The following is a 56,192-nucleotide window of genomic DNA, read 5'->3' as shown; positions in this document are numbered from 1 at the left end:
GCTGGAACAGCTTGACGATGATGCCGAGCAGACGCTCATTGGTGGCGAACGTGTCGGGAATGGCGCCGGATTTGCGCAGATAGTTCGAGGCGATCGCGTAGGCGTCACCGACGACCTCGACACTCAGCACCTCGATCTCGCGTTCGACCAGCATGTCCCTTTTCTCCGTTGGGAGACGGAATAAAGCGCGGGGCATGGCTTGGTTCCTGGCCGGCATCCATTTATTTTCGCGGGTGCAGCATGACCATACGCAACATGAAAAACGCATCGGCCGGGCATGACCGATGCGTTAACTGGAGCAAGGCTGGACTGAAGCAAGGCTGAACTGAAGGAAGGCTGCCGGTCTTCTCACACGGCCGGCTTGGCCATCAGGCGAAAAAGCAGGACTGAAGCGACAAGGGTTCAGAGGCGATACAGGATCTGGTCGGTCCAGAACCGCTCGAGGCGATGCAGCGACTTGTTGAGGCTCGCAAACTCCTCGTTCGAGATGCCGCCGACCTGCTCCACCGTCTTGACGTGCTTCTGATAGAGCGCGTCGACGATCTTGCGCACTTCCTGGCCCTGCGGGGTCAGGCGGATGCGGACCGAGCGGCGATCAACGCGTGAGCGCTGATGATCGAGGAAGCCGAGCTCGACGAGCTTCTTCAGATTGTAGGAGACGTTGGAGCCGAGATAGTAGCCGCGGGTGCGCAGCTCGCCGGCGGTCAGCTCCTTGTCACCGATATTGTACAGCAGCAGCGCCTGCACCGAGTTGATGTCGGCGCGGCCGCGACGATCGAATTCGTCCTTGATGACGTCGAGGAGCCGGCGATGCAGCCGCTCCACCAAAGTCAGGGCTTCGAGATAGAGCGGCTGCACCGGAGCTTGGCCGGCAGCGCGATCGGCGGCATCCGCCGCCGTTGTCGCAACGGCTTTCATCATGACACTTCCCCTGTTTGTCGTTTTTATCGACTTTATTCGACGAAACTTGTGTCCCGCCTGATAGGTCCAACGTAAGGGGGCCGTTTGAATATCCGCTTAAATAAGAGAATAAAGAGATCATGAATTTAAGACAGTGAATCGTGGATTAAGCCCATGGATCAAGGGCTTTTCGCAACTTTTCATTGACGGTGGCGGCCCCCTGTTCACGCTTCGTCTGCCTGGACTGTCACATTCGGAAACAGCATCGTTCGAATTCGAAACGGCGGCGTAAGGTGTGTGAGGGAACCCTTTACGGTGACCGATCGGTTACCGGAAAATTCTTCGAAAATTTTATCGGGGTGATCGGCGGGATGCGCGCAAGCGGGCATCATTCATCGCGGCCAGACCGGTTCCGCCGTCAGCCCGCGCAAAGCCGGCCGGCACACGCGCCGAGATCCGGTGAAATGGGTCCCGACGGCAGGTCCCGCAGAGACGCCTTGGGAATGGGGCGCCTCGAAAGGGATGCGATCTGTCGGTACTCACCTAGCAGAACCAGCTGACCTGTCTTCTCGTTGGGCGCACGGCTGCCAAAAATCGTCAGCCGCCGCCGGGTATTCGCAGGGCTGTCGCAGTCAGGCAACAGTGCCTCAGGCCACCCCGATGCGCGGACCCTTATTTTATGGCGGGCGTTCGCGCGCCGACATCCAGGCCAACGCCAGATAGGCCGCGAGCATCAGGGCCTCGAGCCCGACCACGGTGAGGCTGCCGCCATAGATGCCGGGAAACATCAGCTCGATGACCGCCATCGACACCACGGTGGTCAGCCAGACCACGGCGCCCCAGGGTGTCGCGAGCCAAAGCCCGACCGCGGCGACGAGCTCGATGACGGCGAAATAGATCGTGGCGGTCTGCCAGGCCATCGACTGGTTCTCGAAGGCCTCCTCCTCGCCGCCGACGAAGCCCGTCACCTGGGCCCAGTGGTAGAGGCCCTTGGCGACCGAGACCACCGCCATGATGCGCAGGAAGATGACGAGACGCCGCGTCCAGGCATTGTCGTCCGGCTCGATCCGGTCGGACGAGATCGCGCTGACCGAGATGGCGTTGTCGCGCGGCTGATCGCGTGCAGAGGTGTCAGACATCCGAATCGCCGAAGAACGGCTGCAAATTGGGGTTCATGGCGCAGTCTTGGCCCGCCGGGGACGCAAAATCAATTGCCGTTGCGGCAATTCAAGGGCGACCGGGATGCAATGGCGGCGCAATGACGGCGCCGCTACGAGGTGCTAGAACTCGAATTATATCAGGTCCAGACCAGTATCAGGTCCAGACAAGGCTGCCGTCGAGGAGAAGACAACATGGCGATCAAATTCGGGCGCCCGATCGAACTGCGCGACACGCCGCGGCGCCAGACCGATGCCCTCGCCTCCCCCTCGCTCGACCTGACGATCCGGATGCGCCGCAACCGCAAGACCGAATGGGCCCGCCGTCTGGTGCGCGAGAACGTGCTGACCACCGACGACCTGATCTGGCCGATGTTCGTGGTCGACGGCCACAACGTCCGCACCCCGGTGGCCTCGATGCCCGGCGTCGAGCGGCTCACCGTCGACCAGATCGTCCGCGACGCCGAGCGCGCCGCCAAGCTCGACATCCCCTGCATCGCGCTGTTTCCCTTCACCGAGCCGTCGCTGCGCGACGAGCAAGGCTCGGAGGCGCTCAACCCCGACAATCTGGTCTGCCAGGCGGTACGCGCGATCAAGCAGGAATTTCCGGATATCGGCGCGCTCTGCGACGTCGCGCTCGATCCCTTCACCAGCCACGGCCATGACGGACTGATCGAAGGCGGCAAGATTCTCAACGACGAGACCGTCGCGGTGCTGGTCAAGCAGGCGCTGACCCAGGCCGAAGCCGGCTGCGACGTGATCGCGCCGTCCGACATGATGGATGGCCGGATCGGCGCGATCCGCGCCGCACTCGACGACAACGGTTTCGGCGACGTGCAGATCATGTCCTATGCGGCGAAATACGCCTCCGCCTTCTACGGCCCGTTCCGCGACGCGATCGGCTCGGCCAAGACGCTGACCGGCGACAAGCGCACCTATCAGATGGACAGCGCCAATTCCGACGAGGCATTGCGCGAGGTCGAGCTCGACATCGCGGAGGGCGCCGACATGGTGATGGTGAAGCCTGGCATGCCCTATCTCGACATCGTCCGCCGCGTGAAGGACAATTTCGCGATGCCGACCTTCGTCTACCAGGTGTCCGGCGAATACGCGATGATCGCAGGCGCCGCCGCCAATGGCTGGATCGACGGCGAGCGCGCGATGATGGAGAGCCTGGTCGGCTTCAAGCGCGCCGGCGCCGACGGCATCCTGACGTATTTCGCGCCGCAGGCCGCCGCGAAGATCAAGGCGGAGCGCTGAGCTCCGTCGGGCCCGCGGCCGGCGCCGTCGGATGCGGGCCACACAGCGGACGCAATGCGTCGCGTTGCTGTCGCGCCAGCACGGTCAGCGGATAGATCGGCTCGCCGGTCTCGCGCCTGAAAAACGGATGCGGCCACGCCTTTCCGCGCAGGCGCCAGCCCAGCACCTTGCCGATGGCGCGCGCGATCAGCGACAGGTTCAATCCGGTCGAGCCCTTCGGCGCCTCGCCAACTGCATATTTCCCGAGGATCGCGCCGACCGGTTTGCCGAATGCTTCATCGGCACGGTCCGCGCCGCCGTCAAACGCCGACGCGACAATTCCGACGAACGGGACCCGTGGCGTCAACGTGTTGCCGACCGGGGTGTTGCAGCATGTCGCGTACCAGCGGAACAGCCCCTTCGGCGTCAGCCGGACGCCTGCGATCTTGTCTTGTCCCTGCAAGAAGCCGAGCGACGACGGCGCGACCTGGACGATATCGGTGCCGCCGTGGGCATCGAGCAGATCGGCTCGGCCGAGGTGATGAAGAAACGCTTGGCAATCATCACAGTAGCAGGTCACGCGATTGGCCGATTTGGGTGACGGGTTCGAGACGACACCGAACACCTCTCCGCACCTGCAGCGCAGCCCGATCCGTGTGCTCATGGGTTCCTCTCGGCTTGCCGGACGCAACATACACGTTCCGCGGCCGCTTCTGGCCGCCGAATCGCCGGAATATTTCGGCTAGTTAATGTTCGCGCGGGCTTGGCAGGCGAACCTCCTGTTCCCATGTCCTGCGCGGGAGTTTCCTCGGAGGTTGGTCATGTCTTACGGCAATGACGGTAGCACTCGGCGCAGCGAGACCTGGCGCAATGACGGCGGCGTGCCTCCGCATGCGTTCGATCCGTCGATAGAGCCGGATCTGTTCCGCGGCGTGCTGACGCGGCGCGTGTTCGCGTTCCTGATCGACCTCTTCGTGCTGTCGGTGCCGGTGATCCTGGCCGTGATCTTCATTGCGGTGTTCGGCCTCGTCACGCTCGGCCTCGGCTGGGCGCTGTTCTGGCTGGTGTCGCCGGCCTCGATCGTCTGGGCCATCGTCTATTACGGCGCCTCGATCGGCGGCCAGCATTCGGCCACCATCGGCATGCGCATGATGGATCTGGAACTGCGCACCTGGTACGGCGCCCGCGGCTATTTCGTGCTCGGCGCCACCCATGCGGTGCTGTTCTGGGTGACGGTCTCGTTCCTGTCGCCGCTGGTGCTGCTGGTCGGCCTCGTCAACGGCCGCCGCCGGCTGCTGCACGACATCATCCTCGGAACCGTTGTTATCAACAGCTCGGTGCGGACCCAGGTCGGTCCGGCGGCGCGGGCCTCCTATTAGGGCCACCTAAACCAATTGACCGTTAGCCTCCGGGGGGCGATGCTAACGCGGCTGCCTGTACTGTTTGTGGAGCCCGACGATCCGACGTGACCCAGCACTCGCGTGATACCCCGCAGTTCTATCTGACGGCGCCCTCGCCGTGCCCGTATCTCCCGGGCCGCCACGAGCGGAAGGTTTTCACGCACCTGGTCGGCGACAAAGCGGGCGATCTCAACGACTTGCTGACCCATGGCGGCTTCCGCCGCAGCCAGTCGATCGCCTACCGCCCGGCCTGCGACCAGTGCCGGGCCTGCGTCTCGGTCCGGGTGATCGCCAATGAATTCCGCCCTTCCCGCAACTTCCGCAAGGTTCTGGCCCGCAATGCCGACATCATCGGCGAGCAGCGCACGGCGGTGCCAACCTCGGAGCAATATTCGGTGTTTCGGGCCTATCTCGACCGCCGCCACCGCAATGGCGGCATGGCCGACATGACCGTGCTGGACTACGCGATGATGGTCGAGGACAGCCATGTCGAGACGCGGATCATCGAATATCGCAAGCGCAACGCCGACAGCGCCATCACCGGCCGCGGCGACGAGCTGATGGCAGTGGCGCTGACCGACGTGCTCAGCGACGGGCTGTCGATGGTCTATTCCTTCTTCGAGCCTGGGCTGGAGAGCCGCTCGCTCGGCACCTTCATGATCCTCGACCACATCGCCCGCGCCCGCCGGCAGGGCCTTCCTTACGTCTATCTCGGCTACTGGATCGAGGGCTCCAAGAAGATGGACTATAAGGGCCGCTTCCTGCCGCAGCAGCGGCTCGCGCCGTCCGGCTGGCTGCGCGTCGACGCGTCAGGCGAGGTTTTGGCGGAGCCGCAGGACTAAAGTGCGATGAGTTTTGGTTGAATCGTTAGACCGGTCTCACACCTCTCCCCGTTGGGGAGAGGTGAACTGTCGACGCCGTTCCAGCTCAACCTAATCTCATCATGCTCTAGGTGCCGACGATCGTATCGATCAGCAGCTTCACGTTCAGGATCACGATCAGGCCGGCGACAGTCCACGCCGTGATCGCAACCGGGCGCGGGATCGCGAACGCGCCCATCTTGCGCTTGTCGGACACGAAGCGCACCAGCGGGATCACCGCGAACGGCAGCTGCATCGACAGCACCACCTGGCTGAATACCAATAGCTGCGCGGTGCCGCTCTCGCCGTAGAGCGCCGCGACCACGACGACCGGGACGATCGCGATGCCGCGGGTCACCAGCCGTTGCAGCCAGTCCGGCAGCTTGAGGTCGAGAAAGCCCTGCATCACGATCTGGCCGGCCAAGGTCGCGGTCACCGTCGAGTTGAGGCCGGAGGCCAGCAGCGCCACCGCGAACAGCGTCGAGGCGATGCCGAGCCCGAGCAGGGGCGACAGCAGCTCGAACGCCTGGTCGATCTCGGCGACGTCGGCATGGCCGCTCTTGTGGAAGGTCGCGGCCGCCAGCACCAGGATCGCGGCGTTGACGAACAGCGCCAGCATCAGCGCGATGGTGGAATCGGTGGTCGCCCATTTGATCGCATCGCGCCGCCCCGCCTCGGTGCGCGGATAGGCGCGGGTCTGCACGATCGAGGAGTGCAGATAGAGGTTATGCGGCATCACGGTCGCGCCGATGATGCCGATCGCGATGTAGAGCATCTCCGGATTGGTGACGATCTCGCGCGACGGCATGAAGCCGCCGAGCACGCCGGCGATCGGCGGCGCGGCGGCGCCGATCTGCACCACGAAGCAGACCGCGATGACGATCAACAGCGCGATCACGAAGGCCTCGAGGAAGCGGAAGCCGCGGTTCATCAGCAGCAGCAGCAGGAACGCGTCGAGCGCGGCGAGCAGCGCGCCGCCGATCAGGGGAATGCCGAACAGGAGCTTCAGCGCGATCGCGGTGCCGATCACTTCGGCGAGATCGCAGGCGATGATCGCGGCCTCGCAGGCGAGCCATAGCAGCAGGTTGACCGGGCGCGAATAGGTGGCGCGGCAGGCCTGCGCCAGGTCGCGGTCGGTGGCGATGCCGAGCCGTGCGGCGAGCGCCTGCAGCAGGATCGCCATCAAATTGGAGAGCAGGATGACCGACAGCAGCGTGTAGCCGAACTTCGATCCACCCGCGAGGTCGGTGGCCCAATTGCCGGGGTCCATGTAGCCGACCGAGACCAGATAGCCGGGTCCTGCGAAGGCGAGCAGCCGCCGCCACCACAGGCCGCCGGTCGGGACCGCAACCGTCGCGTTCACCTCCGGCAGGCTGCGGGCATGGCCGGCGTCACTGCGCCAGCCGCCCGGCACGGTGCTGGAGGCGGCAACGGAAGGCATTTCAGGGGTCCTGGCATCCATGACGTCAGGATGGCCGATCTCGCCCGTTATTGCAACTCATTTGCAACTGCATCTAGCGGTCCTCGCGCAGGCGTGTTGTCGGGAAGCGGGTGGGTTCCGGCGTTGGGCGGCGCGACAATGGTGTGCAATCCAGAATTCAGGGAACGACGCCATGTCCGCCGATACGCCGCCTCGCCTGCCAAGCACCTTCAATCGCCTGGCTTGGTCCAACCTCGCCGCGCAATCGGCCGAGCAGATCGCGCTTGCGGCCGCGCCGATCGTCGCGGTGCTGGTGCTCGGCGTCGGCGAAGGTCAGACCGGCCTGCTGCAAACTGCATTGACCTTGCCGTTCATCCTGTTCGCCATTCCCGCCGGACTGTTGGCCGACCGCGTGTCGCGGCGCTGGGTGATGGCGGGCTCCGAGGCGCTGCGCGCCGCAGCGTTGGCCGCAATCCTGCTGTTGCTGTGGCTCGGCCTGATGACCCTGCCGCTGCTTGCCTTGCTCGGCTTCATCGCAGTCTGCGGCACGGTCGCCTACAGCGTCGCGGCGCCGGCCCTGGTCCCGTCGCTGGTGACATCACAGCAATTGCCGGCCGCCAATGCCCGCATCGAGCTGGCACGGACCGTCGCCTTCGCCAGCGGTCCCGCACTCGGCGGCGTGCTGGTCGGCTGGGTCGGCGCCGCGCCTGCGTTCGGCTTCGCCGCGGCGTTGTCGGCGATCGCGGTCGTGCTGCTCGCCGGCCTTTACGAGCCGGCGCGCCAGCCCGCCCCTCGGCGTCATCCGATGCAGGACATCAAGGAAGGCGCTGTTTTCGTGATGCACCACGCGCTGCTGCGGCCGGTGTTCATCACCCAGTTCATCTTCAACACCGCGTCGTTCCTGCTGCTCGCCGTGTTCGTGCCCTATGCGGTGCGCCATCTCGGGCTCAGCGCCACCGGCGTCGGCACCACGCTTGCGATGTACGGCGTCGGCATGGTGGTCGGCGCACTGTTCGCGACCCGGGTGATGAAGCGGCTGGCGTTCGGCACCGTGATCGGGCTCGGCCCGGTGACCGGCCTCGTCGCCTCACTGGTGATGGCGCTGACCACCTGGGTCGCGACGCCGCTGCTCGCGGGCCTCGGCTTCTTCCTGCTCGGCGTCGGCCCGATCCTGTGGGTGATCTCGACCACCACGCTCAGGCAATCGGTGACGCCGCCCTCGCTGCTCGGCCGCGTCTCGGCGATCAACATCATGAGCTACGGCGCCCGCCCGCTCGGCTCCGCGCTGGGCGCCATCGTCGGCGGCCTCTACGGTGCCGAAGCCTGCCTGTATCTCGCGGCCGCGATCTTCGCCGCCCAGGCGCTGGTGATCCTGCTGTCGCCCGCGGTGTCGCTGACGCGGCAGCCCGACATGATCGGCGAGCCCGCGCGGTGCTGAACAGCCTCCACTCCAGCATCATTGCGAGGAGCTCGCGACAAAATTGCAGTGCAATTTGGCGCTGAAGCGACGAAGCAATTCATTCCTCGGCAAGCGGACCGGGCCCGGTGTTAGCTAGTCGTTGACCCGTAGCCGGCGATTCCTCCGACCATCCCGGAGGCCGGTTCGCTGAGGTAGACGGACTTCGTTCAGTTCAATCGTCATCGACCGCTTTTGACCCGAAGCGGACGAAGACGGACAGATAAGGAGATCGAGGTCCGGACGCAACCGGACTTTGCCGCAGCAGATGCGATCGTAAGACGTGAATTCATTGGCAGTTTCTCGCTGCCTCACCTCGTTCCAGCCGCTCAACAGCTGGCAAAAATCCGGAGGCTGCCGAGACAAGTCGTTTACAAGCAGTCCGCAGTTGTGCCAGTCAAAGGCAAGGGCGAGCCTCCTCAAATCGTCGGCCGTGCCGGTGATTGCCCAAGCGCCAGCAGTGCAGTCGCGAGCGCGGCTGCCGCCTTTTCCGGCCGAGCCTTCTCGTAGATCGCAAACTCAAGGTCGGGAAGACGCGGCAGTCCGGTTTCCAGTCCTAGAATGCGCAAGCCTGTGATGACCGCGCTCGCCGGAAGCGGCGTGATGGCAAGGCCGGCAAGCGCCGCTGCGCGCACGCCTGTCAAGCTGGGGCTGGTATAGACGATCTCCCAGATCCACTCGCCGTTGTCGAGCGCGGCCAGCGCCGCTTCGCGCGATACCGACCTCTCCCGATAAAGCGCAAGCGGAAGCACCGAACCCGGTACGAGATCGAAGGTCTCGGCCGCCGCCCAGACCAGCGGCTCGCGCCAGACCAGTCGTCCGCGTGACGTGCCGAGCGGGCGTTTGGCGAACACGACATCAAGTCGCCCAGCATTGAGCTGCTCGATCAGTTCTGCACTGACACCGATCTGCACCTCGAGCTTCACGGCTGGATGCAACGTGGCAAAGCGACCGAGCGCCGAGGGCAGCGAGCCGCCGGCAATTTCCTCGACTACCCCGAGACGGACCATACCGGACAAGCGCGGCGCCGCCAGACGATGGCGGGCCGCCTCCTCAAGCTGCAGCAGACGACGGGCATCGACGAGTAGCATCTCGCCATCGTCGGTGAGCGCAACGCTTCGGGTCGTGCGCCGGAAAAGAGGTCGCTTCGTCTCTTGTTCCAGGCGCTTGATCTGTTGGCTGATGGTCGACTGCGTCAGGTTGAGCTGATCGGCAGCGCGGTGGAATCCCCCGCACTCGGCGACAGCGACGAAGGCGCGCAGCAGGTCGAAATCGAGCATGCAGTTTGATCGCGTTTTTCAATCAATGATATTATAAAATATCGTTTCTATAATCAATGACGAACTCCTACCGTTCGCTGAAGGACACCAGCACGCGAAGAGACCTCGTCATGTTGAGCCCGTTCCAGCACGAACCCAATTGCTCCCCACGGTTGGCGCGAGCAGCGGCGGTGTGCGCCACAAGCGGAAAACTCAGCCCCGCGGCAGGTGTTGGTCCTGCCGGAAACGAGCGGACGACCTCGCCTCAAGGGGACCCTGCAGCCGCGGCGTCCGCACTCTTCGATTTCACAAGTCGCGCCATTCCATTGGTCCTGGGCGTGATCGCGGGATCGACTGATACCATCGGCTTTCTCGGCCTCAACGGACTGTTCACCGCCCATATCACGGGCAATCTCGTCGTACTGTCGGCGCATTTCGTTGCCGGCGACCCGACGATACTTTCTCACGTACTGGCCCTGCCAGTCTTCATGCTGACGCTGTTCTTCACGCGTTTGCTTGCCGGCGGCTTGACGCGAGCAGGACTTTCAACCTTGCGACCGTTGCTGCTGACGGAGGTGCTCTTTCTCGTTGCCTTCCTCGTGGTTTGCGGTGTGTGGGGCCCATGGCGCGACCCAAACGCGATACTTGCGACCATCGCGGGTCTGCTCGGGGTTGCGGCAATGGCGGTCCAGAACGCGCTCGCGCAGATTTCGCTGACGAATGCGCCTGCGACATCGGTGATGACAACAAACGTCACTCGCTTCGTGCTGGATCTTGGCGAGATGCTGGTTGGCTGTGACCATGCAAAGGCGGCACAAGCCCGGGCCCGCGCGAAAAATACTTTTCCAGTGATTCTCGGCTTTTCGACCGGCTGCCTCCTGGGAGCGGCTGCCGAATCTGCCGTCGGTTTGTGGTCATTGGCTTTGCCTGCAGGACTTGCACTGGCCGCCTTCGGCATCAGCTCAACAGACCGGAGCAGCTCCATAACCCGCATCATCGAGTTCAGTCGTCCCGCCACTCTTCACGAAGGAGCGATACCATGATGATCGACAGACGCACGTTCTCAACTGCGCTGCTGGCCGGCGCAGCAGCCTCGCTGATCTCCGCCCGAGGCATGGCGGCAAACGTAGCTCGGCCGAAGGCCCGCAACGTCGTGCTTGTGCATGGACTGTTCGCCGACGGCTCCTGCTGGACCGATGTGATCCCGCGGTTGCAGGCCGCGGGCCTGAATGTCACCTCTGTGCAAAATCCGTTGACCACTTTGCCCGAAGCCGTCGCATCAGCCGAGCGCGTATTGGCGCGACAGGATGGCCCGACAGTGCTGGTCGGCCATTCCTTCTCCGGCATGATCGTGACCGAGGCCGGGGTGCATCCAAATGTGTCCGCACTAGTCTATGTGGCGGCACGCGCACCTGATGCGGGCGAAGATTACACGGCCCTGGCCAAGACGTTTTCGCCCCCGCCGGCATCGGCCGGCATCGTTTTCGACGGTGACGAGGGTCGCCTTTCCGAGGAAGCCTTTCTGCGCGACTTCGCTGGCGACCTCCCGCCTGCGAAGGCAAAAGTGCTCTATGCGGTGCAGCAGCCGTTTCAAAAAGCGCTGCTTACTGGAAAGACCACCAATGCGGCATGGCGTTCAAAGCCGAGTTTCTATGCGGTATCGACCGAGGACCGCACTATCAATCCGGATCTCGAGCGCTTCATGGCCAAACGCATGGGTGCGAAGACCATCGAAGTGAAGGCGAGTCATCTTTCGTTGATTTCGCACCCCATGGAGATCGCAAGCCTGATCCTGGAAGCGGCAGGACAGCAAACCTGATGACGCGAGCAACAACTATCCAACAGCCGTTCACGATGGCGAAGATTCCAGTCAGCTCGTGGGCTTTCGCCGTCCGCGTTTGGGTCGCGACCATCCTGGCCTTGTTTGTAAGCTTTTGGCTGCAGTTGGAAATTCCCTCGACGGCCGCGGTGACCGTTGCAATTCTCGCAGAACCAACCCGCGGTCAGGCGCTGGACAAGGCGGGCTTCCGACTGCTCGCCACCATTGTGGGGGTGATCGCTTCACTCGCAATAACCGGGCTGTTTTCCCAGGCGAGAGACCTGGTGCTGGCGGCGTCTGCAGTGTGGCTCGGCCTCTGCGTCTTTGCAGCGAGGCTTCTGGATGGCTATCGCGCCTATGCAGCTGCCCTATCCGGCTACACGGTTGGAATCATCGCTATACAGCAGATCGACAATCCGCAAAACGTGTTCGAGATCAGCATGGAGCGTGGCGCGGCGATCGTCGTCGGCATCGCATCCATTGCGGTCGTAAATGTATTGCTGCTGGCTCCCGACCGGCATCCGCGACTCATGGCGCAGCTCGAGGCAATTCATCGCCGTGTCCGTCAATACGCAAGTGTTGCTCTCCACGGCCAAGGCAATTCGACGACCTTTCTATCCCTGATACGTGAAATCGTGGAGCTCCGTCCCGTGATAGAAAGCGCCGCGCTGGAGTTGAGCAGCGGCTCCGTCAGGAGCGCGGCCGCCCGAAGCGCTGCCGTCGGATTGGTTGCTGAATTGGAGGCGGCAAGCACGTTCAATTCGAGCCCTGCTCATCTCGATCGGGAAACCGCCGCATGGCAGGCCAAAGAATTGTTGCGACGGGACGAGAACGTTCGCCAGGCACTGTTGGCCCTGAGGTGGGCCGAATGGCCGGCAACGTTGTGGCGTGCCCCCTTATACCGCTCGTATCGAATTGCAGCCGAAAGTGGTTTGCGCGCCGCTCTATGGTTTGCGATCGCGTCGATCATATTCGTTTGGGCCGGATGGTCCGCCGCAAGCGTCTCGCTGTATCTTGTCGCGGCGGTGGCCGCACTGGGAGCAACAACGCCGAATCCGCGCGGCTTCACCACCATCGCCCTCATCGGTGCGCCGATCGCAGCTGTGCTGGCCGGGATACTCGAGTTCAGCGTCCTCGATGGCAGTGACGCCTTTCTTGTACTGGCGATCGCCCTGGCTCCGTTTACAATCGGCGCGGCACTTCTCACCACATCGCAAAGTCTTCTGTGGTCAGGACTCGGTCGCGTCAACCTCATCGCGATCACGACCATCCTGGCGCCGAGCAATCCCCAAAACTATGATCCGCAGACGTTCCTCTTCATATCTGTGTTCCTTGTCACGGCTGCAGCGGTCCTGCTGGCGGCGCAAATGCTGATACCGCCTCTCTCCGATGAGAGGCAAAAGATGCGGCTGCTCGCGGAAGCTCGCGGCGAGTTGCGGAATCCAAACGACAACAACAGCCTGACTCCGGAAGAGGTAGCGTTCCGCGACGCATCACGCATCGGACAATTCCTTTCCGCCAACGGAGCGCAGGACGGTCGCGCTGTGGCCGAAATGCTCTCCTGCTTTTATCAATCGGCAATGATCAGGCTTTCCGATGAAACACTAAAGCAGCTCGCTACCGGGCCGCTCGCTACATTGTGCCGGCATGCGCGAGCGGCGATCGCCACACGAGAGACGGGCACGATCCGCGCCATCGCGCAGCAGTTGCGCGATCGAAACCCGCGAGCGGATTCCATCGAAGCAGAGGCCGCGGCGTGTCTGGTCTTCACAAGCGACATCATCGATCAGGACGGCGTAGTGTTTTCCGCGTGGGAGACGACCTAATGGCGCGCACTTTTGGAGAATTGGTCGTCGGAGGCGTTCTGGTAGCGCCCTTTGTAACCTACCTGGTGGTCGCCCTTGTTACCGTCATGGTGCTCCGGCCACTCCTGCAGGTTACAGGCTTTGCGAAGATGTTCAGTCACGCCGCGATTGCGCAGCTCAGTCTCTATGTGACGGTTCTGTGCGTGTTGATGCTGTTGTCCTAGAGGAGAACGCCATGGATACGATTGTTCTTGAAGCTGTTCGGAAAGACGATGCGCAGGGAGGTGTCGCCCGCTCGTCGCCGGCATCCGTTCGGGTGGCGAGCGGGTTCGAAGATGCCGAACGAGAGATCGCGAACGATCACGTTCGGGACGAACAGATTATCCCTCCTTCGGCCAAGCCTATGTCACGTCGACCAAGTGATGTCTCACGAACAGTGCGGATCGTGTTGAAAAAGATGGCTACGGCCGGCATTGGCATTGTTGCGGTGCTGAGCGCCGTGGTGACCTGGGACCTGTACAACGCTGCACCTTGGACGCGCGATGGTCGCGTGCGAGTGCAGGTCGCGAGTGTGGCGCCGCAAGTTTCCGGACAGATCAAGGAGGTTCGAGTCGCCGATAATCAATTCGTGCACAAGGGCGACCTCTTGTATGTCATCGATCCCTTTGATTTTCAGGTGGCACTGCGCGGGTTCAGAGCAGTTTTGGAGCAAAAGAGGGCCGATCAGAACGTAAAGGAATTGCAGTCCGAGCGTCGCGGCCGCTTGTCCGACCTTGCGAGCAGCACGGAGGAAAAGCAGGTCTATGAGGGAGGCGCGATTCAAGCGAAAGCGGCCGCTGATGCGGCTCAAGAGGTGGTATCGCAGGCGGAGATCAACCTACAGCGCACAGAGGTTCGCAGTCCGGTCAACGGACACGTCACCAATCTATTATTGCGAGAGGGCGACTACGCGCACCAAGGCACCCCCAACGTTTCGATCATAGATACGGATAGCTACTGGGTAGACGGCTATTTCGAGGAAACCAAGCTGGCTCGACTGTGCGTAGGTGATCGCGCCGAGGCAAAGCTGGTGGGCTATTCAGCGCCGATCATTGGTCACGTCGCAACGGTGACGCGTGGCGTCAGTGTGTCCAATGCGACAGCCGCGACGCAGGGCTTGCCCAACGTCGATCCGGTCTACACCTGGGTTCGTTTGGCGCAGCGCGTGCCCGTCCGCATCGCGATCGACAAGGTGCCACCCGAAGTGCCGCTAGTGTCTGGCCTGACCGCGACTGTCACGATCCGCGACAGCAGCGACGAAGGCGCGACGCTGTTTCAGAGGGGGCGCGCCGACCTTAGCCGGAGCCTTGCGGGATTGCTCGGTGCAGATCCGGCGCGGCCCGGCTGCATTCCAAAGGAATCTTGAGACCTACTTCCACTGACATCAACCAATCTGAGGAGACAACAATGTCCAGCATTCCAAGTCTACGCATGAAGATTGGCGACTTCCTGCTTCGCCGTCTGGAGGAGGCCGGCATCCGGCACTTGTTCGGTGTTCCCGGCGACTACAACCTGACGCTTTTGCAGCAGCTTTATGACGCGGGCGCGTTGAAGTGGGTCGGCACGACCGGCGAGCTGACCGCGTCTTACGCGGCGGACGGCTATGCACGGCTGAACGGATTGGGTGCGCTGCTGGTTACCAACGGCGTCGGCGCCCTGAGCGCGATCAACGGCATCGGCGGCTCTTACAGCGAGCACATTCCGGTCATTTGTATTTGCGGATCGATACCACTCAGGTCGATCGACCGCGGCCTGGGGATGCATCACACAATGGCGGACGGAAACTTTGACCATTTTCTCGACGCCTATACGCCAGTGACAGCGGCACGAGCGCGGCTCACTCCGCGCAATGCAGCCGCCGAAATCGATCGGCTGATCCTCACTGCCTGGCGGGAAAAGCTTCCAGTGTATATGGAGCTGCCGTCCGACATTGCTTACCTGGACATCGAGGTCCCGGCAGATCCGCTCGTGCTCGCCGAACCGCCGAGTGATCCGGAACGTCTGCGCTCGTGCATCGCTGCTGTCGTGGCGCGGCTGTCCGGTGCCACCTCGCCGGCGATCCTCGTGGATGCGGACGCAGATCGTTTTGGCGTCGCGTCCGAACTCATGGAACTCGCCGGGAAGATGCAGGCACCCGTAGCGGTCGTCAACGCGGCCAAAGCCGTGATTGACGAGACATTCTCATACTACCTCGGCATCTACGGCGGCCAGGCGAGCGACCCGCAGGTACGCGAAGCGATCGAAGGCAGCGACTGCCTGCTCTCGATCGGCTACAGGCCGATCGAGGTGACCACCGGCGACTTCACGGCTTCGCTACCCGCGCATACGATCTACGCGCGCGGCCATTCAGTGGACGTGGGTGACGATAACTATCAGGCGGTGACGCTCAAGGAAGTCCTCCGCGGCGTAATCGAGGCTATCCCGCTCGTCAGCCGCCGCGCTCCAGGTCATCTTATGCGAGCTCGGGCGAGCACCGAGATCGAGGGCTCCGCCAAGCTGACTCAAGCCGCCTATTGGCAGGCCATCCAGAGCTATCTCCGACCCGGAGACGTCCTTTACGTCGACAATGGCACGTCATTCGTCCTCCTGGGCCTTAGGCTTCCGCCGAATTGCACTTTCATCGGCTCGATCAATTGGGGATCGATCGGCTACTCGGTCGGAGCCTTGCTGGGCGCGCTCACGGCCGCCCCGGACCGTCGTCACCTACTGTTCCTCGGCGATGGCTCGTTCCAGGTCACGGCGCAAGAGCTGTCGACCATTCTGCGACACGAGCACAAGCCGGTAATCTTCCTGATCAACAATGGCGGATACACCATCGAACGCGGTTATATCGGCAAGACAGAGCCGTACAACGATGTCGCCAACTGGCTCTATGCCGATCTCCCCAAGGTTTTTTGCCCCAACACGTCTGCGCGCTCGTTTGTCGTCAGAACGAATGAGGATCTGCAAGACGTGCTCAATCAGCCCAACGATACGATGATTTTCGTCGAATCGATCATGGACTCCTGCGATGCGCTCGCGCCGGTCATCGCGAGCAGCAACAAGGGCGCCGAGATCGACTACGGGCCTCGCGGGCCCCAAGGACGCGACGACCTGCAGCTTCGGCCAGCAGCATCCCAATCGAAATCCGACAAACGTATCGGAGAATTGACATGACGAGCACTATGCCCATTCGTCGCGTCGCCGTCATCGGCACCAGAGCACGCCCCATGAAGGGTAAGACTACCGACTAGCTATCAAGCGAACACCAATCTTTACGTCGAAATGGAATTGGTACATGGATTGTGCTTACGGTGTTGTTGTTGCTCCTGGTCGCGACTGGCGTCATCGCCTATCTTGGTTGGACCCTCGGAGATGCCGACGTACCAGCGTCAGGCTATATCGCGATGGGGTTCGGCGTGATTTTCTCTTTGGCTGTTGGCGTCGGATTGATGACGCTTCTCTTTTACAGCAGTCGCAAAGGATACGACGAACCAGCAGTTTTGATTGAAGGATCTCGCATTGATCGAGATGATTGACAGGACTTTGGCCAAGAGGACCGAATGATTGACCACGTCTACATATCCGTCACCAACATCGACAAGTCATTGGCCTTTTACTCTGAGGCCCTGAAGCCGCTCGGCTGGAGGGTCTTCGGTAACTACGACTCAACTTCGGGCCCCGAGGGCGTCCCTGATCTCTACGGCATCGGAGACGACGTCTACGGCACCGGAAAGGCGGTCGGATCAAGCATTTGGTTACGTCAACGCGAACCTGGCGAGACCGGGCTGTATCTCGGGATTGTCTGCGACACAAATGAACTCGTCGACGCAGCCTATGCCGCGGCAATCAAAGCTGGGGGCACTGACGAGGGCAAACCGGCGGATCGCACCTACTTTGCCCCCGGCTACTACGCCGCCAACGTGGCCGACTTCGATGGAAACCGCCTTGAGTTCGTGCATAAGGCGTGGAATTCTCAGCAACGCACATAGCATCGCCAATGCATGACCTTGTCTGCAATTGGCCCTTCAGCGACATCGGGAGATGTCCGCTTTCCGGCCGGTGTTAGAGGTTGAGCGGACATCAGGCGGCCAGCCGCTGAATGCGTACACAGCCTAGCTCGCGAGATAGCGCTCATACTTGCCGCCGACCACCTCGTCGGCGGCAACCGCCGGATCCAGAGTGTAGAGATCCTGCGCGTGGCTGATGCCGCGCAGCACGAAGCGGCCGGTGGAGACCAGGTAGTTGCGGCCGGTCGCGTCGAGCCCGGTGCGGAAATCGGTCGAGGTCAGCAATTCCCGGTCGACCGAGGCGCACATCGAGGCGATCCGGCTGACCTCGTTGACGGCGGGCCCGACCACGGTGAAATCCAGCCGGTCCTCGCTGCCGATATTGCCGTAGAACACCTGGCCGACATGGAGGCCGACATAAGCGGTCGTTGTCGGCCGGCCCTCGTTCTCGCGGCGATCGTTCAGCACGCGGATGTTGTGGCGGAACCTGTGCTCGGCCCGCAACGCCGCGCGCTTGGCGCTCGCCAGATTCTCGCTGGTGAACATCGCCAGCACGCCGTCGCCGATCAGCTTCAGCACCTCGCCGCCGGCGTCATGGATCGCGTCGATCGAGGCCTGCGCATAGTCGTTGAGGAACGGGATGATCTCGTCGGGGCCGATGCGCTCGCTGATCGCAGTCGAGCCGCGCACGTCGGAGTACCACAGCACGGCCTTGATCTTCTCGGTGATGCCGCGCTGCATGCGCCCGCGCAGCACCTGCTCCGCAGTCTCGCGTCCGAGATAGACCCGTCCGAGCGTGCGGGCGATCTCGACCTGAGCAGCCGACTTGATCGCAAGCCCGAGCACCGGCACCAGATCGCGCAGCGCCGCCATGTGGTTCTCGCTGAACCCGTCCGAATGGCGTGTGGTGTAATAGGAGTAGAAGCAGTCCATCTCGCCGATCGTGCCGGCCTCGCCGAAGCGGTGCACGAAGGCGGCGAAATGCTTGTGGCCCTTCTCGGCGAGCTCACCGATCATCGAGAAATCGTGGCTCTCGGCGAGGTCGATCACCATCTCCTCATGGCCGTTTTCGAGCATGTGGTGGAACGCCGACCGCCGCCAGGTCTGGTTGGCCTCGCCGGTGCTGGTCGAGCCGTATTCGAAGATGTCGGCCTCGTTGCTCTCGCCGTCGTTCCAGCGGAAGCCGCGCCCCTCGAAGATCGGATGCAGGGTATCGATGAAGACGATCGCCCGCGACAGCGGCATGCCGGCCGCCCGGCAGCGCTCGCAGAAGCCGCGCAGCAGGTCGTTTTCCGGCAGGCCGGTGAGGCCCTGGCGGACCAGCCAATTCATGAGGCGCAAACGGGGCGTCAGTTCCATCAGTGGATTATGCCGGGCAATCGATGCGGGAGGAAGGGTTGGTCGTCACGTGACAGATGCGGGCGCCCATGCGGCATTGCAAGGCCGCCTCGCCTCACCATTTCGCAGGGAACAGCGTCGCAAAAAGCCGCCGATTCCGCTTTCCTTTGCCTCGCCCTTCGCGCACAAGGGCGCATGGACAACGACCCCGGCCAGCCCAATCCGATCCGACGCCTCGTGCAATGGGCGATCACCCCGCCGCAATCCTATGGCGTGTACCTGGCCGGCATCATCCTGGTGTACGCCCTGTCGTTCTACGCCGGCACGCTGAAGCCGAAGCACGCGCCCGCCGCGCCGGTGAGCGCACCGTCCACACCGCACAGCTGATCAGGCCGTAACCAGGCCGCTCAGTCATAGAACTCCGGCGACAGCTTCAGCCCGTCGCGCTGGGCCTTGTCGTGGTTGATCCAGAGCTGCGCCTTCTCTTTCGTCAGCGTGTCGGCGATCTTCTGCATCGAAGCCAGCGTCTGCTCCTTGCTGGCATTCAGGCTCGGCACCCGCCGATTGTCCCAATTGTCCCTGAAGTGAACGGCATCGCCGGTCAGCACGACCGCGCCGCTGTTCGGCAACTTCACCAGCAGCGACTGGTGGCCGGGCGTGTGGCCCGGCGTCGACAGGATGGTGACGCTGCCGTCGCCGAACACGTCGCGGTCGCCGTCGAGCTTGGTGACGGGATGCTCGGGCTTGAAACGCGGGGCGTTGTTGGCGCCGGGCCACTCATACTCGGCCTTCTGGACGTACAGCATCGCGGCCGGAAACATCTCGACATTGCCGATGTGATCGGGATGGGTGTGCGAGACGGCCATCGCCTTGATGTCCGACGGGTTCACGCCGAGCTGGTCGAGCTGGGCGGCGAGCGTCTTCGGCCGCCGCCAGGTGACCGCCTTGGGATCGGCGGGCGCAAGGCCGTTCGGCATCGCTGCCACCGCGTCGGGAATGCCGGTGTCCCACAGGAACCAGCCCTGCGTGTGCTTGATCAAATAGCAATTGTCTACGAAATCCATCGACTTGCCTTCGTTCACGCCGGGCGACCAGCGCGAAATGTCGCCGGCAACGCCTTCACCGCAGTTGAGGATGTAAAGCCGCTCGACGCCTGATTTCGCCGGCTGGGCGTCAGCATGTGTCGCCGCCACGGCCCAGATCAACATCGCAAGACCGATTGCCTTCCTCACATCGCCCTCCGCTGATCGCGCCGATTGTCTTCACGCGCGGCCGCAATGTGCCGCCTCGCCGGCGGCCGTGGAAGACGCGGAGACAGCTCGATCGATCAATTGAACGCGAGCGAATCTCGCCGCCGCTAGACCATTTCCGCCGGCGCCAGCCGGCAGGTCTCGCTGCTGCTCTCGACCTGCAACGTGGCGTGGTGAATGCTGAACCGCGCCGACAACTCGGCGCAGACGTGATGCAGGAAGACGTCGTCGTGGCCACCGGGCCGCACCAGATGCGCGGTCAGCGCGGTCTCGCTGGTGCTCATCGCCCAGACGTGCAGGTCGTGCACCTCGGTAACGCCCTCGAGGGCGGCGAGATAATCCCTCACCTGCTTGAGGTCGATCCCCCTCGGCACCGCGTCGAGCGCGAGGTTGACGCTGTCGCGCGCCAGCTCCCAGCCGCTCAGCAGCACGACCGCGGCGATGACCAGGCTGATCGCCGGATCGAGCCATTGCCAGCCGGTCGCCATGATCAAGAGCGCCGCGATCACGACGCCGAGCGAGACGCCGGCATCCGCCACCATGTGCAGGTAGGCGCCGCGGACGTTGAGGTCGCTGTCGCGACCGCGCATGAACAGCAGCGCGGTGCCGCCATTGATCAGGATGCCGAGCGCCGCGACCCAGACCACGGTCCAGCTTGCGACCTCCGCCGGTTCGCGGAAGCGGTTGATCGCCTCGACCACGATGCCGCCGACCGCGATCAAGAGCAGCCCGGCATTGAACAGCGCCGCCAGGATCGAGGCGCGGCGATAGCCATAGGTGTGGGTGTCGGTCGGACGCCGGCCGGCGAGCCACGCCCCGGCCCAGGCCAGCAGCAGCGCAATGACGTCGGAGAAATTGTGGACGGCATCCGAGACCAGCGCCAGCGAGTTGGCGGAGTAGCCGAAGATCAGCTCCGCGATGACGAAGGCGGTGTTGAGCGACGCACCGATCGCAAAGGCCGTGCCGAAGCTCGCGGGCGCGTGGCTGTGGCCGGCGTGCGAGTGCCCGCCGTGGGAATGACCATCGTGGGCATGGTCGTGGTCGTGATTGTGTGCCATGGCAGCCGTCGCAAGAAATCGTCGACGACGGTTATAGCGCGGCGAGATGTGGATACTATCACACCACGGGGTCTCGTAGCCCGGATGGAGCGCAGCGCAATCCGGGATCACTGCTCAACGCGACAGCGGCCCCGGATTTCGCTCCGCTCCATCCGGGCTACAAATCCCGCTACTCCACGCCGCGATTGAACTTGTTCGACTTCGGCAGGCCGTGGGCGAGCCGGCCGGCGTCGGCGCGGTTGCCGCGCCAGTCGGCCAGTTCCTTCATGGTCATGCTGTGCTCGCGGCCGGCGGAATCCTTCCAGGTCAGGCCGGTCTTGGAGTCGAACACCGCGACGTCGGACAGCGACGCGCTGGTGTATTTCTGCAACCGCACGCCGCGGCCGCGCGCCATCTCCGGCACCTGGTCGAGACCGAACAGCACCATCTTGTGGTTGGTGCCGATCACCGCGACGGTGTCGCCGTTCACGGTCGTGATCGCGCGGGCCTCGTTCGGCATCTCGACATTGAGCACCTGCTTGCCCTTGCGGGTGTTGCCGACGCAGTCCTCTTCCTTGACGATGAAGCCCTGGCCCTCGCTGCTCGCGATCAGGAACTTGCGCTCGCCCTTGTTGACGAACAGCGCGATGATCGCGGCGTCCTGCTCGAGGTCAATGAACATGCGGATCGGCTCGCCATGGCCGCGGCCGCCCGGCAGTTTTGCCACGTCGAGCGAGTAGAACTTGCCGTTGGTGGCGAACAGCAGCAGCTTCGAGGTGGTCTCGGCGAAGAACGCGTGCTCGAGCTTGTCGTCGGTCTTGAAGGCGAGCCCCGAGAGGTCCTCGACATGGCCCTTCAGCGTCCGCACCCAGCCCTTCTCGGAGATCACGACGGTGCACGGCTCGCGCTCGACGAGGGCTTCCTCGATCGCGGCGAGGTCATGCTCGGGCGCATCCGCGAAGGTGGTGCGGCGCTTGCCGAGCGGCGTCTTCGGTCCGAAGATGTCGCGGACCTTGCGCACCTGATCGCCGACCTTGGCCCATTGCTCGGCCTCGGAGCCGAGCAGCCCCTCGATCCCCTTCAGCTCCTTGCGCAGATCCTTGTCCTCGGTGCGGATCTCCATCTCTTCCAGGCGGCGCAAATTGCGCAGCCGCATGTTGAGGATGGCTTCCGCCTGGATCTCCGACAGCTTGAAGGTCTTGATCAGGACCGGCTTCGGTTCGTCCTCGGTGCGGATGATCTTGATCACCTTGTCGAGGTTCAGATAGGCGACGAGATGGCCGCCCAGGATTTCGAGCCGGTGCTCGATCTGGCCCTTGCGGAAGTTGGAGCGGCGGACCAGCACGTCGCGCAGATGGTCGAGCCATTCGCGCAGGCACTCGGCCAGGCCGACCACCTTCGGGATGCGGCCCTTGATCAGCACGTTCAGGTTCAGCGAGATCTTGCTTTCCAGCTCGGTCAACCGGAACAGCGACTCCATCATCAGCGCCGGATCGACGGTGCGCGATTTCGGCTCGATGACGAGACGGACATCCTCGGCCGACTCGTCGCGGACGTCGGCCACCAGCGGCAGCTTCTTCTCGTTGATCAGCTCGGCGATCTTCTCGACGATCCGCGACTTCTGCACCAGCCACGGAATCTCGGTAACCACGACCACCCAGGTGCCGCGCGCGCCCTCCTCCTGAATCCAGCGCGAGCGGGTGCGGAACGAGCCGCGGCCGGTGGTGTAGGCCTCGATGATCGATTCCTTGGAATCGATGACGATGCCGCCGGTCGGGAAGTCCGGACCCTTGACCCATTTCAAAAGCGCCTTCGACTTGGCGTCGGGCTTCTCGATCAGATGCAGCGCGGCGTCGCAGAGCTCGGCGGCGTTGTGCGGCGGGATCGAGGTCGCCATGCCGACCGCAATGCCCTGCGCGCCGTTGGCCAGCAGGTTCGGGAAGCCGCCGGGCAGCACCACCGGCTCTTTCGACTGGCCGTCGTAATTGAGGCGGAATTCGACGCCGTCCTCGTCGATGCCGTCGAGCAGCAGCCGCGCGACCTCGGTCATGCGCGCTTCGGTGTAGCGGTAGGCGGCCGGATTATCGCCGTCGATGTTGCCGAAATTGCCCTGGCCGTCGACCAGCGGGTAGCGCGAGGAAAAATCCTGCGCCAGGCGCACCATGGCGTCATAGATCGCCTGGTCGCCATGCGGATGGAACGAGCCCATCACGTCGCCGACGATCTTGGCGGACTTCTTGAAGGCGGCGCGCGGGTCGAGCCCGAGCAGGTCCATGCCGTAGAGGATGCGCCGGTGCACCGGCTTCAGCCCGTCGCGGGCGTCCGGCAGCGCACGATGCATGATGGTCGAGAGCGCATAGGCGAGATAGCGCTCCTCGAGCGCGTCACGCAGCGGCACCTCGTGAATTTCGGCCGGCTCTTCCGGCGGTATCTGACGTTTTCCCATGGGGAGGCGTTAAACCTTGGCGGTGAATCGGGCAAGCCGCGAATCAGCGGCAATTTAGGGCCCGAATCGGTCTTACGGAACCGCCGTTCGGCTCCGCCGCCCGGTAACAGCGTTGATAAATCCGTCGCGGGCATCGGAATGGCCCTGCCCGCGCGGCTCCAGCACGTGGCGGAGCAGGAACAGGCCGGTGATCTGAAAGCCGTCGCGCAGGTCCTGGCCCGACCAGCTGTTGGCGCCGCCCTCGCCCTCGCGCAGGAACGCCGGCAACGGCAGCAGCCGGTCGCGCCACGGCTCGCCGGCGCTGCGCGACACCGCGCCGCCGGATTTCGGCGACACGTAGATCAGGTCGGTGGTCTCGCCGGTCGCGGCGCAGTTTTCCAGGTCGAGCCCGAAGCCGAGTTCGGTCAGCATCGCGAGCTCGAACCGGATCACATGCACCGCGGCCACGCCGGCGTCGTCGAAATCGTCGAGCGTCCCCTGCAGCATCTCGTAGATGTCTTCGTGCGGATCGCGCTCCGGCAGCAGCCGGACCAGCGCCGCCAGGTGCGTGACGCCATAGACCGCGTGCGACGAGGCCAGCAGCGTCGCCGCCCGTAGCCGCGTGCCCTCCAGCACGTACATGCCGAGATGCTCGTCGAGCCGCGCGCGCCACACCGCGGTGACGCTGTTGCCCGGCTGCAGCAGCGGCCGCATCCGCGACCCGGCGCCGCCGCGCACGAGGCCAAGATGGCGGCCGTGCTCGCGCGTCAACAGCTCGACGATGGCGGAGGATTCGCCATGCCGCCGCACGCCCAGCACGATGCCTTCGTCGGTCCATTCCATGGTCGGAAGTCTATCAGGATTCCGAGGGTGGACGCAGCGATCTCGACACGTCATTCCGGGGGGATGCGAAGCATCGAACCCTCAGGTGCGCAATTGCGCACCGAGAATCTCGAGATTCCGGGTTCGGTCCTGCGGACCGCCCCGGAATGACAGCGGAACCCCTATGCGTTGAACCAGCCCTGCGCGTCGCCGGTGAAGGAGTAATACAGCCCGGCCGCGGTCAGGATGCAGGACACGATCTCGATCGCGCTGTCGATCTCCAGGCCCTTGGCGCCGATCACCTGCACCAGCGACATCGCCGACAGCACCAGCATCGCGGCCAGCGCCCAGCGCGGCCAGTTCTTGCGGTGTCGCGCGGCGAGCCGGACGAAATACATCAGGAGCAGGATCATGCAGCCGGCAGTCAGGGTCTCACCCGTGATCATCTGCTCGGTCTTCTCGACGCTCGGCGTGCGGTCCTGGAATGCCACCGACAACGCATCGAGCGTCAGCGACAGGTAGAGCAGCACTTCAAACCACAGCACGTTCCTGGGCACGGTCATCGCTTGGGGCACGTCCATTAACAAACGCCGGCTCTATTCCTTGGGGAAGTCCAGTCCCATTTCCTTGTAGCGATCGGGATCGTCGCCCCAGTTCTCGCGCACCTTGACGAACAGGAACAGATGCACCGGCACGCCCATGATCTCGGCGATCTCGGCGCGGGCCTGGGCGCCGATCGACTTGATGGTGGCGCCGCCCTTGCCGAGCACGATCTTGCGCTGGCTTTCGCGCTCGACGAAGATCGTCTGCTCGATGCGGATCGACTTGTCCTTGCGGTCGGTCCAGCTGTCGGTCTCGACCGTCGACTGGTACGGCAGTTCCTGATGCAGATGGCTGTAGATCTTCTCGCGGGTGATCTCGGCCGCCAGATGCCGCATCGGCGCATCCGACATCTGGTCCTCGGGATAGAGGAACGGCCCGGCGGGCACCATCTTGGCCAGCGTCCGGCGCAGATCGTCGACGCCGTCGCCCGACAGCGCCGAGATCATGAACGTGTGCTCGAAGCGCATCCGCTCGTTGGCGGCCTGCGCCAGCGCCAGGAGCTTCTCGCGCTGCACGAGATCGACCTTGTTCAGCACCAGGAGCTTCGGATGCGCGACGCTCTCGAGCTTGGCCAGGATCGCGTTGGCCTCCTCGTCGATGCCTGACTTGGCGTCGAGCAGCACGCAAACGAGGTCGGCGTCGTGGGCGCCGCTCCAGGCGGTCGACACCATGGCGCGGTCGAGCCGGCGGCGCGGCGCGAAGATGCCGGGCGTGTCGACCAGGATGATCTGCGCGTTGCCCTCGATCACGATGCCGCGGATCAGCGCGCGGGTGGTCTGCACCTTGCGCGAGACGATGGTGACCTTGGAGCCCACCAGCGCGTTGACCAGCGTCGACTTGCCGACATTGGGCGCACCGATCAGCGCGACGAAGCCGCAGCGCGTAGCCTCCCCCTGTGCCTCCGCCTGTTCTTTGGCTTCGTCAGTCATTGGTGCCGACGCCTTCGCGCTCGATCATCGCGGATGCCGCTGCCTTCTCGGCGGCGCGCTTGTTGCCGCCAAGGCCCTCGGCGGAAGCCAGGCCCGGCAAGTCGACCGCGACGCGGAATTGTGGATCATGGTGCGGGCCGGTGCGTTCGACCTCGCGATAGACCGGCGTCGGCAATCCCTTGCCCTGCGCCCATTCCTGCAACACGGTCTTGGGGTCGCGCAGCGGCCGGCGCAACTTGTGCATCCGTTCGGTCCAGTTGCGCTCGACGAACTGGCGCGCGGCCTCGTAGCCGCCGTCGAGGAAGATCGCCCCGATCACCGCTTCGCAGATATCACCGAGCACCGACTTGCGCAGCCGCGCGCCCTCGACCGCCTTCACCATGCCGAGCTTGATGTCCTCGAGCAGCCCGAGCGCCTTGGCGACGTCGGCGCAGCTCTCCTTGCGCACGAGGTCGGCGAGCCGCTTCGACAATTCACCCTCGTCGGCCTTCGGGAACGCCCGGAACAGCATGTCGGAGACGATCAGGCCGAGCACGTGGTCGCCGAGGAATTCCAGCCGCTGGTAGCTGTCGGCGCGGTTGCGGGTGGCGGGCTTCAGCGCCGAGACGTGGGTGAATGCGGTGGTCAGCAGCGCGGGATCCGTGAAGGTGTAGCCGATGCGCGCCTCGGTGCCCGCGATCGCGGCCTTCGCCTCGGCGGTCTTGACCGCCTTGCTGCGCCGCTTCTTCGGCGCGGCTGTGCTGTCGACGGCAGGCGTCTGGCTCGGCTCGCCGGGCGGCGCTTGATCGTTGATGGCTGCGGTATCGTCGTTCATCGCACGATGGAGAATAGGCGATTCCACCGCACCGCGAACGGCCAGCGCCAGATCATCCAGGCCTGCTCACCCTCGGCGATCGAGAAGAAGATCATCTGGGCCCGCCCGATGATGTTCTCGAACGGCACGTAGCCGACCTGCGACAGGAAGCGGCTGTCGGTGGAATTGTCGCGGTTGTCGCCCATCATGAAGAAATGCCCGGGCGGAACGGTGTAGACGATGGTGTTGTCCATATAGCTGTTGTCTTGGCAGTCGAGCGTCTCGTAGCTGACGCCGTTCGGCAGCGTCTCCTTCCAGCGCTTGACGCGGGCGGTGGCATCGGCCGAGCCGCAGGGATCCTCGCCGACGAAATCGCTCAGCCGCTCCCGCTTGACAGCCTCGTCGTTGATGTAGAGCAGCCCGCTCTTGACCTCGATGCGGTCGCCCGGCAGGCCGATGACGCGCTTGATGTAGTCGGTGGAGTCATCGCGCGGCAGTCGGAACACCACGATGTCGCCGCGGTTCGGCTCCGCGCCGAAGATGCGGCCGGAGAAGATGTTCGGCGAGAACGGAATCGAATAGTGGCTATAGCCGTAGGAATATTTCGAGACGAACAGATAGTCGCCGACCAGCAGCGTCGCCTTCATCGACCCCGAGGGGATGTTGAAGGGCTGGAACAGGAAGGTGCGGATGACGAGCGCGATCAAAAGGGCATGGATGACGACGCGGATGGTTTCGCCCAAGCCGCTTTCAGATTTGGTCCCGGTGGTCACGCTCATTGCTTTCCCAATTCCCGTGGCCTTGATGTCCACGCGGTGGCAGAACGTTCTCTTCGCGCGAAGCGCTCGGCCCTCGCGTGAGGAAAATGGCCTTGATTCTGATCTTGAGGGCAAATTCCGGCCTGAACCCGGAATCCGCGTCTCGCTCGATATACCTTGCGGCGTTTTAGACGGTTGTTCGCAAGGGCGCAATCAATCGCCGCCTCAAAACTTCGCAATTCATTGAAATATCAATGATTTCAGGGTTTGCTGAGTTTTCCGGCAAATTCCGGCGCCGTCGGCTCATCTGGCCGGAGCAACCGCCGAAATTATGACGAAGGCCTGCGCCAGCGGCCAATCGTCCGTGATCGAAAGGTCGATCTGCGCCTGCATGCCCTCGGGCGTCAGTTCCTGGAGCCGGGCCAATGCCCCGCCGGTCAGCCGCATCGACGGCCGCCCGCCCGGCAGGTTCACCACGCCCATGTCCTTCCACCACACCCCGCGCCGGATACCGGTGCCGAGCGCCTTGGAGCAGGCCTCCTTGGCGGCGAAGCGCTTGGCGTAGGTTGCGACCACCATCTTCTCGTTATTGGCACGGCGCATCGCCTTGGCGCGCTCGGCGTCGGTGAAGATGCGGTCGAGGAAGCGCTCGCCATGGCGCTCGATCACCTTCGCGACCCGGGTGATGTCGATCAGGTCGGAGCCGATGCCGATGATCATGCGCTGATCGCACCCTGCGCCTTGGCGCGGCCGCGGTCCATCGCCGCGCGCATCTCGCGCACCGTCTCGGCGATGCCGACGAATAGCGCCTCGCCCATCACGAAATAGCCGATGTTCAGCTCGCGGATTTCGGGCAGCGCGGAGATCGTCTCCGCGGTCTCGTAGTCGAGCCCGTGCCCGGCATGGACCTCGAGCCCGGCCGCCTGCGCGAGCCTGGCGCCGGCCACGATCCGGGTCCACTCGGCCTCCGCCTTGTCCTTGTGGCCGTCGACCACCGCATCGCACCAGCCGCCGGTGTGGAGCTCGATGACCGGCGCCTTCAGCTTCGCGGCCATCTCGATCTGCCTGGGATCGGCGGCAATGAACAGCGATACCCGGATGCCGGCATCATTGAGCCGCGCGATGAACGGCGCCAGCGCATTGTGCTGGCCGACCACGTCGAGGCCGCCTTCGGTGGTGAGCTCCTGGCGCCGTTCCGGCACCAGGCAAACCGCGTGCGGCTTGGTGGCCAGCGAAATCCGCAGCATGTCGTCGGTCGCCGCCATCTCGAAATTCAGCGGCTTGGAGATCTCGGCCTTGAGCCGCGCCATGTCCTCGTCGCGGATATGGCGGCGGTCCTCGCGCAGATGCGCGGTGATGCCGTCGGCTCCGGCCGCGATCGCGGCAAGCGCCAGCCGCACCGGATCGGGCCGCGCCCCACCCCGTGCGTTGCGCAAGGTCGCGACGTGATCGACATTGATACCAAGACGGAGCGGAGGAGCGGACATCATATTACTTTCTGATGACGGTGGAACGGTCCCCTCATCCTGAGGAGCCGCGCAGCGGCGTCTCGAAGGATGAGGCCACTGACCGGGCCGCATGGTTCGAGACGGCGCTCGCGCGCCTCCTCACCATGAGGGTCGGCAGTGTAGCGCGTCTATCCATTGACCCGCTCGACCCGTGCGACGACGGCCTTGGCGCGCAGCTGGGCGATGATAGCGCTGAGATGCTTGAGGTCATAGACCTCAAGATCGATGGTCAGCTCGGTGAAATCGGGCGACTGGCGCGACATGTGGATGTTGTCGATATTGCCGTCGTGCTCGGCGATCACAGTCGCGATCTGGGCAAGGCTGCCGGGCTCGTTGACATTGTGGACCAGGATGCGCGCCGGGAAGCGCTGCGGCATGGTCTCGTCGATGTCCCAGCGCACGTCGAGCCAGCGCTCCGGCTCTTCCTCGAAATCCTTCAGCGCCGGCGACTGGATCGGATAGATCGTGATCCCCTCGCCCGGCGTGACGATGCCGACGATCCGATCACCTGGCACCGCGCCGCCGTTCGGCGCGAACTTCACCGGCAGGTCGGAATTGATGCCGCGCACCGGGATCACCGAGGTGGCGCGCGCCGGATGCGGCGGGTTCTGCGTCTTCAGCTTGGCGGCGAGCCCCTTCCTGGCGCCGTAGCGCACCAGCCGCTCTTCCTTGTAGTCGGGATACATCGCGCGCGCGACGTCGGAGGCCTTGATCTCGCCGCGGCCGACCGACGCCATCACCTCCTCGATCGAGCTGCGCGCGAGCCGTGGCAGCGCGCCCTTCAGCTTGTCGTCGGCATATTCGATCTTGGCGCGGGCAAACAGGCGGTCGACGATGCGGCGGCCGAGCCCGGCATACTGGTCGCGCACGGCATCGCGGGTGGCGCGGCGGATCGCGGCGCGCGCCTTGCCGGTGCGGGCGAGCGCCTCCCAGGCCGACGGCGGCGCCGACTGCGCCTTCGAGGTCAAGACCTCGACCTCGTCGCCGTTTTGCAGCTCTGATGACAGCGGCGCGAACTTGCCGTTGATCTTGCAGCCGACCGCGCTGTTGCCGACAGCCGTGTGCACCGCATAGGCGAAATCGATCACATTGGCGTTGCGCGGCAGCGCGATCAGCTTGCCCTTCGGGGTGAAGCAGAACACCTGGTCGTGGAACAGCTCGAGCTTGGTGTGCTCGAGGAATTCTTCCGGATTGGAGCTCTCCGAGAGGATGCCGATGGTGTGGCGCAGCCAGGCGAAGGCGTTGGACTCGTGCTTCAGCCGCTCATGCGGCGAGCCCGCCCCCTCCTTGTAGAAGGCGTGCGCGGCGATGCCGAACTCGGCGATCTGGTTCATCTCCTCGGTGCGGATCTGCAATTCGACGCGCTGCTTGCCCGGCCCGATCACGGTGGTGTGAATCGACCGGTAATCGTTCTGCTTCGGGGTCGAGATGTAGTCCTTGAAGCGGCCCGGCACGACCGGCCAGGTCGTGTGGACGATGCCGAGCGCGCGGTAGCAGGCGCCGACATCATCCAGGATGATGCGGAAACCGTAGATATCCGACAGCTGCTCGAACCCGACCGACTTGCGCTCCATCTTGGTCCAGATCGAAAACGGCTGCTTGCGGCGGCCGAACACCCGCGCGGTGATACCGTTCTTCTGCAGGTTCTTGGACAGCTGGGTTTCGATCTCGCCGATCAGATTGCGGTTGCGCTCGGCCAGTGAATCGAGCCGCTGCTGGACCACCGCGTAGGCCTCGGGGTCGAGCACGAAGAACGACAGGTCCTCGAGTTCCTCGCGCATCTCCTGCATACCCATGCGGCCGGCCAGCGGCGCATAGATATCCAGCGTCTCATCGGCGATGCGGCGGCGCGAGGCCGGCGGCATGAACTCCATGGTCCGCATGTTGTGCAGGCGGTCGGCGAGCTTGATCAGCAGCACGCGGACGTCGTCGGCGATCGCCAGCAGCAGCTTGCGCAGATTCTCGGCCTGCTTGGCCTCGCGCGAGACCAGTTCCAGCCGCTTCAACTTGGTGAGGCCTTCGACCAGTGCGCCGATCTCGTGGCCGAACACGTGGTCGATCTCGGCCCGCGTCGCTTCGGTGTCCTCGATCGTGTCGTGCAGCAGCGCCGCCACGATCGTGGCGTCGTCGAGCTTGAGGTTGGTGAGGATCGCGGCGACTTCGAGCGGATGCGAGAAATAGGGATCGCCGGAGGCCCGCATCTGGGTGCCGTGCGCCTTCATGGCGTAGACATAGGCGCGGTTGAGCAGGTCTTCGTTGGTATCGGGGTTGTAGGACCGGACGCGCTCGACGAGGTCATATTGTCGCATCATCCGCGCCCGCGGCCTGGCCGGCCGCTCCGCCGCGGACGACGCCGGCGCCACCGCGACCGTTTCGGTTGCAGCCTGCATCTGGATGGAACTGCGGCGTCGATACGCCATGAACTCGCTGCCTCTCGCGCGGGACCGGATGTCCCATCTTGCTCAATCTAGTGCGCTTTTGAATGAAGCTGCACCCCGCGCGGGCCCTGGAGCCATTCAAATTCCCGCGCCCGCATAGGACGCACCGTAACAGCGAAATTGTCAACAAAAGCAAAGGCCCGGAGCAATGTCCGGGCCTTTTTCAAATCCATTCCAAGCGAACAGCTGAACGACGCGCTTACTCGTCTTCCTCGGGCTGCTCTTCCGGGGGCGCCAGGCCCTCGAGGCCCTTTAGGAGCTCTTCCTCGGTCATCCGCTCGACCGCGACCTCGGTGTCGTCGGCGTCGACGCTCGCACCGGCGGAGCCGATCAGCGGCACGGTGTCCGGCTCGGGCTCGTCGACCTCGACGAACTTCTGCAAGGAGTGCACAAGTTCCTCCTTCAGGTCTTCCGGCGAAATCGTCGAATCGGCAATCTCCCGCAACGAAACGACCGGGTTCTTGTCGTTGTCGCGATCAACCGTGAGTTGCGACCCCGACGAGATCATCCGGGCGCGATGCGCAGCCAACAGGACGAGGTCGAAACGATTGTCGACCTTATCAATGCAATCTTCGACGGTGACGCGAGCCATCTCGAGGCGCTCCGTGGTAAAAGGGACCGAACATGTAGGTTATGAGGGTTAGTTATAGGGCTAGTCCCGGTTTCGCAAGGTAAAATTTGTGATTTGCCTTCCCAACAGGCTCTGATAACCCGATCTGCCGGGGCCAGAAGGGCCGGAGCGTCTGACGACATGGCCAAGTTGCTGTCCCGGACAAGTAAATCTCTCGATTGCAATGTCAAAGGTCTAGGCTTTTTGCCCTCGCCTCACCATAATTGCGGTGGTGACTGTCGTGGGGAAAGATTCACAGAACTTTAGGCAGCAGCGCCGGGAATTGCGCGCGGTTGATCACCGCCGCGCTAAGAACACTAACAACCACGCGAGAACACTTTGATGTCGTCACCTGTTTCGAACAAGATCGCGCTCTTCATCGACGGGGCCAATCTTTACGCCACCGCAAAGACGCTGGGCTTCGACATCGACTACAAGCGCCTTCTCAAGGAATTCCAGAGTCGCGGCACGCTGCTTCGTGCGTTCTACTACACCGCGATCATCGAGGATCAGGAGTACTCCTCGATCCGTCCGCTGATCGACTGGCTCGACTACAACGGCTACACCGTCGTCACCAAGGCGACCAAGGAATTCATCGACGCCAGCGGCCGCCGCAAGGTGAAGGGCAACATGGACATCGAGCTCGCGGTCGATGCCATGGAACTCGCCGAACATATCGATCAGATGATCCTGTTTTCCGGCGATGGCGACTTCCGCTCGCTGGTCGAGGCGGTGCAACGCCGCGGTGTTCGTGTCACCGTCATCTCCACCATCGCCAGCCAGCCGCCGATGATCGCCGACGAGCTGCGCCGCCAGGCCGACGTCTTCACCGATCTCGTCGAGCTGCAATCCAAGCTTGGCCGCGATCCGTCCGAACGTCCGGCCCCGCGCGAACCCCGCGAACCGCGTCACCACTCCCCGCAATTCCTGCAGCGCGCGACCACCATGGCCCCGCGGGGCGCCGATGACGATTTCGACGAGTAATCTCGTCACTGCGGCGACGCGTCCCGACAGCAATTGTCAGCTCTGTGTCAGGCTGGCCGACTTCCGCGCAGAGGCTCGTGCACTCCATCCGGACTGGTTCAACTCGCCGGTGGATTCGTTCGGCGATCCGAACGCCCGGCTGCTGATCGTTGGCCTGGCGCCCGGCATGCAGGGCGCCAACCGCACCGGCCGTCCCTTCACCGGCGATTACGCCGGTGACCTGCTCTATGCGACCTTGCTCGAATACGGCTTCGCCAGCGGCGTCTATCAAGCGCGCCCGGACGATGGCATGAAGCTGGTCGACGCGCGGATCAGCAACGCGGTTCGCTGCGTGCCGCCGCAGAACAAGCCGCTGCCGGCCGAGATCAACACCTGCCGGCAATTCCTCCGCGCCACCATCGCGACGATGCCGAAGCTGCGCGCGATCGTGCTGCTCGGCCGAATCGCGCACATATCAACATTGCGGGCGCTGGATATTCGCCTGGCCGCAGCGCCCTTTGTGCACGGTGCCGTGCACAGCGCGGGCAAATTCAAGCTCTACGATAGCTATCACTGCTCGCGCTACAACACGAACACCGGCGTGCTGACGACCGACATGTTCCGCAAGGTGTTCGCGACCGTGCGCAAGGAGCTCGGCTAGCGCGCTTTCGGTATTCGCTTTGCGAAACGCTATCCGAAGCCCGCAAATGTCGCGGGACATCCCGCACTGTTTCGGAATAATAGAAGAATATCCCTGAGTTGCCCGGCATGTCAAGTTGGCCGGTCGAACGCCGGCCGCGTCGGCTCCTTTGCATGGGGTTGTTCCTCGGTATTTGGCAGCGCCCCCTCCCGACGCCGCCATGACTTCATATTGCTCTAGTCCTTCCGCGGATTGGCCTTCAGCCATTCCAGCACGTCGCGGGCGTTCCGGTCGGGCGGAAACACCGGATAGAACACCTGCGTGACGCGCGCATCGTCAATGATCAGCGCGAGCCGCTTGATCAGGGTCAGGCCCGCGACCGACATCGTCGGCAATCGCAGCGCGTGCGTCAGTTCCAGTGCTTCGTCCGACAGCACCGGGAACGGCAGATGCAGGCGCGAAGCCATCTCGACCTGATAGGCATTGCCTTGCGTCGACAGCCCGAACACCTGCGCGGCGCCAGCCGCCTTGAGCTCGGCGAACAGGTCACGGAACGCGCAGGTCTGCGGCGTGCAGCCGCGGGCGCCCGGGATCATGTCCCAATCATCGACCAGCCCGATCTTGCCGGGCTCGCCGGTCCGCGGATAGGCGAACACCACAGTGCGGCCCTTAAGCGCCGACAACGTCACCGACGTGTCGTTGGTGGCCCGCAGGGTCACCGGCGGAATCGTCATGCCGACAAGGTGCGCGGCACCGCCATCGTCGGTCGGTGCCGGGATCTTGCTCCAGTCGACGTCGGTCAGGCTGCTCTGGCTCATCGGCCCACTTCTCCCAGGGTCGTCATTGCGAGCGAGGCGAAGTAATCCATAGCGAGGCGTACTGGATGGGTGGATTGCTTCGTCGCTTCGCTCCTCGCAATGACGATTTGAATGCTATCCCCGCGCCCGCATCAGGCGGCCCTTCTCGCGGCTCCAGTCGCGCTTTTTCGCGCTCTCGCGCTTGTCGTGCAGCTTCTTGCCCTTGGCGACCGCGAGCAGCAGTTTGGCACGGCCGCGCTCGTTGAAGTACAGCTTGAGCGGAATGAGCGTCATGCCCTCGCGGTCGACCGCGCCGAGCAGCTTGTTGATCTGCTTGCGGTGCAGTAGCAGCTTTCGCGGCCGCTTCGGCTCGTGGTTGAAGCGGTTGGCCTGCAGATATTCCGGGATATTGGCATTGATCAGCCAGATCTCGCCGTCCTTGGAATCGGCATAGGATTCCGCGATTGTGCTCTTGCCGCTGCGGATTGACTTCACCTCGGTGCCGGTCAGCGAAATGCCGGCCTCGATGGTGTCCTCGATGGCGTAGTTGAAGCGGGCCTTTCGGTTCTCGGCGACAACCTTGATCGGGCGTTCGTTCTTCTCGGCCACGTTAGCTCTTCTTGAGAAGGTCGCGGATTTCCGTCAGCAGCACGACCTCGTCGGACGGCTTCGGCGGCTCGGCGGGCTTGACCTCTTCCTTGCGCTTGAACTGGTTCATGGCGCGAATGACCAGGAACAGCACGAAGGCGACGATTAGGAAGTTGAGCGTCAACGTCAGGAAGTTGCCCCAGGCCAGCACCGCGCCCTGCTTCTTGGCGTCGGCCAGATTGGTTGCGGTAACGGCCTTGGAAAGTCCGGTGAAATAATTGGAGAAGTCGAGGCCGCCGGTGATCGCGCCGATGATTGGCATGATGATGTCGCCGACCAGCGAGGTGACGATCGCGCCGAAGGCCGCGCCGATGATGACGCCGACGGCGAGGTCGACGACATTGCCCTTCATGGCGAACTCGCGGAATTCCTTCAGCATCCCCAGCCCCTTCTGCTCGACATTGCGCACGGCAATACCCGGCTCAGTTGATCAGGCCGGCATGCACCATGGCGCTGCGGACCGCCTGGCGGGTGGATTCGGTGACCGGCACCATCGGCAGGCGCAGCTTCTCGTCGAGCTTGCCGAGCAGCGACATCGCATACTTCACCGGCGCCGGATTGCTCTCGATGAAGAGATTGGTGTGCAGCGGCATCAGCTTGTCGTGGATCTTGAGCGCCGCGGTGACATCGCCCTTCTGCCAGGCGGTCTGGAAGTCCGCGCACAGCCGCGGCGCGACGTTTGAGGTCACCGAGATGCAGCCATGGCCGCCATGCGCCATGTAGCCGATGATGGTGGCATCCTCGCCGGACAGCTGGTTGAAGTCCTCGCCCATCGCGGCGCGCTGCTGCGAGACCCGCACCATGCTGGCGGTCGCGTCCTTGACGCCGGCGATGTTCTTGAGCTCGAACAGCCGCTTCATGGTGTCGACCGACATGTCGATCACCGAGCGCGGCGGGATGTTGTAGATGATGATCGGAATGCCGATCGCATCGTTGATCGCCTTGAAGTGCTGATACAAGCCTTCCTGGGTCGGCTTGTTGTAGTACGGCGTCACCACCAGCACGGCGTTGGCGCCGGCCTTCTCGGCATGCTCGGCGAGCTCGATCGCCTCCTTGGTCGAGTTCGAGCCGGCGCCGGCGATCACGGGCACCCTCCCCTTGGCCTCCGCGATGCACCACTCGACCACCCGCTTGTGCTCGTCATGGCTCAGCGTCGGGCTCTCGCCGGTGGTGCCGACCGGCACCAGGCCGTGGGTGCCCTCGGCGATCTGCCAGTTCACGAGACCGCGGAACGCCGCCTCGTCGACTGCGCCGTTTTTGAAGGGCGTCACCAAGGCAGTGAATGATCCCCGGAATTTTGTCTTGGCTGCCATGGACTTCCTCCAAACGCTTCAGGCTAAAGGCTAGGTCGAGGACCCTTGTTGTTGTCGTGCTTCACGTCCGTTCAACCGGCACCCGGTTGTCGCGAAACGCCATGAAAGGCAATTCATATCGGGTCTGGCCGACAGGTGAAAGGGCCGCACCGTACCTATTCCCAGCCGGTTCCAGCCGCGATTTCGCCGTTGTGCTGGTGCAAACAGCCGCACCGGCAGGCTTCTTAGTATTTTGTCTACGTTTTCAATCAAATAAGAACCCATGGCCCCAAACGATCCGATGATTCGGGGCCGCAGAGGACTTCTGTGATCCGTTCCGTCCGTGCAGGCACATTGCGATCGACGGCGCTGGCGACGAGCCTGGCGCTCGTCGTCGGCCTTGCCGCCATCACGGCCAGTGCATGGGCCGCCGAGGACGCGCCCGCGGCCAAGCCGGCTGCCCAGGACACGACGTCCAAATCCAGTGCTGCGAAGCCTGCGGCGCCCAAGACTACAGCGCCTAAGACTACAGCGCCTAAGACAGCAGCGCCTAAGACAGCAGCACCGAAGAGCGCCGCCTCCAACACCTCGACTTCGAAGCCGGCGGCTTCCACGCCGGCCACGACCAAGAACAGCGAAGCCAAGAGCGGCGAAACCAAACACAGCGCTGCCAAGACCGACACCGCCAAGACCGACACCGCCAAGACCGACGCCGCCAAGACGACCGCGTCCAAATCCGGTACGGCCAAGACGGACGGCGCCAAGGCGGCTCCTCCCAAGACCGAGGCGCACAAGACGACGGCTCCGAAGTCCACCGAAGCCAAGAGCACTGCGACCACGACATCGAAGCACACTTCGCCTGCGGCAACGGGAACGGTCTCGACCAGGTCGGTGCCCGCCCCCGCGCTGGTTCCGGCGACCCGCCAGCACGCCGCGCCGATCGCGCGCAAGCCGGTGCTGCCTGCGGCGATCGCCGCGACATCGTCGACGTCGCAGTCGGATAAGGAAGCGCTCGCCAGCGTCGTCGAGCTGTTGCGCAAGCGCAAGCCGTCGGATGCCACCGAGGCCGAGGCCTCGATCTCCGATCCGGTCGCACGCAAGCTCGCCGAATGGCTGATCCTGCGCAGCGAGGACAATGGCGCCTCGGTCGAACGCTACCGCGCCTTCATCGACGCCAATCCGAGCTGGCCGTCGCAGACCTTCCTGCGCCGCCGCCTCGAGGCCTCGCTATGGGACGACCATCGCGACGACTCCACGGTCTGGGGCTGGTTCCAGAATGAATCGCCGGTCTCGGCCAAGGGCCGGCTTGCGCTCGCCAAGGTGATGCTCGGGCGCGGCGACCGTGGCAATGCCGAGCGCCTGGTGCGCGAGGCCTGGCGCAACGATCCGATGAGCGAGGACACCGAATCCGCCGCGCTCGACATGTTCGGCTCGTTCCTGACCGCCGGCGATCACAAGGCGCGCATGGACACCATGCTCTACGGCACCGACAACGAGGCCGCCGGCATCCGCGCGGCCAAGCGCCTCGGCTCCGGCTATCTGGCGCTGGCGAAAGCGCGGATCGCAGCCAACCGCAAGGGCTCGAACCTGCGCGCGCTGCTCGAAGAGGTGCCGCGCGAATTGTCTGGCGACACCGGCTATCTGTTCGCCAAAATCCAGTTGCTCCGCCGCGAGGAGAAGTTCTCCGAGGCCGCGCAGCTGATGCTGAGCGCGCCGAAGGACGCCGCGCGCCTCTACAACGTCGACGAATGGTGGGTCGAGCGCCGCCTGCTGGCGCGCAAGATGATCGACGTCAACGAGTTTCGCACCGCCTATCTGATCGCGCGCGACGCGGCGTTGCCGGCGCGCGACATCTACAAGACCGAGCAGGAATTCACCGCGGGGTGGATCGCGCTGCGCTTCCTCAACGATCCCGGCCTCGCTTCGCAGCATTTCGCGCGGATCGGCGTCGGCAGTGCCAACCCGACGGCGCTGGCACGCGCCGGCTATTGGCAGGGCCGCGCTGCGGAAGCCGCCGGCCGCAGCCAGGAGGCGCGCGCCGCCTACGCACGCGCGGCCGAGCAATCCACCAGCTATTACGGCCAGCTTGCGCGCGCAAAACTCGGCCTGCCGCAGATCGAGCTGAACAGCGCGCCGCGCGGCCGGGGCGCCGACCGGCTCGAGATCGTGCGTGCGGTCGCGCTGCTCTACGGAATCGACGCCCGCGAGCTCGCGATCCCGATCTTCGGCGACATGGGTGACAACGGCGATCCGGAAGCGCTTGCCGGCCTCGGCGAGCTGACCGCGCGCCATGGCGATGCCCGCGGCATGCTGCTGATGGGCAAGGCCGCGCTCAACCGGGGACTGCCGTTCGATCACTACGCCTATCCGGTCAACGGCATCCCGTCGTTCCGTCAGGTTGGACCCGAGGTCGAGCAGAGCGTGGTCTACGCGATCGCGCGGCAGGAGAGCGCGTTCAATCCGGCCGTGGTGTCGCCGGCCCAGGCCTACGGCCTGATGCAGGTGACGCCGGACGCCGGACGTTACGTCGCCAAGCGCGCCGGCATCGGCTTCGACCTCAACCGGATGAAGACCGACCCGGTCTACAACGCGATGCTTGGCGCCGCCGAGCTCGGCGGCCTGCTCGAGGACTATCGCGGCTCCTACATCCTAACCTTCGCCGCCTACAATGCGGGCCGCGGCAGCGTGAAGAAGTGGATCGAGCGCTACGGCGATCCGCGCGACCCCAAGGTCGACGCGGTCGACTGGGTCGAGCTGATTCCGTTCTCGGAGACGCGGAACTACGTCCAGCGGATCATGGAGAACCTGCAGGTCTATCGCGCCCGGTTCGGCGGCGGCACCCGATTGCAGATCGAGGCCGACCTGCACCGCGGCACCGGCGTGGAATGAGCCGCCGCGGCTGGATTTCAACAGCCTAGCGGCGGCGCGCTTCCGGCCTCACCCCATCTTCAGCCTAAGCCATTGTTACAACTTATATTTCTTTCCAGAATCCGAGCCGACGCCGGCTAGCTGGCGCACGATATTAAAGGCTCGGCGCCCGCCCGCGGGCCGCCGGAGACCGAGGTGCCACTAAATCACCTTGTCGCAATCTGAATCTGCCGCTTGCGGCTCAGCGTCCACTCGGGCATATCGGCGCCACCGGAGAGGTGGCCGAGTGGCTGAAGGCAACGCTTTGCTAAAGCGTCATACGGTCTCAAGCTGTATCGAGGGTTCGAATCCCTCCCTCTCCGCCATACCCGTTGAAATCGCTACGGAATTCCGGTACTTTTGATTGAGCCCGCTCGCTTGATACAAGCGAGCTTCTTTTCCTATTCCGCCGGATCGGCCTTCCGCGGCGACTCGCGGGCTCCATCGTGCATCCAACGGACCGCAGCAGCTAAGACACAATGTTGAAATTGGACGCGCTAACGGTGTTCGAGGTGGCGCCGTTCAGCCACACCGACGTGTCGCTGTCGACCTGGACGACGAAGTAGGCGCCGTTCTGGTAAGAATGCGAGAGCACATCGGCGAAGGAACTGAAGCCAGAGCCGTTCAGCTGCACCGTATCGGTGGCCGCATTGAAATCCTGAATCACCTGGACGCTCGGCACGTCGTTGGAGACGAAAGTGTTGTTGCCGCCGCCGCCGAAATAGTAATTCACGCCGGTGCCGCCATCGAAATAGTCGTTGCCTGTGCCGCCCAGCAGCACGTCGGTGCCGTCGCCGCCAAACATCACGTCGTTGCCATCGCCGCCATAGATGTAGTCGTTGCCGCCGTAGCCGTAGGCGACATCGTCGCCCGCTTCCATGACGAAGACATCGTTGACAAGCGAGCCGACCCCGACGTCATTTCCATCGCCGCCGTAGCCCGATCCGCCGCCTGACGCCATGTAGAGATAGTCGTTGCCGCGCGCACCGGCGAGGACGTCGATGCCTTGGTCACCGACGAGAGTGTCATCGCCGGAAGCTCCATAAAGCGTGTCGTTGCCCAGTCCACCGTAAAGCGCTGCCGCCGGAAAGAGAAGCGTCGCGCTCGAAGGGTCGACCATCACCAGAAAATCGTTGCCATCCTCTCCGAGCAGCACGTGGCCCGACGTCGGCGAGCCCAGTGCACTCACCATCGTCATGGTGTCATTTCCACTGCCGCCGTAAAGCCGCACCGGTGCGGTCGTATTTAGCCCGTTCCAGCCAATGATAGCGTCGTCACCATCGCCACCGTACGCGGCCGCACTTATCCCGGACGTATTCGGGGGCCCCTCCGAAGCGGTAATAGTGTCGTTGCCTGCACCGCCGTAGACCACGACCCCCTGAACCACATCATTGCCCTCACCACCGTAGGCGATCGCGAGCAAGCCATCGAGTACGTCGTTTCCCTGCCCACCCTCGAGGACTGAGATTTGGTAGGCGGGAGTGAGGTCGGCCGTTAGCGTGTCGTTGCCGTCGAGCCCATACATAACGTCTTCGGTGCCGAAATGGCTGTCATCGCCGAGCGTTCCAACGTAGGTGGTCACTGAAATCTCCTTCAAAAAAATCGACGCGCGCAACGACGGCGCGCCCGGGCCTGAGTTGCAATTAAATCGCCCACCAGTTGATGTCCCATATGGGCAGGTCAATAGTCTGGTTGCAAGGTTGGCCCGTTACGTCCCCCTCGTCATCGCGCGACAATATGCCAGCTTGCCGCCCTACAGGCTCTGCCAGGAGAGCCGCCGCCTGAAATACGGCCCGAACTACGGTAGCGCTCGCGCGGAGGCGGCGCGCCGGCCGGCTGGTCATAGTGAATGCACATCAGGCCGAAGGCGTCGCCGCCGGGGTTGGAATCTAACTCACGATCGAGAAATTCCCCGCCGTGACCGTGCCCGTGGTTGCGCCGTTCAGCCAAACCGCGGTGTCGGTATCGATCTGGACCACGAGGTAAGCGCCGTTCTGATACGAGTGCGATAGAACGTCGGCGAATGACGTGAAGCCGGTGCCGTTCAGTTGCACCGTATCGGTGGCGGCATTGAAATCCTGAATCACCTGGACGCTCGGCACATCGTTGGAGACAAAGGTGTTGTTGCCGCCGCCGCCGAAATAGTAATTCACGCCGGTGCCGCCATCGAAATAGTCGTTGCCTGCGCCGCCCAACAGCACATCGGTGCCGTCGCCGCCAAACATCACGTCGTTGCCATCGCCGCCATAGATGTAGTCGTTGCCGCCGTATCCGTAGGCGGTATCGTCGCCGGCATCGCCAATCAGCACGTCATTGGCGCCAGAGCCAACAGCGACATCGTTGCCGTCGCCTCCATAGGCCGTGCCTCCGCCGGAGGGCATGTACAGGTAATCATCGCCCGCGTTGCCTTCGAGCAGGTCGACACCTTGATCGCCAATGAGGATGTCCGCGCCTTGGCCACCGTAGATGCTGTCGTTGCCCTGGCCTCCGTAGGCCATCAGCCGGTCGGTGACTGATCCGGAGCTATTGATGATAATGCTGTCGTTTCCATCGCCGCCCTGGAGCACAGTCAGGGTGTTACCCAAGCCGATGGTGCCGCCATAGATCGTGTCATCGCCGGCGCCGCCGTCGATCGCAGACCCCGGTCCAGTGATGACGTCGTTACCGAGGCCACCATAGGCGTTCCCCAGACGGAAAAACCCGTCCCAGCCCGTGGTGATCGTATCATTGCCTTCGCCGCCATAGAGGAAACTGCCTTGGCCCTGGATGGAATCGTCGCCACCGTCTCCTGACAAGGTCGAATCGAAGGCTGACAGAGCGTCATTGCCTTCGCCGCCGTAGATGATGGCTGAATCCTCGTGAGAGATGCTCGAACTGAGACTATCGTTGCCATTGCCGCCATAGATGACGCTACCGGTCATCGTCGCAACCAGGGTATCGTTGCCGTCTAGCCCGTAAAATACGTCCTCACCTGCAGTTGCAGTGTGGTTGTCGTCGCTCAGTGTTCCGACGTACGTCGTCATGGCGTCCTCCGCAGATCCCGGTCACAGAGTATAGCACGCTCGCGGCACTACCAAAGGTAGACGATGGTGCCGGCGCGGCGCCCATGGCGTCGGGGCGGATCGCAGTGCGGGAACCGGATCGTCCTGCTTCGCGGAGCTTATGGCCAGCCCCGGGACGGGGGATCTCACAGAACTTTATTTACCTTTTCGGCACCACAAATCGGACGAGATAAAGCTTCGGAAGCGAAGTATCGCGATACTGGCTTCCCGGTGAGACGCAACAGGCAGCAAGCTCCATGGCCGACTACAACCTGGAAGGACCCGTCTGGTCCTCGAAGACCATCACGTGGAGTTTTGCCACGGCCAATTTCTCGGGGCAGCCCGAGACATACTCGGCGTTTTTCCAGCCCGGTGAATATGAGCGGGAAATCATCGATGCGTTGAAGCGATGGTCCGCCGTGGCCGATGTGACGTTCGTCGAGGTGGCGGATTCTGCCAGCGCCGACATCCGTTTCGGGCTCGGCACTTTTGACGGCCCTTACGGGATCCTGGCAGAGACCTCGTACTACTACTCCAACGGCGACTTTCTGCCCGATGTCACGATCAGCTTTGATCAGGCCGAGACTTACACGTCTACGTCCAGCGGCTTGGAGCTTTCGGGAGGAGTAAGTTTCGAGGCCGTCGCGACCCACGAAATCGGCCATGCGCTGGGCCTCGCTCATTACGACGGCGGCCCGGCCATCATGAACACCTACGCCAGCGCCGGCGTGACCAACCTGACGCAATCGGACATCGACGGCATTCAGGCACTCTATGGACCGGCCTCCGGCCAACCGGATGTACCAGCCGGCACCGTCGTCACCAACGGCTCGACGGCGAATGATGTTCTGCTGGGAAGCAACGCGGCCGATGCCATCTACGCTTACGGCGGCAACGACTACATCTATGCCTACGGCGGCGACGACTTCCTGTTCGGCGGCGACGGCACTGATGTCCTGCTTGGCGGCAGCGGAAATGACGCACTTTATGGCGGCACCGGCTTCAACTACCTGTACGGCGGCGACGGCAACGATGCGCTGTTCGGTTCGGGGGGAGCGTCGGCGTCCGATGTCAACGTGATGTTCGGCGAAGCCGGGAGCGACCTGCTCTATGGCGGCGTCGGCACGAACTATTTTTACGGCGGCGCTGGCGTCGATACCATGTTCGGCGGTTCCGGACTGAACATCTTCATCTCGTCGGGCGAGAGCGACGGCAATGTCATTTACGGCGGTTCGGGCCAGAACTACGTGTACGGCTCCAACGGAGGCGACACAGTCACCGGCGGCAGCGGTGTCGACGTGTTTCTGATGGGCTCCGGTAACGATCTCATCAGCGGCGATGGAGGGGTCGATTACGCGTGGGGCGGCGGTGGCAGGGATACATTCCTGATCAGCGATGCCTCTTCGGGGGCCTTGGTGATCGAGGACTTCAACAAGGGCGGTGTGAATGACCTCCTGAGTTTCGCAGCTACGTCGCTCCATTCGTTTGCCGATGTTCAGGCAGCCGAGTTCTATTCGCCCGGCATCAACACCACGATCATCACCGACGGGGCCGGCAATGCCGCCTGGCTGATCGGCATCGCGCCCGGACAGCTCAGCGCAAGCATGTTCAGCTTCGCTTGAGAAGGTCGTTCCACGCGCCGCCTTTCAGGGTGGTGGTAGCCATCAGCGGCATGCGGCTGTTTGCCTGAAAAGGCACCGCACCACTTCCGGGGTCCGTTGGGGGACACGGTTGGACATGGTTTGACAGCGGCGATCGCTGACAGCAAGCCTGGCCTGGACCGGCATTCACCTCCGCGTGAACGAAACATCATTTCGGCGCCGCGAAGCGAACGTGCAACAAATCGCGCCCAGCATCGCCGCATTCTCTTTCACCTGAATATTTTCCGGATCAGAGCCATGCAGCAAGACAGCGGCATTCAATTCCAGGATCTCGACCAGGTTTTGCGTCACGCCCAGCTCCGTCGCTCCGCTGACCTCAGTCCCTGGCTACGGCAGCGCTTCTCACCCCGGGCAGGCAGGTTCGTCATCGCGACTTCGCTGGCCTGCGTGGTCGTTGCGCTGACGATCGTTGCCGCCCCGCGGCCCGTCTCGAGCGCGGCGCTCGGCAGCGACTGGCAATGCAGCAAGGCGGCGTTTGTTTTGACGACCTGTCGGCAAATCGCCCCGGCGCACTCCTAAACGGGCGGCCTCATCTCGAGGGAACGTTGCCCCTAGCCCGGCGTTGCGTAGGCGGCGACGGTCCTCGCGCAAGCGACCGGTCCCATCGTCGACCGATCGAGGCCGACGCAATGCCGCAACATCGCGAGCAACATTGCCTATGCGAGCCACATTGCCATGAACAAGCGCAAGCCGACCTATTTTCGTAACTCGCTGGATCTGCGGGACAAGGTCCAGGTCAAGATCCTGAGGAAGCGCCTCAAGGTCTCCGAGCAACAGTTTGCTTCCATCGTTCGAAAATCGGGTTCCTCGATTTCCGCGATCACCAAGGAAGCAAAGGTGATCTGACCCAACCGCTCGAAAGGGATCGGACGCGACCTCGCTTGGCTGGTGAAACCATTTGGCGGGCGACGTCGTAGCTGGAGCGCCGGCCGCTTTCTTCCATTTTGGTGCTACGGGCCGGCTGGGGCCGTTCGGTCTTTCCCAGTCACGGACGGCCCCACTTTTGCGCCCATCTGCGCCCATCCATGCTGCCTGTCAGCTTCCCCTTGGCCTGATTATTTGGCATCAAATCATCCTGAACGGTCCGCCGGCTAGTCGGGATCGGGCTGAAGGCGAAGTCATCAAATGAATGGCCAAAGTCGCGGTCTCAGGTTAGCGATCTGTTTCGCGCTTGCTCTCGTTCTGCCAGCGGCGCAGACACCGCCGTCGGTGCATTCGCGGGACGAATGGCGTATCGTCGACAGGGAATGTCGCGATGTCGTGCCCCCGCAGACCAAGATACGGGCATGCCTCAACCTGCTGAGCGATCGACGGCTCTCGACCGCCTATCTTGCGCCGATCAACGGCGAAATATCGAGCACATTCGAGAGCTTGCGGGACTACGCCAGCGCCATCAAATACAAGAAGATCGAAATCGAACGTGCGAACGCTTTGGCCAGGCAACCGTCTCCGTCGAGCGATGCACTTCCTGCCAGTTTTGGCGCGATGTCCCTGCGTTACATGGAGCTCGGCACACTCCAGTCGCTCAACCGCCTGACCAATTTCGACAGCCAGTCGGATGAAGCACGCCGGGGCGCCACCGAGGAGCAAAGCAACTACAATCAGGCGCTCTCTTACAACCCCCTGAACTACAGGGCCTATCGCTACCGGGCCGACATTCGCAGCCTGTTCTGCGACAGCGCGTCCGCCGCCCTCGACATGGAGGCCGCAGTCAGGTTTGCCGAACAGACCGGAGATCAGGATGCCGCGCGCGACTACCGGCGCGCCACGCTCAGCGCCTGCATTCCGGCATGGCGCCGCGACTAGTCAGCGAGACCATCAGGCTGCCGGTGCCGGTGGCCTCTCCCTCGCCCGACTGCCCCGACCGTATTCCTGCGGACCCGCAACTGGCAGGCAATTTGCGATGCCTCCGTGAACTTGTTCGGCGCCAGCTCTTCCCTGTGCCGAACTCAGACATTCGGAGCCCGCAAATGAACATGCATCATCGTTTTGAGACAGCTCGCGGACGCGAGGCGACGATCAGCAAGATGCTGTCCGACCTGGTCCGCGCCTGCCAGCAGATCGAAGCCGACATCGCGACCGAAGAAGCGCGCACGGGAATTTACGACCGATCGGACGCAAGGTATCCGATCCTGGCAAGGTCGCTCAATGAGCGGTGCGCCAACCTCAAGGGCACCATCGCCACGCTCGAGCAGCGTATCGCCGAGAGATCCCGGCACGAGGCGCTCACCGACGGGGTCCAGAGGCTCGAAAGCAAGGGGCCCGCCAGAGGCAGGCCCCTGCCATCCTACTGAATCCCGATGCACTGCCGCTTGCCGTCGTTGGGACAGTAGAAGCAGGCCTTCTTCGAGCAACCGGACAGGTCTCCGGCCTTGTTCAGGGTTTAGTTGCAGCCTTCGGTTCTGTCGCACGCCTTCACGACGGCCCCGATCGGGGCGGCAGAGGCCGACTGGCCGAACGTGAACAGAGCAATCGTGGTGGCGACGGCGAAGCTCAGTGAAATCGAACGCATGATTTACCCTCCTCCACAAGGGGCGACACACCATTGCATCGCCCTGTCCGGAACTCTGGTCGAACGCTCCCGGAATTGATGTGAGGCGGGTCACTCAGGTACGCGGCGGCAGCGCCGGTGTGGCGCTGACGGCGTCAGCCGCTGCCGCGGGTCGACGGATCGAGATTCCGGTTCTCGCCCGGCGGGATCGGCCCAAAGCCTGGATATCGGTACCGGCCCGGAGGGACAGGTTGTTCGCTTGGAGCAGTGATGAGGTGCTGTCGCACGCGCCGGTGATGCGCCGTTGCGGCGTCGGCAGCCGCACTCCACGGGATCACAAGGGACAACGTCAGGGCCAAGGACGTACGCAAGGCGACACGCATCGCGATCACTCCGGTTCAATGAACAAGGGATCGCCGACCGTAACCCGCCATTCCGCCCTGGCCTCTCACCTCTGATCAAAACGGCGAGATCGCCGATCCCCGTTCGCGCATCGGGCGCGGTCTTTCAGCGGCCGCGAAAAGGCTTGCCCGCAGGAAGATCGCGCAGCGGTTCGCCCCGAGCTGTGCGACACCGCGGATCCGGAGGAACGGCAGCATCACCGAGGCTAGCGCCCCGGCATAGAGGATCAGCGGCAGCGTTGCGCCGTTGACCTGGCCGCAGCACTGCCGGTCGCGAGGGATGCGGGAAACATCACGGCCAGCGCGCACACGCCTGCATGTAAGTGGATTGCCATCCGGTGGTCGGCAGATTCCAGCGCTTCCGTACAACGCGTAAACAATCGCGGCCAGCAGCATCAGCGCGTCGCGCGCACGCACGCCGCTCCGCAACGCTTCCCACAACCGACGGTTCCGCTTAAAACTACTTACTCCGACAGAAGTGCTCCCGAGACAAAACCCCGACCCCGAGACGATGACTCAACCGCCGCATGGTCGCAACATGCGAGCAATCCGAACGACAGCGGCACGGGCGCATCGTCGAGCAAGCTGCAACGTGCCCGCCGCAGCGGCGGAAATGCCAATGGAGTGACCATTCATGACCACTTACGTGGGTACGCTTGGAGACGACAGTCAATCTGCCGGCGACGACATCATGTATGGGCTGGAAGGGAATGATACCCTCGCCAGCACGGCGGAAGTCACGATCTACGGCGGTGGCGGCGCCGACGTGCTGACTTCGACCGACAACAACTCGGAGGACACCAGCATCATTTATGGTGAAGAGGGTAACGACGCCATATCAGCGGAAATAGCATACGTTTACGGCGGCGGAGGTGACGACAGCATCACCAATGGAGTGGGGTTTGCGCGCTTGCTATACTCCTATGGTGAAGACGGTAACGACACCGTTCACGGACAAGGCATTGTCTATGGCGGCAAGGGCGACGATTCTCTTTTTGCAATACAATCTCCGTTTTCTGGCAACAGTTCGCTATTTGGCGACGCCGGCAATGACGCGCTATTTGGCAACGGCACCAGCGGGCTGCTGGATGGCGGCGATGGCAACGACACCATCTACGGCGGTACGAACGCACACTCGATCCTTACCTCACCAGCAGTCATCCGCGGTGGGAGCGGCAACGATTTCATCGTAGGGATGGCCGGGGGCACCGGTATCGGCAACAGCAATCTCATCTATGGCGGCGCTGGTAACGATACGATCTACGGCGCCGACGGCAATGATACGCTGCTCGGCGATGACGGCATCGACCAACTGATCGGCCAAGGCGGCGACGACTATCTCTATCTGCCATTGCAGGGCGGCCTCGCCTATGGTGGCAACGGAAACGACGTCGGCGTCGGTTCGCAGTTGAACGACGTTCTTGTCATGGATGCAGGGAATGACGTGGCCTATGGCTACGGCGGCGACGATTACATCTACGGCGGCGACGGAAACGACGTGATGTATGGTGGAGACGGTACCGATGTTCTATTGGGCGGCGCGGGCAACGACTATTTCGACGGCGGCGCGGGCGTAAACTATTATTTCGGCGGCGGCGGCAGCAACAATTTCGTCTCGAATGATGTGCCGAGCATCCAGGTGGTTCAGGACTGGAACGCTGCAGCTGACACCGTTCAACTGAACGGGTCCGGCTTCACGTCCTTTGCCGACGTCCTGTCGCACTCCTATCAGAACGGTGCCTACTTCGTCGTCCAGATCGACGGCGACACCGCCGTTTGGTTGAACGGCGCGACGGCGTCAACGCTGACCGCGGCCAATTTCAGTATCGCGAGTTGAATCCGCGCCCATCAATCTGGCGGATGTCTGTCAGGCCGCGATGCACGGTGTGCGCCGCGGTGAAGGCGACACCGTCGAACGACGAACTACGCCCTATCCGGCGTCAGCCGCCACCGCGGGTGGACGGATCGAGATTCCGGTTCTCGCCTGGCGGGATCGGCCCGTAGCCCGGATAAACGTCGTGGCACTGCCTCTTCCTACGGCGATCTTGTGCCTTGCGGTGTCGCTTTGCCGCCATAGCCCGCAACAGCCGCCGATTGCGCCACCGGTCCCAGGATCCATTCCCTGAACGCCGCAATCTTCGGAAGCCCCTGCCGGTTGTCGGGGCAGACGAGGTAATAGGCGAACTCCTCCAGATGCGCGGTGTCCAAGAGCTGGATCAGTTCCCCTCTCTCGATCTCGTGCGCGACCATCGCCGCCGGCAACAGGCCCGCGCCCTGCCCGGTCAGCACGGCCTTCAGCAGCAGGCTGCTGTCGTCGAACGAGGGACCGCGCGGCGTGCGGACCTCGGCGATGCCGTTGGCCTGAAACCACAGGCTCCAGCCCTTGCGATCGGCATCATGGACCTGCGGCCAGCCGACGAGGTCTGCGGGCGACGCCGGCCGCCCGAGCCGCCCCACCAGCGACGGCGCTGCAACCACCACCATCTCGACCGTAACGACCCGGTCGCTGCGCAGCCCCGGATAGCGGCCAAGGCCGTGGCGCACCGCGACGTCGATGCCGCTGCGCGAGAAATCGACCAGCGTGTTGCTGGTGACGATCTGAAGATCGATCTCGGGATGCGTGTCCTGGAACGACGCCATGCGCGGCACCAGCCAGGCCGCTGCGAAGAACGGCGTGACGCTCACCGTCAACGTGCCGACATCGACAGATGCAGCGACGCGGCGCGAGGCCTCCGCGATCTGGCGAAATGCATTGCGGATCGACGGCAGATAGTCGCGCCCGGCGTCGGTGAGATAGATGCCGCGCGGCACCCGCTCGAACAGTTTGGTGCCGAGATGCGCTTCCAGCGTCTTGAGCATCTGGCTGACCGCGCCCGGCGTCACGCACAGTTCCTCGGCCGCAAGCTTTACCGACAGATGGCGGGCGGCGGACTCGAACGCCTTGAGTGCGTTCAGGGGTGGAAGCCGGTTGTCCATGATTTAGATTTTCTAATCTCAGTCGCGCAGCAAATCTGGTTTGCCAGTTCAGGCGTTCAGCGCTGAATTAGCCTACTGCAATGCTGAAAGCCGCGTCAACGCAGAGAAATCGGAGCCAATAAAGTTAGATTATCTAATCGAAAATGGAGCTCTGACGGCGGCTTTCGGTTTTCCTGATGGAGACAAGACATGACTGAGGTCCCCAACAAACTGGCTTTGCGCGAGATCGGCGCGCGCGGCCAGGCCGGCCAACTCGTCGATCGCATCAACGCATCGCAAGCCGGCAGCCTGCCCGGCCTGCTCGACTTTCAATGGCTCGACGCCGGAAGCGGCCGCTTCGAGATCGCCGCGAAGCACTTCTCGCCGCACGGGCTGTTGCACGGTGCAACCCTCGTGGCGCTGGCAGACACCGCGTGCGGGTTCGGCTGCCTTGCCTCCTTGCCGGACGGCGCGATCGGCTTCGCCACCTCAGAGCTGAAGACCAACTTCATCGGCGCCGCGCGCGACGGCAGCGTCAGCTGCGAAGCGCGCCTCGTTCACGCCGGCAGCACCACCCAGGTGTGGGACGCGGAGATCAAGAGCGAGGCGACCGGCAAGACCGTCGCGCTGTTTCGCTGCACGCAGATCCTGCGCTATCCGCCGGCCAAGGCCGGCGAATGCGCCCCACAGGGAGAACGAACATGAGGAACGCGATCATGCACGCCGGTTATCAACGCGCAAAACCGTTCTACGGCTGGGTCGTCGTCGCGGCAGCGTTTATGGTGACCCTCATCGGCTTCGGCAGCGCCTACACGTTCTCGTCCTTTGTCGAGTCGTTGCAGCGGGAGTTCGGTGCCTCGCGCGGCTCGGTCTCGCTGGTGTTCTCTTTCGCGGGCTTCCTGTATTTCGGCCTCGGCATTGTCTCCGGCCCGCTTGCCGATCGCTGGGGCGCGCGCCGGCTCGCTTGCCTTGGAATGGCACTGGTCGGTCTCGGCATGGTGCTGGCGGGACAGGCGCAGACCATCCTCCAGGTCTACGCCGCCTACAGCATCGGGATCGGCGCCGGCGTCGGCTGCGCCTATGTCCCGACCCTGGGCGCCGTGCAGCGCTGGTTCGTCCGGCGGCGCGGTTTTGCGTCGGGCCTCGCCGTCAGCGGGATCGGGGTCGGCACGCTGGTGATGCCGCCGCTCGCGACCTGGCTGATCACGAGCCTCGGCTGGCGCGATGCCTATGTCGTGCTGGGCGTTGTTGCAGTCGTCGCCGGGATCGGCGCGTCGCTCTTGATCGCCGACGATCCGCGGCGCTACGGCACCGGACCGGATGGCGATCCGCTTGAGGCAATCTCGAGCGCGCCGCTGCGCCAGGGCGTCTCGATCCGCGGCGCGGTCAAGACCGCCCGCTTCGCCGGGCTCTATGCGGCCTGCCTGATCAGCGCGTTCGGGGTGTTCGTGCCCTTCGTGCATCTGGTGCCCTTTGCCGTCGATCATCAGGTGGCGCCGGCGCTTGCCGTGCTGCTGCTCGGAATGATCGGCGTCGGCAGCACCGCCGGCCGCTTCTTCCTCGGCGGCATTGCCGACCGGGTCGGCCGCGATGCGTTCCTGGTCGCGATGTATCTCGGCATGGCGGTGTCGCTGGCGGTCTGGGCGATCGCCGGCAGCTTCGGGTCGCTCACGGTGTTCGCGCTGCTGTTCGGCGTGTTCTATGGCGGCTGGGTCGCGATCCTGCCCGCCGTGGTTACCGATCATTTCGGCGGCCGCAATGTCGGCGGCATCATCGGCATCCTCTACACCAGCGTCGCCTTTGGCACGCTGCTGGGTCCGAGCGCCGCCGGCTTCGCCTACGACATCAGCCACAGCTACTTCATTCCGGTGGCGATCAGCGCCGCCGCCAACCTCGTCGCTGCCCTCATCGCGATGGCGACGATACGGACGGCCTCGCCGATCGCATCCGTCGCGCAGTGACGCCTCATGACGACCGGTGATGTCAGTGCTAGGTTTGAAATCACCGCCTCCATCGGCTCGATACCTGCATGATCACCCCATTCGCCATGATCGATGCCTGGACATACCGGCGAGCCGACCGTGCCGGCATCGTCGAGCTGGCATCGTGGCGCGGTGCCGGCTCGCTTGGCCTCCGACCGCACTTCCATGATGAAGCCCAGATCGTGCTGGTGCTGTCGGGGTCGCGCGCCTTTCGCAGAGCCACCTCACCCGCCTGTTCCGCCGCACTTTTGGCACCACGCCGGGCGTCTACTGGCGCGATTGAAGACGTCACAGACGTTCCAGACGGAGCGCTGCTCCGCCCCGCTAGCCTGCTCACCCTCGAATTGGGTGAAGCATGGATGTTCAGACCGGCCACTTGCTGCTCGCCGCCGGCGTCGCGGGCGGCATCATCACCGCGCTGGCGGGCGGCGCGACCCTGATCACGTTTCCGGCGATGCTCGCGGCCGGCCTGCCGGCCGTCATCGCCAACGCGTCGAATGCGGTCGCGATCTCGCCGGGGCATCTGATCGCGGCGCTCGCCGATCGCGGCAAGCTGCCGCCGCCGACCCGGCGCACGATCAGCTTCGTCGCCGTCTCCACCCTGGGCAGCGCGGTCGGCGCCGGCGTCTTGCTGCTGCTTCCCGAGCGGCTGTTCGTACTGCCGGTGCCGGGGCTGATCGCATTCGCCACGCTGCTGTTCGCCTTCGCGCCGCAGATCCAGCGCTGGAACATCGGGCGCCAGACGGCGGCGGCCTTGCCCTCGGCCGGCGCGAGCAGCTCCGTCCTCGGATTGGCGTGCGTCTATGGAGGGTTCTTCGGCGCCGGGCTCGGCGTCATCCTGAACGCGGTGCTCGCGATCACCGAGCCCAACGACATCAGGGCGATCAAGGCGTTGAAGAACCTGCTCGCGACCTGCGTGTCGCTCGCCGCCACCGTGATCTTCATCGTCAAGGAGGGGTGCGGTGGCCGGAGACGTCAGCGATGCTGCTCGGCGCCATGATCGGCGCCTGATCCGGATCCTTCCGGCTCACGTCGTCCGGCAGTTCGTCATCGTCGCCGGCGCTGTCATGACCGTGATCTACGCCGCGCGATACTGGTTCTAGATGGAGCGAGGGAGCCGAGGCTCCCAGCTCGATATTGGCGACGTTGCAAGGCTAGTGCGTCGTCATCCAGGCGCGGGCTTCGCGCTGGGCGGCCGCGATCTCGATGTCGGACATCTGCTCGGCGACTTCGCGGCGGTGCGCGATCGCATCGGTACGTCCCTTGAGCGCCGCCAGGTTGAACCATTTGTGCGCCGCGACGAGGTTTACCACGCCGGAGCGGCCGCTCGCCCAGTACATGCCACGCTCGAACAGCACGTCCTGGATTGCCGTTGCAGCAACCGGGACCGCGCTTTCCTGATCGATGACCCCCTGAAACATTGTCGTCATTCCCCTTTTTGTTGTTGGCCGCCCTCCCCCGAGCGCGGCCCCCGTCCACTGTTGAACACCCCTGTCTTGTCCGGGCTGATCTCTCGATCATGCCCGGCGCCGATCCCGGAGGATCATGCGCTCGCCGTTTGCCGGCTTGTTGGAATGATCATGGCCCATCAAATTTGAAGAGCGGTTTAAGCATCGCGATGAACGGGATGTAAATCGGCGCCACCGGGGCGGTTTGCAGGAATCGCAGAAGTGCCTGTGCCGCAGGCACTTCCTGGCATTCGTGAACGCCGGTTTACCCTGCTGTTTCGGACAACGATAACCATCACGGACAATGGCCCGCGGATGCTAGCCGACCCCACGGGCAGGCAGTCCTGAGTTTGACGGAAGGGTGGCACGACCAGCCAATGATCGCTGAACGGCGTGCCGCCGACTGCACGGACAAAAGCAACGCGAGGCCGTGAAGCCTAACGTCGATCCGGAACTGGAATGGGGAAAATAGTTGCCGGGGCGCGGACTGCGCAGGCCGCCGGAACGAGGGGGTCGGCGAACACGTCAGGACCAGATTTCAGTCGGCATTCTCGCCGGTGAAATTGCGGAACCGAGCGGGCTCCGCACCGAACGAAGAAATCTCTGTTTCTTCTGCCGGACCGGTATTGGGAAGGTTGCCCTCTCCGAAATTCGATCCAGCCGTTTGACCTGATGTCTCGCCGACACCCTCTTTCGTCAGCCAGAGCCTTGGGTGGGATGTGCCTCTCAGCAGTCCGTTCGCTGGCTCTTGCGACGTGCCGGCGTCAAGCCGCCGGCAATCCTCTCAAGGCGAGAGGCTTACTTCTTCTTGGCGACCTTGCGGGTCTTCTTCGCAGTCTTCTTCACTGCGCTCTTCGCCTTCTTAGCCTTCTTCGCCTTCTTTGCCTTCTTAGCCATGTTGCCCTCCAGTATGTGAGATGGCTCTACTTCGCTGCGTGCACTCGGGAATCGATATGCACTCCTTCCCGAATACACCAACAGACCGAAAAAAACAGTGTCCCGCTTAAGGAAGTGTTGACGCAGCGATGGCAGTGCGCACAGCGCGCGCCGCCGTTCAAATCGACGATGCGTTCGCGCGACAATGCAAGAAGTGCAACGGCGGCCGACGTCGGCATTTGTCAACATCGCAGGAAATGCCTTGTATTGCAGGCTTTCGCTGAATTCGCATCGAAGCGACCGACGCGCGATCGTCGTTGCGCTGAGTCGCGAGCGACGACGAAAAGCGGCACGACGCCGACGCCGAGTCGCAATTTTTGGCAATGAAAAAATTTTCGTGGGAAAGGCGGCTTTTGCCTCGTTTGAGGTCGTCCGAGCCGGTTTCGCGAACGAATCGCAGCTTCGCCGATTCGGCGCCGAGGGCGTCAGTGCGCCCCGTCGCGGGAGGCTGTGAGCTCGGATCACGCCGCATTCACGCGCGCGCGACGAGGTGAGAGGCGACCGCGCGAGAGCATGATCCGGTTGGATCATGCGCCAAGGACAACACCATTGTCCTGTCGGTTCAGATGCCGAGCTTCGACTTCAGGAGCTCGTTGACCGCCTGCGGGTTCGCCTTGCCGCCTGACGACTTCATCACCTGACCGACGAACCAGCCGACCAGTTGCGGCTTCGCCTTGGCCTGCTCGACCTTGTCGGGATTGGCCGCGATGATGTCGTCGACCACCTTCTCGATCGCGCCGAGATCGGTGACCTGCTTCATGCCGCGCGTCTCGACCAGCGCGCGCGGATCGCCGCCCTCCTGCCAGACGATCTCGAACAAGTCCTTGGCGATCTTGCCGGAAATCGTTCCCTCGCCGATCAGGGCGACGATCGCGGAGAGTTGCTCGGCCGACACCGGCGAAGCTGCGATGTCGACGCCTTCCTTGTTGAGACGGCCGAACAGCTCGTTGATCACCCAGTTGGCGGCGAGCTTGCCGTCGCGCGCCTTGTCGGCAAGGCCCGCAAGCACCGTCTCGTAGAACTCCGCGCTCTCGCGCTCGGCGACCAGCACGCTCGCATCATAGGGAGACAGCCCGAAGCCCGTAATGAAACGGGACTTCTTCTCATCCGGCAGTTCCGGCAAATGCGCCTTGAGATCGTCGACGAAGGCCTGGCTGAATTCGAGCGGCAACAGGTCGGGGTCCGGGAAGTAGCGATAGTCGTGCGCTTCTTCCTTGGAGCGCATCGAGCGGGTCTCGCCCTTGTTCGGGTCGAACAGCCGGGTTTCCTGGTCGATCGAGCCGCCGTCCTCGATGATCTCGATCTGGCGCCGCGCCTCGTACTCGATCGCCTGGCCGATGAAGTTGATCGAGTTCATGTTCTTGATTTCGCAGCGGGTGCCGAACGCGGTCTCGCCGTAACGGCGCACCGAGACGTTGACGTCGGCGCGCAGGCTGCCCTTCTCCATGTCGCCGTCGCAGGTGCCGAGATAGCGCAGGATCGAGCGCAGCTTGGTGACGTAGGCCTTGGCCTGCTCGGCGTCGCGGATGTCGGGCTTGGAGACGATCTCCATCAGCGCGACGCCGGAACGGTTGAGGTCGACATAGGTCATCGTCGGCGACTGGTCGTGCAGCAGCTTGCCGGCGTCCTGCTCCAGATGCAGCCGCTCGATCCCGATCGTGGTGCTGCGACCGCCGTCGAGCTCGAGCGACACCTCACCCTCGCCCACGATCGGCGACTTGTACTGGCTGATCTGGTAGCCCTGCGGCAGGTCGGGATAGAAGTAGTTCTTGCGGTCGAACACCGAGCGCAGGTTGATCTTCGCATTCAGCCCGAGGCCGGTGCGCACCGCCTGGCGGACGCACTCCTCGTTGATCACGGGCAGCATGCCCGGCATCGCGGCATCGACCAGCGAGACATGGGAGTTGGGTTCGCCGCCGAACGCGGTCGATGCGCCGGAAAACAGCTTTGCGTTCGAAGTCACCTGGGCATGGATCTCCATGCCGATCACGACCTCCCAATCGCCGGTGGCGCTCTTGATCAGTTTATGCGGGGCGGCAGCTGCTGTCATGGGTCTCGGTTTCCGGACAAAGTGATATCTGGGATGGATTGGGCTTCGCGCAACCGACACCGCCAGTCAAGCCGCCTTGCTGTCCCCTTGCGGCCCGCGCTGGGCGCACTGTAGCCCACGAAAGCA

55 protein-coding genes and 1 tRNA gene (1 of these 56 cut by a window edge) are annotated in these 56,192 nt (G+C 63.6%); 26 read left to right on the top strand and 30 right to left on the bottom strand.

Annotated features, from left to right (window positions below; translation table 11 throughout):
* From ACVIW0_RS17160 to ACVIW0_RS17150, 3 genes are all read right to left on the bottom strand, one after another.
* A protein-coding gene (locus ACVIW0_RS17160; protein ID WP_461353381.1) for a hypothetical protein crosses the window boundary here: on the bottom strand, positions 1–154 show its 5' portion. It extends 77 nt beyond the left edge of the window; 154 of the gene's 231 nt are visible here — the first part of the coding sequence; the start codon lies at positions 152–154; its stop codon lies off the left edge, out of view.
* A gap of 248 nt (positions 155–402) precedes the next feature.
* The gene (gene ldtR, locus ACVIW0_RS17155) at positions 403–921 is read right to left on the bottom strand and encodes a transcriptional regulator LdtR (RefSeq protein WP_024583358.1); all 519 of its coding nucleotides are present in this window, start codon (positions 919–921) and stop codon (positions 403–405) included.
* 656 nt (positions 922–1,577) lie between these two features.
* Positions 1,578–2,039, bottom strand: coding sequence for a DUF6163 family protein (locus ACVIW0_RS17150; RefSeq protein ID WP_461353380.1), 462 nt, complete (start codon positions 2,037–2,039; stop codon positions 1,578–1,580).
* Between the two features lie 213 nt (positions 2,040–2,252).
* Here ACVIW0_RS17150 and hemB point away from each other — a divergent pair, with 213 nt between their 5' ends.
* Positions 2,253–3,317, top strand: coding sequence for a porphobilinogen synthase (hemB, locus tag ACVIW0_RS17145; protein ID WP_461353379.1), 1,065 nt, complete (start codon positions 2,253–2,255; stop codon positions 3,315–3,317).
* Here hemB and ACVIW0_RS17140 read toward each other — a convergent pair.
* Positions 3,301–3,960 (bottom strand): DUF6151 family protein, encoded by a 660-nt coding sequence (locus ACVIW0_RS17140; RefSeq protein WP_461353378.1) that lies wholly within the window; start codon positions 3,958–3,960, stop codon positions 3,301–3,303. The genes hemB and ACVIW0_RS17140 overlap by 17 nt on opposite strands.
* A gap of 157 nt (positions 3,961–4,117) precedes the next feature.
* On the opposite strand from ACVIW0_RS17140, the gene ACVIW0_RS17135 reads away from it, so the two are divergent.
* Positions 4,118–4,675, top strand: coding sequence for an RDD family protein (locus ACVIW0_RS17135; RefSeq protein ID WP_461353377.1), 558 nt, complete (start codon positions 4,118–4,120; stop codon positions 4,673–4,675).
* A gap of 86 nt (positions 4,676–4,761) precedes the next feature.
* Positions 4,762–5,538 carry an arginyltransferase gene (locus ACVIW0_RS17130; RefSeq protein ID WP_137477745.1) on the top strand — a complete coding sequence of 259 codons (777 nt, stop codon included), beginning with the start codon at positions 4,762–4,764 and terminating at the stop codon, positions 5,536–5,538.
* Between the two features lie 106 nt (positions 5,539–5,644).
* Here ACVIW0_RS17130 and ACVIW0_RS17125 read toward each other — a convergent pair whose 3' ends face one another.
* On the bottom strand, positions 5,645–7,018 hold the full coding sequence (locus tag ACVIW0_RS17125; RefSeq protein WP_461353376.1) for an Nramp family divalent metal transporter: 1,374 nt from the start codon (positions 7,016–7,018) through the stop codon (positions 5,645–5,647).
* A 151-nt stretch (positions 7,019–7,169) separates the two neighbouring features.
* Here ACVIW0_RS17125 and ACVIW0_RS17120 point away from each other — a divergent pair, with 151 nt between their 5' ends.
* Entirely contained in the window at positions 7,170–8,414 is a 1,245-nt protein-coding gene (locus ACVIW0_RS17120) for an MFS transporter (RefSeq protein ID WP_461353375.1), read from the top strand.
* Between the two features lie 437 nt (positions 8,415–8,851).
* On the opposite strand, the gene ACVIW0_RS17115 is transcribed toward ACVIW0_RS17120, so the two are convergent.
* The gene (locus tag ACVIW0_RS17115) at positions 8,852–9,712 is read right to left on the bottom strand and encodes a LysR family transcriptional regulator (RefSeq protein WP_461353374.1); all 861 of its coding nucleotides are present in this window, start codon (positions 9,710–9,712) and stop codon (positions 8,852–8,854) included.
* A gap of 110 nt (positions 9,713–9,822) precedes the next feature.
* Here ACVIW0_RS17115 and ACVIW0_RS17110 point away from each other — a divergent pair, with 110 nt between their 5' ends.
* From ACVIW0_RS17110 to ACVIW0_RS17075, 8 genes are all read left to right on the top strand, one after another.
* Entirely contained in the window at positions 9,823–10,734 is a 912-nt protein-coding gene (locus ACVIW0_RS17110) for a YoaK family protein (RefSeq protein WP_461353373.1), read from the top strand.
* On the top strand, positions 10,731–11,510 hold the full coding sequence (locus tag ACVIW0_RS17105; RefSeq protein WP_461353372.1) for an alpha/beta fold hydrolase: 780 nt from the start codon (positions 10,731–10,733) through the stop codon (positions 11,508–11,510). Before ACVIW0_RS17110 ends, ACVIW0_RS17105 begins: the two co-directional genes overlap by 4 nt.
* Positions 11,510–13,336, top strand: a complete 1,827-nt coding sequence (locus ACVIW0_RS17100; RefSeq protein ID WP_461353371.1) for an FUSC family protein — start codon at positions 11,510–11,512, stop codon at positions 13,334–13,336. The genes ACVIW0_RS17105 and ACVIW0_RS17100 overlap by 1 nt, the downstream gene beginning before the upstream one ends.
* A complete protein-coding gene (locus tag ACVIW0_RS17095) occupies positions 13,336–13,539 on the top strand; it encodes a DUF1656 domain-containing protein (protein ID WP_461353370.1) in 204 nt (67 codons plus the stop codon). The genes ACVIW0_RS17100 and ACVIW0_RS17095 overlap by 1 nt, the downstream gene beginning before the upstream one ends.
* Positions 13,540–13,550: 11 nt before the next feature.
* Positions 13,551–14,720 (top strand): biotin/lipoyl-binding protein, encoded by a 1,170-nt coding sequence (locus ACVIW0_RS17090; protein WP_461353369.1) that lies wholly within the window; start codon positions 13,551–13,553, stop codon positions 14,718–14,720.
* 41 nt (positions 14,721–14,761) lie between these two features.
* Positions 14,762–16,510, top strand: coding sequence for an alpha-keto acid decarboxylase family protein (locus ACVIW0_RS17085; RefSeq protein ID WP_461353368.1), 1,749 nt, complete (start codon positions 14,762–14,764; stop codon positions 16,508–16,510).
* A gap of 137 nt (positions 16,511–16,647) precedes the next feature.
* A complete protein-coding gene (locus tag ACVIW0_RS17080) occupies positions 16,648–16,872 on the top strand; it encodes a hypothetical protein (RefSeq protein WP_461353367.1) in 225 nt (74 codons plus the stop codon).
* Positions 16,873–16,896: 24 nt separating this feature from the next.
* Positions 16,897–17,325, top strand: coding sequence for a VOC family protein (locus ACVIW0_RS17075; protein WP_461353366.1), 429 nt, complete (start codon positions 16,897–16,899; stop codon positions 17,323–17,325).
* A gap of 123 nt (positions 17,326–17,448) precedes the next feature.
* Here the strand turns inward: ACVIW0_RS17075 and ACVIW0_RS17070 are convergent, their stop codons facing one another.
* Complete coding sequence (locus ACVIW0_RS17070) at positions 17,449–18,702, bottom strand: adenylate/guanylate cyclase domain-containing protein (protein WP_461353365.1); 1,254 nt, start codon at positions 18,700–18,702, stop codon at positions 17,449–17,451.
* Positions 18,703–18,876: 174 nt separating this feature from the next.
* Here ACVIW0_RS17070 and ACVIW0_RS17065 point away from each other — a divergent pair, with 174 nt between their 5' ends.
* Positions 18,877–19,068 carry a hypothetical protein gene (locus ACVIW0_RS17065; protein ID WP_461353364.1) on the top strand — a complete coding sequence of 64 codons (192 nt, stop codon included), beginning with the start codon at positions 18,877–18,879 and terminating at the stop codon, positions 19,066–19,068.
* A gap of 20 nt (positions 19,069–19,088) precedes the next feature.
* On the opposite strand, the gene ACVIW0_RS17060 is transcribed toward ACVIW0_RS17065, so the two are convergent.
* The 12 genes from ACVIW0_RS17060 to rpoZ all read right to left on the bottom strand — a co-directional run bounded on the left by ACVIW0_RS17060 (position 19,089) and on the right by rpoZ (position 31,836).
* Complete coding sequence (locus tag ACVIW0_RS17060; RefSeq protein WP_461357354.1) at positions 19,089–19,889, bottom strand: N-acyl homoserine lactonase family protein; 801 nt, start codon at positions 19,887–19,889, stop codon at positions 19,089–19,091.
* Between the two features lie 149 nt (positions 19,890–20,038).
* Entirely contained in the window at positions 20,039–20,989 is a 951-nt protein-coding gene (locus ACVIW0_RS17055) for a cation diffusion facilitator family transporter (RefSeq protein ID WP_461353363.1), read from the bottom strand.
* A 169-nt stretch (positions 20,990–21,158) separates the two neighbouring features.
* Positions 21,159–23,414 carry a DNA topoisomerase IV subunit A gene (parC, locus tag ACVIW0_RS17050; RefSeq protein ID WP_461353362.1) on the bottom strand — a complete coding sequence of 752 codons (2,256 nt, stop codon included), beginning with the start codon at positions 23,412–23,414 and terminating at the stop codon, positions 21,159–21,161.
* 72 nt (positions 23,415–23,486) lie between these two features.
* Positions 23,487–24,236 carry a DNA repair protein RecO gene (gene recO / locus ACVIW0_RS17045; protein WP_461353361.1) on the bottom strand — a complete coding sequence of 250 codons (750 nt, stop codon included), beginning with the start codon at positions 24,234–24,236 and terminating at the stop codon, positions 23,487–23,489.
* A gap of 161 nt (positions 24,237–24,397) precedes the next feature.
* A complete protein-coding gene (locus tag ACVIW0_RS17040) occupies positions 24,398–24,778 on the bottom strand; it encodes a hypothetical protein (RefSeq protein ID WP_461357353.1) in 381 nt (126 codons plus the stop codon).
* Positions 24,779–24,811: 33 nt separating this feature from the next.
* On the bottom strand, positions 24,812–25,747 hold the full coding sequence (gene era / locus ACVIW0_RS17035; protein ID WP_461353360.1) for a GTPase Era: 936 nt from the start codon (positions 25,745–25,747) through the stop codon (positions 24,812–24,814).
* Positions 25,740–26,561 carry a ribonuclease III gene (gene rnc, locus ACVIW0_RS17030; protein WP_461353359.1) on the bottom strand — a complete coding sequence of 274 codons (822 nt, stop codon included), beginning with the start codon at positions 26,559–26,561 and terminating at the stop codon, positions 25,740–25,742. The genes era and rnc overlap by 8 nt, the downstream gene beginning before the upstream one ends.
* Positions 26,558–27,319: a signal peptidase I gene (gene lepB, locus ACVIW0_RS17025; protein WP_461353358.1), complete on the bottom strand. Its 762-nt coding sequence runs from the start codon at positions 27,317–27,319 to the stop codon at positions 26,558–26,560. Before lepB ends, rnc begins: the two co-directional genes overlap by 4 nt.
* A gap of 282 nt (positions 27,320–27,601) precedes the next feature.
* Positions 27,602–28,018 carry a holo-ACP synthase gene (acpS, locus tag ACVIW0_RS17020; RefSeq protein WP_021078359.1) on the bottom strand — a complete coding sequence of 139 codons (417 nt, stop codon included), beginning with the start codon at positions 28,016–28,018 and terminating at the stop codon, positions 27,602–27,604.
* Positions 28,015–28,785, bottom strand: a complete 771-nt coding sequence (locus tag ACVIW0_RS17015; RefSeq protein ID WP_461353357.1) for a pyridoxine 5'-phosphate synthase — start codon at positions 28,783–28,785, stop codon at positions 28,015–28,017. Before ACVIW0_RS17015 ends, acpS begins: the two co-directional genes overlap by 4 nt.
* 149 nt (positions 28,786–28,934) lie before the next feature.
* On the bottom strand, positions 28,935–31,226 hold the full coding sequence (locus ACVIW0_RS17010) for a RelA/SpoT family protein (protein WP_461353356.1): 2,292 nt from the start codon (positions 31,224–31,226) through the stop codon (positions 28,935–28,937).
* 217 nt (positions 31,227–31,443) lie between these two features.
* On the bottom strand, positions 31,444–31,836 hold the full coding sequence (rpoZ, locus tag ACVIW0_RS17005; protein ID WP_016844003.1) for a DNA-directed RNA polymerase subunit omega: 393 nt from the start codon (positions 31,834–31,836) through the stop codon (positions 31,444–31,446).
* Between the two features lie 360 nt (positions 31,837–32,196).
* Here rpoZ and ACVIW0_RS17000 point away from each other — a divergent pair, with 360 nt between their 5' ends.
* The gene (locus tag ACVIW0_RS17000) at positions 32,197–32,838 is read left to right on the top strand and encodes a LabA-like NYN domain-containing protein (protein WP_050422617.1); all 642 of its coding nucleotides are present in this window, start codon (positions 32,197–32,199) and stop codon (positions 32,836–32,838) included.
* Positions 32,819–33,478, top strand: a complete 660-nt coding sequence (locus ACVIW0_RS16995; RefSeq protein ID WP_461353355.1) for a uracil-DNA glycosylase — start codon at positions 32,819–32,821, stop codon at positions 33,476–33,478. Before ACVIW0_RS17000 ends, ACVIW0_RS16995 begins: the two co-directional genes overlap by 20 nt.
* Before the next feature lie 215 nt (positions 33,479–33,693).
* Here ACVIW0_RS16995 and ACVIW0_RS16990 read toward each other — a convergent pair whose 3' ends face one another.
* From ACVIW0_RS16990 to dapA, 4 genes are all read right to left on the bottom strand, one after another.
* Complete coding sequence (locus ACVIW0_RS16990; RefSeq protein WP_461353354.1) at positions 33,694–34,275, bottom strand: peroxiredoxin; 582 nt, start codon at positions 34,273–34,275, stop codon at positions 33,694–33,696.
* Positions 34,276–34,389: 114 nt separating this feature from the next.
* On the bottom strand, positions 34,390–34,863 hold the full coding sequence (gene smpB, locus ACVIW0_RS16985) for an SsrA-binding protein SmpB (RefSeq protein WP_461353353.1): 474 nt from the start codon (positions 34,861–34,863) through the stop codon (positions 34,390–34,392).
* A 1-nt stretch (position 34,864) separates the two neighbouring features.
* Positions 34,865–35,281: a large conductance mechanosensitive channel protein MscL gene (gene mscL, locus ACVIW0_RS16980; protein WP_461357352.1), complete on the bottom strand. Its 417-nt coding sequence runs from the start codon at positions 35,279–35,281 to the stop codon at positions 34,865–34,867.
* 43 nt (positions 35,282–35,324) lie between these two features.
* Positions 35,325–36,215, bottom strand: coding sequence for a 4-hydroxy-tetrahydrodipicolinate synthase (gene dapA / locus ACVIW0_RS16975; protein WP_461353352.1), 891 nt, complete (start codon positions 36,213–36,215; stop codon positions 35,325–35,327).
* Positions 36,216–36,521: 306 nt separating this feature from the next.
* Between dapA and ACVIW0_RS16970 the strand changes: the two genes are divergently transcribed.
* The gene (locus tag ACVIW0_RS16970) at positions 36,522–39,083 is read left to right on the top strand and encodes a transglycosylase SLT domain-containing protein (RefSeq protein WP_461353351.1); all 2,562 of its coding nucleotides are present in this window, start codon (positions 36,522–36,524) and stop codon (positions 39,081–39,083) included.
* 251 nt (positions 39,084–39,334) lie between these two features.
* Positions 39,335–39,427: transfer RNA gene (locus ACVIW0_RS16965), tRNA-Ser, on the top strand.
* A 143-nt stretch (positions 39,428–39,570) separates the two neighbouring features.
* On the opposite strand, the gene ACVIW0_RS16960 is transcribed toward ACVIW0_RS16965, so the two are convergent.
* Together ACVIW0_RS16960 and ACVIW0_RS16955 are read right to left on the bottom strand one after the other, a co-directional pair.
* Positions 39,571–40,683, bottom strand: a complete 1,113-nt coding sequence (locus tag ACVIW0_RS16960) for a calcium-binding protein (protein WP_461353350.1) — start codon at positions 40,681–40,683, stop codon at positions 39,571–39,573.
* 307 nt (positions 40,684–40,990) lie between these two features.
* A complete protein-coding gene (locus ACVIW0_RS16955; protein WP_461353349.1) occupies positions 40,991–42,124 on the bottom strand; it encodes a calcium-binding protein in 1,134 nt (377 codons plus the stop codon).
* A gap of 275 nt (positions 42,125–42,399) precedes the next feature.
* Between ACVIW0_RS16955 and ACVIW0_RS16950 the strand changes: the two genes are divergently transcribed.
* The 5 genes from ACVIW0_RS16950 (at position 42,400) to ACVIW0_RS16930 (ending at position 46,097) form a co-directional block, all read left to right on the top strand.
* Entirely contained in the window at positions 42,400–43,764 is a 1,365-nt protein-coding gene (locus ACVIW0_RS16950; RefSeq protein WP_461353348.1) for a matrixin family metalloprotease, read from the top strand.
* Between the two features lie 120 nt (positions 43,765–43,884).
* Positions 43,885–44,322 (top strand): hypothetical protein, encoded by a 438-nt coding sequence (locus ACVIW0_RS16945; RefSeq protein ID WP_461353347.1) that lies wholly within the window; start codon positions 43,885–43,887, stop codon positions 44,320–44,322.
* Positions 44,323–44,478: 156 nt separating this feature from the next.
* The gene (locus ACVIW0_RS16940; protein ID WP_461353346.1) at positions 44,479–44,649 is read left to right on the top strand and encodes a DUF3606 domain-containing protein; all 171 of its coding nucleotides are present in this window, start codon (positions 44,479–44,481) and stop codon (positions 44,647–44,649) included.
* A 279-nt stretch (positions 44,650–44,928) separates the two neighbouring features.
* The gene (locus tag ACVIW0_RS16935) at positions 44,929–45,609 is read left to right on the top strand and encodes a hypothetical protein (protein WP_461353345.1); all 681 of its coding nucleotides are present in this window, start codon (positions 44,929–44,931) and stop codon (positions 45,607–45,609) included.
* A gap of 221 nt (positions 45,610–45,830) precedes the next feature.
* Positions 45,831–46,097, top strand: coding sequence for a hypothetical protein (locus ACVIW0_RS16930; protein ID WP_461353344.1), 267 nt, complete (start codon positions 45,831–45,833; stop codon positions 46,095–46,097).
* Between the two features lie 89 nt (positions 46,098–46,186).
* On the opposite strand, the gene ACVIW0_RS16925 is transcribed toward ACVIW0_RS16930, so the two are convergent.
* Together ACVIW0_RS16925 and ACVIW0_RS16920 are read right to left on the bottom strand one after the other, a co-directional pair.
* A complete protein-coding gene (locus ACVIW0_RS16925) occupies positions 46,187–46,315 on the bottom strand; it encodes a hypothetical protein (protein WP_461353343.1) in 129 nt (42 codons plus the stop codon).
* Positions 46,316–46,752: 437 nt separating this feature from the next.
* Positions 46,753–47,112, bottom strand: a complete 360-nt coding sequence (locus ACVIW0_RS16920) for a hypothetical protein (RefSeq protein ID WP_461353342.1) — start codon at positions 47,110–47,112, stop codon at positions 46,753–46,755.
* A gap of 217 nt (positions 47,113–47,329) precedes the next feature.
* Between ACVIW0_RS16920 and ACVIW0_RS16915 the strand changes: the two genes are divergently transcribed.
* Positions 47,330–48,532, top strand: a complete 1,203-nt coding sequence (locus ACVIW0_RS16915; RefSeq protein ID WP_461353341.1) for a calcium-binding protein — start codon at positions 47,330–47,332, stop codon at positions 48,530–48,532.
* 197 nt (positions 48,533–48,729) lie between these two features.
* On the opposite strand, the gene gcvA is transcribed toward ACVIW0_RS16915, so the two are convergent.
* Complete coding sequence (gene gcvA, locus ACVIW0_RS16910) at positions 48,730–49,671, bottom strand: transcriptional regulator GcvA (RefSeq protein ID WP_461353340.1); 942 nt, start codon at positions 49,669–49,671, stop codon at positions 48,730–48,732.
* 189 nt (positions 49,672–49,860) lie between these two features.
* On the opposite strand from gcvA, the gene ACVIW0_RS16905 reads away from it, so the two are divergent.
* The 3 genes from ACVIW0_RS16905 to ACVIW0_RS16895 all read left to right on the top strand — a co-directional run bounded on the left by ACVIW0_RS16905 (position 49,861) and on the right by ACVIW0_RS16895 (position 52,632).
* Complete coding sequence (locus ACVIW0_RS16905; RefSeq protein WP_461353339.1) at positions 49,861–50,355, top strand: PaaI family thioesterase; 495 nt, start codon at positions 49,861–49,863, stop codon at positions 50,353–50,355.
* Positions 50,352–51,611 carry an MFS transporter gene (locus tag ACVIW0_RS16900; RefSeq protein WP_461353338.1) on the top strand — a complete coding sequence of 420 codons (1,260 nt, stop codon included), beginning with the start codon at positions 50,352–50,354 and terminating at the stop codon, positions 51,609–51,611. Before ACVIW0_RS16905 ends, ACVIW0_RS16900 begins: the two co-directional genes overlap by 4 nt.
* Positions 51,612–51,987: 376 nt before the next feature.
* Entirely contained in the window at positions 51,988–52,632 is a 645-nt protein-coding gene (locus ACVIW0_RS16895) for a sulfite exporter TauE/SafE family protein (protein WP_461353337.1), read from the top strand.
* 154 nt (positions 52,633–52,786) lie between these two features.
* Here ACVIW0_RS16895 and ACVIW0_RS16890 read toward each other — a convergent pair whose 3' ends face one another.
* Together ACVIW0_RS16890 and gatB are read right to left on the bottom strand one after the other, a co-directional pair.
* Positions 52,787–53,053, bottom strand: coding sequence for a hypothetical protein (locus tag ACVIW0_RS16890; protein WP_461353336.1), 267 nt, complete (start codon positions 53,051–53,053; stop codon positions 52,787–52,789).
* Between the two features lie 1,525 nt (positions 53,054–54,578).
* The gene (gene gatB / locus ACVIW0_RS16885) at positions 54,579–56,066 is read right to left on the bottom strand and encodes an Asp-tRNA(Asn)/Glu-tRNA(Gln) amidotransferase subunit GatB (RefSeq protein ID WP_461353335.1); all 1,488 of its coding nucleotides are present in this window, start codon (positions 56,064–56,066) and stop codon (positions 54,579–54,581) included.
* Between the last annotated feature and the right edge of the window lie 126 nt (positions 56,067–56,192).

This window comes from Bradyrhizobium sp. USDA 4454 (assembly GCF_054822705.1).
The sequence above is the reverse complement of the archived record's forward strand: the minus strand, read 5'-3'. Positions and strand labels throughout refer to the sequence as shown.

Coding starts and splice junctions, on each gene's coding strand:
- ldtR (WP_024583358.1), bottom strand. CDS start 921: ATGATGAAAGCCGTTGCGACAACGGCGGCGGATGCCGCCGATCGCGCT.
- ACVIW0_RS17150 (WP_461353380.1), bottom strand. CDS start 2,039: ATGTCTGACACCTCTGCACGCGATCAGCCGCGCGACAACGCCATCTCG.
- hemB (WP_461353379.1), top strand. CDS start 2,253: ATGGCGATCAAATTCGGGCGCCCGATCGAACTGCGCGACACGCCGCGG.
- ACVIW0_RS17140 (WP_461353378.1), bottom strand. CDS start 3,960: ATGAGCACACGGATCGGGCTGCGCTGCAGGTGCGGAGAGGTGTTCGGT.
- ACVIW0_RS17135 (WP_461353377.1), top strand. CDS start 4,118: ATGTCTTACGGCAATGACGGTAGCACTCGGCGCAGCGAGACCTGGCGC.
- ACVIW0_RS17125 (WP_461353376.1), bottom strand. CDS start 7,018: ATGGATGCCAGGACCCCTGAAATGCCTTCCGTTGCCGCCTCCAGCACC.
- ACVIW0_RS17120 (WP_461353375.1), top strand. CDS start 7,170: ATGTCCGCCGATACGCCGCCTCGCCTGCCAAGCACCTTCAATCGCCTG.
- ACVIW0_RS17115 (WP_461353374.1), bottom strand. CDS start 9,712: ATGCTCGATTTCGACCTGCTGCGCGCCTTCGTCGCTGTCGCCGAGTGC.
- ACVIW0_RS17110 (WP_461353373.1), top strand. CDS start 9,823: ATGTTGAGCCCGTTCCAGCACGAACCCAATTGCTCCCCACGGTTGGCG.
- ACVIW0_RS17105 (WP_461353372.1), top strand. CDS start 10,731: ATGATGATCGACAGACGCACGTTCTCAACTGCGCTGCTGGCCGGCGCA.
- ACVIW0_RS17100 (WP_461353371.1), top strand. CDS start 11,510: ATGACGCGAGCAACAACTATCCAACAGCCGTTCACGATGGCGAAGATT.
- ACVIW0_RS17095 (WP_461353370.1), top strand. CDS start 13,336: ATGGCGCGCACTTTTGGAGAATTGGTCGTCGGAGGCGTTCTGGTAGCG.
- ACVIW0_RS17090 (WP_461353369.1), top strand. CDS start 13,551: ATGGATACGATTGTTCTTGAAGCTGTTCGGAAAGACGATGCGCAGGGA.
- ACVIW0_RS17085 (WP_461353368.1), top strand. CDS start 14,762: ATGTCCAGCATTCCAAGTCTACGCATGAAGATTGGCGACTTCCTGCTT.
- ACVIW0_RS17075 (WP_461353366.1), top strand. CDS start 16,897: ATGATTGACCACGTCTACATATCCGTCACCAACATCGACAAGTCATTG.
- ACVIW0_RS17070 (WP_461353365.1), bottom strand. CDS start 18,702: ATGGAACTGACGCCCCGTTTGCGCCTCATGAATTGGCTGGTCCGCCAG.
- ACVIW0_RS17065 (WP_461353364.1), top strand. CDS start 18,877: ATGGACAACGACCCCGGCCAGCCCAATCCGATCCGACGCCTCGTGCAA.
- ACVIW0_RS17060 (WP_461357354.1), bottom strand. CDS start 19,889: ATGTTGATCTGGGCCGTGGCGGCGACACATGCTGACGCCCAGCCGGCG.
- ACVIW0_RS17055 (WP_461353363.1), bottom strand. CDS start 20,989: ATGGCACACAATCACGACCACGACCATGCCCACGATGGTCATTCCCAC.
- parC (WP_461353362.1), bottom strand. CDS start 23,414: ATGGGAAAACGTCAGATACCGCCGGAAGAGCCGGCCGAAATTCACGAG.
- recO (WP_461353361.1), bottom strand. CDS start 24,236: ATGGAATGGACCGACGAAGGCATCGTGCTGGGCGTGCGGCGGCATGGC.
- ACVIW0_RS17040 (WP_461357353.1), bottom strand. CDS start 24,778: ATGACCGTGCCCAGGAACGTGCTGTGGTTTGAAGTGCTGCTCTACCTG.
- era (WP_461353360.1), bottom strand. CDS start 25,747: ATGACTGACGAAGCCAAAGAACAGGCGGAGGCACAGGGGGAGGCTACG.
- rnc (WP_461353359.1), bottom strand. CDS start 26,561: ATGAACGACGATACCGCAGCCATCAACGATCAAGCGCCGCCCGGCGAG.
- lepB (WP_461353358.1), bottom strand. CDS start 27,319: ATGAGCGTGACCACCGGGACCAAATCTGAAAGCGGCTTGGGCGAAACC.
- acpS (WP_021078359.1), bottom strand. CDS start 28,018: ATGATCATCGGCATCGGCTCCGACCTGATCGACATCACCCGGGTCGCG.
- ACVIW0_RS17015 (WP_461353357.1), bottom strand. CDS start 28,785: ATGTCCGCTCCTCCGCTCCGTCTTGGTATCAATGTCGATCACGTCGCG.
- ACVIW0_RS17010 (WP_461353356.1), bottom strand. CDS start 31,226: ATGGCGTATCGACGCCGCAGTTCCATCCAGATGCAGGCTGCAACCGAA.
- rpoZ (WP_016844003.1), bottom strand. CDS start 31,836: ATGGCTCGCGTCACCGTCGAAGATTGCATTGATAAGGTCGACAATCGT.
- ACVIW0_RS17000 (WP_050422617.1), top strand. CDS start 32,197: ATGTCGTCACCTGTTTCGAACAAGATCGCGCTCTTCATCGACGGGGCC.
- ACVIW0_RS16995 (WP_461353355.1), top strand. CDS start 32,819: ATGACGATTTCGACGAGTAATCTCGTCACTGCGGCGACGCGTCCCGAC.
- ACVIW0_RS16990 (WP_461353354.1), bottom strand. CDS start 34,275: ATGAGCCAGAGCAGCCTGACCGACGTCGACTGGAGCAAGATCCCGGCA.
- mscL (WP_461357352.1), bottom strand. CDS start 35,281: ATGCTGAAGGAATTCCGCGAGTTCGCCATGAAGGGCAATGTCGTCGAC.
- dapA (WP_461353352.1), bottom strand. CDS start 36,215: ATGGCAGCCAAGACAAAATTCCGGGGATCATTCACTGCCTTGGTGACG.
- ACVIW0_RS16955 (WP_461353349.1), bottom strand. CDS start 42,124: ATGACGACGTACGTCGGAACACTGAGCGACGACAACCACACTGCAACT.
- ACVIW0_RS16950 (WP_461353348.1), top strand. CDS start 42,400: ATGGCCGACTACAACCTGGAAGGACCCGTCTGGTCCTCGAAGACCATC.
- ACVIW0_RS16940 (WP_461353346.1), top strand. CDS start 44,479: ATGAACAAGCGCAAGCCGACCTATTTTCGTAACTCGCTGGATCTGCGG.
- ACVIW0_RS16935 (WP_461353345.1), top strand. CDS start 44,929: ATGAATGGCCAAAGTCGCGGTCTCAGGTTAGCGATCTGTTTCGCGCTT.
- ACVIW0_RS16930 (WP_461353344.1), top strand. CDS start 45,831: ATGCTGTCCGACCTGGTCCGCGCCTGCCAGCAGATCGAAGCCGACATC.
- ACVIW0_RS16925 (WP_461353343.1), bottom strand. CDS start 46,315: ATGCGTTCGATTTCACTGAGCTTCGCCGTCGCCACCACGATTGCTCTG.
- ACVIW0_RS16915 (WP_461353341.1), top strand. CDS start 47,330: ATGACCACTTACGTGGGTACGCTTGGAGACGACAGTCAATCTGCCGGC.
- gcvA (WP_461353340.1), bottom strand. CDS start 49,671: ATGGACAACCGGCTTCCACCCCTGAACGCACTCAAGGCGTTCGAGTCC.
- ACVIW0_RS16905 (WP_461353339.1), top strand. CDS start 49,861: ATGACTGAGGTCCCCAACAAACTGGCTTTGCGCGAGATCGGCGCGCGC.
- ACVIW0_RS16900 (WP_461353338.1), top strand. CDS start 50,352: ATGAGGAACGCGATCATGCACGCCGGTTATCAACGCGCAAAACCGTTC.
- ACVIW0_RS16895 (WP_461353337.1), top strand. CDS start 51,988: ATGGATGTTCAGACCGGCCACTTGCTGCTCGCCGCCGGCGTCGCGGGC.
- ACVIW0_RS16890 (WP_461353336.1), bottom strand. CDS start 53,053: ATGTTTCAGGGGGTCATCGATCAGGAAAGCGCGGTCCCGGTTGCTGCA.
- gatB (WP_461353335.1), bottom strand. CDS start 56,066: ATGACAGCAGCTGCCGCCCCGCATAAACTGATCAAGAGCGCCACCGGC.